Consider the following 57671-nt stretch of genomic DNA (forward strand, 5'->3'; position numbering starts at 1 on the left):
CGCGAACGAGGAGAACCTCGTGCAAGCGCTGATCCCGCGTGGCTACCGGGCGCTTGCGCGCGTGCCTCGCGTGCAGAAGTTCTTGATGGATCAGATCGTGGCCGTCTTCGGCACGCTGCCCGCCATTTTGGAGGCGCAGCCGGAAGACTTGAGCTCCGCAGACCACGTGACCAGCCTGTGGGCGCGCCACATCTACGAGGGGTTGCGCCGCCTCAGCTAAGTCAGGTTGAACGGGACCGCGTCAGAGGCGTTGTCGCCGATCACGGTGTGCAGGTAGTAGGACCCAGCTGGTACCGGCTGGCGGTCGGTGCACACGTTCGGCTGCGAGCTGGTACCCGACCAGCGGGCTTCAAAGCCACGCTTCGAGTCACGCGGGAACGTCTCCTGACCAGCAAAGACAGGGTCGAAGCAGTCGACGTCGGACCACACGCGGTTGTTCGTGGCCATGTCGTAGACCTCAAAACGCATGATGTTGGTGTCCAGGTCGATGACGCAGTCCACATCCGTTGGGTTCTGCACCTCCATGTAGAACACCGGTTGCTCCCCCACCGCGTACGACGGCTGGTTTGTCGACGCCACCACACGCAAATCCTTCAGCTCACAGGTGCCGGACGGGGCAGCCTGCGCGTGCTCTCCCGACGAGGTCGGCTCGGTCGGCTCACCGGATGCGCTTTCCTTTGCAGTTTCGGACTCACTCGGCGTCGCGGCACCCGGTTCCGGCACCGTCGGCTCCGTGACAGGCGTGGTGGTGGGCGAAGTGGACGTCGATACGTCGGCGTCGCCGCCGCCTGAGCGCGCCATAGCGCTCAACCCCCACACCAGGAACACCACGAGCACCAACAACGCAACGAGCGCCGCAACGCGGCGGCGCCGGTAGATCTCGGGAGGAAGCGGATGCTGGTTAGTCATGCCCCTTACTCTATACCGAAGTTTTCCATGGTCGGGTGAACCTGGCCATCGGCAAGTTGGTAGCGTGCCGCAACCACGCCGACAGTGCCGTTCGCCAAACGCTCCGCGAGCACGGGCACGCGCTCAATGAGGTGCTGCGCGCTCAAGTTCGCGTGGGTGACCTCAACATCCTTCGGGTCACGCGTGGGCGACTGAAGCACCGACGGCACGATCTTCTCCACGAACACGCGCACCAACCCGTCCGGGACTTCCTCCGTCTCCACCGCGTTGAGCGCCGTACCGACCGCGCCACAGGACTCATGCGACAGGAACATCACCAGCGGCACATTCAGCCCTTCCACCGCGTACTCGACGGAGGCGGACACCGCGGCGTCGACGCAACCGCCCGCTGTGCGGATGACGAAGATGTCACCGAAGCCGACGTCGAAAAGCAGCTCAACTGGGACACGCGAATCCGAGCAGGCGACGACGGCGGCGATGGGGTTCTGGCCGTCTCGGAGCTGTTCGCGCCACGTGGGGTCGCGGTGCGGGTGCGTCTCCTGGCTTGCAACGAATCGTTCATTTCCTGCCTTGAGGAGTTCCCACACCTCACGAGGCGTCTTTTCTGTACTCATAGGCTATATTTTGGCAGAGATGACTGAGGATGTGGCCAAAATTCGAACAAACCTCCAACCCGCCGAGATTAACCCGTGGTACCGCGCCAACGCGCGCGAGCTTCCGTGGCGCGCACCAGGCACAAGCGCGTGGGGCGTGCTGCTCAGCGAGGTGATGAGCCACCAGACGCAGGTGGCGCGCGTCGCCCCCATCTGGGAGGAGTGGATGCGCCGCTGGCCCACCCCGGAGGCCTTCGCGGCTGCTGGCGCCGACGAGGTGCTGCGCGCCTGGGGCAGCCTCGGCTACCCGCGCCGCGCGCTGCGTCTGCTGGAGTGCGCGCGAGCGATCACCGAGCTTCATGGAGGTATTGTTCCCCGCAGCGTCGAGGAGCTACTGGCGCTGCCCGGCATCGGCGATTACACGGCACGCGCAGTGGCCTGCTTTGCCTACGGGGAAAACGTGCCGGTGGTGGACACGAACGTGCGCCGCGTCGTCGCGCGTGCCGAGCGTGGTAGGCCCGTAGCGCACCCGCGCAAGGCGGAGCTTCAGGAGGTGGCGGCGCTGCTGCCCGACGACGGTTCGGAGTGGGACGGCCCGACCTTTTCGGTCGGCCTGATGGAGCTCGGCGCCCTCGTGTGCACCGCCACAAACCCGGACTGCGGGGCGTGCCCGGTCAACCGCTGCGCGTGGGTGGCAGCGGGCAAGCCAGAGCCGAACCCGGAGGAGCAGCGCAAGAAGAAGACGCAGCGCTTCGCCGGCACCGACCGGCAGGTGCGTGGCAAGATCATGCAGGTGTTGCGAGGGGCGTCGGCACCCGTGCCGCAACGCGACATCGACGTAGTGTGGCCCGATGCAGCGCAACGCTCCCGCGCCCTATTTTCACTGCTTGAGGACGGCCTCGCCGTCCAAGACGACGCCGGCTACTTCCACCTACCGCGGTAATTAAACCCACCGGGCAGCTTCACCCACACGCCGCCGCGCGAGTTGAACGTGACAGGGCCGACCTTCGTGGAAGCCGAAGCACCAGACTTGGAGAAGTTCAGCCACGAGTTCTTACTCACCTTGTGCTTCTTGCGATAATAAATTCCCATGCGCTCAGACTACACATAGACTGTCCGCATGACTTCGAGCGTTTTGATCGCATTCGCGATGACCCTGTTGGCCGGCATCTCCACCGGCATCGGCGGGGTGGTCGTGGCGCTCAAGTCCACCATTGGCGACAGGTTCCTCGCCGGCAGCCTCGGGTTCTCCGCTGGAGTGATGGTCTACATCTCACTCGCGGAGCTGCTCCCCGCGGGCATTGACGCCCTCGACCAGGGCCGCGCGATCCTCGGGTTCTTCGGCGGGGTGGCGCTGATCGCGGTGATCGACAAGCTGGTACCGCACGACATCAACCCGCACGAAAGCATCCAGGGCGACGAGGACAAACGCGCCCAAGCCATGCGGCGTGCAGGCGTCATCACCGGCGTGGCGATTGCGCTGCACAACTTCCCCGAAGGCTTCGCCACTTTCATGTCCGCGCTCGCCGACCCGTACCTGGCCATCCCCATCGCCGTCGCCATCGCGCTGCACAACATCCCAGAAGGCGTCGCCGTGGCAGTCCCGCTGCGCGAAGCCACCGGCCGACGCTGGTGGGCCGCCGGGTGGGCCACCCTCTCAGGGCTTGCGGAACCGCTCGGAGCGCTCGTCGGGTACCTCATCCTCGCGCCGTTTATGGGGCCGACCACGATGGGATACTCCTTCGCGGTGATCGCCGGAATCATGGTGTTCATCAGCTTCGACAAGTTGCTGCCGAATGCGATCGCCACCGGGCACCACCACTACAGCGTCTACGGCGTCATGAGCGGCATGGCGGTCATGGCCGTGAGCCTCATGCTGCTGCCCTAAGCGCTGTGTGCTGCGAAGTGGCGTCGATTAGTATCTTTCACCATGGTTCATCGTCCTGTGATCTCCGCCGCGTGCGCCCTCGCACTCGCCGCCCCACTTGCCCCCTCCGCCGCCGCTAGCTCGCTCGACCCGCTGAGCTCCGTGGCGGAGGTGGGCTCCTCCGCCATCAAATCCGCCTTCCGCCCCGCGCCGAAAGTCGTGCGCTACGAAACCACCACCGAGTTGGGCACGCGCGCGCCAGTCACCGCCACCCTCTACGACAGGGACAACGCGAAAGGGCTCGTCGTGATCGCGCCCGGCACCCGCGGTATGGCCGACCACTGCGCACCCAGCAAGAACACCTCGCTGATCTCCTCCGACTCAGGGACCTCCTTCAGCGTCGACTACGAGCGCCCCATGGCCCACATGCTTCTCGACGCCGGCTACCGCGTCATCGTCACCGACTACGTCGGCCTCGGCACCCCAGGTACGCACACGTATCTCAACCGCGTCGACCAGGGACACGCCGTCATCGACGCCGCCCGCTACGCCGCCCACAACGACGAAAAGGTCGCGTTCTGGGGCTACTCCCAAGGCGGCGGCGCCTCCGCCGCAGCAGCCGAACTCGTCGCCGACTACGCCCCCGAACTCAACGTGGTCGCCGCCTTCGTCGGCGCCCCACCCGCCGACCCACTGGCCGTGCTCGAACAGTCCCGCGGGACTCTGATCACCCCAGTCGCCGGTTTCGCCGCCGTCTCCTACTCCTCCACCTACCCAGACTTCCGCGAAGCCCTCTACGCCGAACTCAACGAGGAAGGCGTTCGCACCCTCGACGCCCTGTCCAAGGCGTGCATCCTCGACGCCGTCCGAATCGCGCCCAAGGAATTCAAGGCCTACACGAAACGTGACGTCAACCTGGCCGAACTCGCCCACGACAACCCCGTGCTGCGAGCCCGCCTCGACCAGAACAAGCTCGGCCGCGTCCCCACCAAGGTCCCGACCCTGGTACTCACCAACCCCGACGACGACATGGTCCCCGCCCCACAAGCCGTCCAACTCGCCCGCGACTACTGCGCGCTCGGCTCACCCGTGGAGTACCGCAGCGTCGCAATCCCCGGCACCCGATCCACGCCACTTGACTCAGGGTCCTCCACCACCCCATTCGCAAACTTCGCCGGTGCCAGCCACGCCCTGCCAATCGTCCTCGAGACCGCCCACGTGATCACCTGGCTCGACGAGCGCTTCGACCCAAACGCGCCAGCCTTCACCCCGCACTGCAACATCCCCGACGACACCTCCATCAACACCGCCTCGAACTACCATTACACCGGCCCAGTCGCCGACGCCATCCTCTTCGGCATCTTCGCTGTACTCAGCGCTGTCGGTTTAGGCACCTGGCTCGTTGGCTCCGGCCTGCCGAACCCGGCTTTGGTGTGGGCGCACCAAATTCGCTGATTTAGGAGCGCGTTTTTGCGTTTCCCCAGGTCGCTGCCGCCGCCGGCGCGCGAGGGAATTTGGTGCCTCTTTGGATACATAGAGTGCCAAAGGACGCAATCCTACAAACCACCCCCACCATTCCCGCAGGTCAGAAAAGCGCTAGACGTATAAGGTTGCGTCTATTGGCACTGGACCGGCTTCGATGGCACCAAATTCGCTGATTTAGGAGCGCGTTTTTGCGTTTCCCCAGTTCGCTGCCGCCGCGCGAGGGAATTTGGTGCCTCTTTGGATGCGCTGAGTGCCAAAGGACGCAATCCTAAAATCCACCCCCACCATGCCCGCAGGTCAGGAAAGCGCTAGACGTATAAGGTTGCGTCTATTGGCACCAACACCCATCCCACCACGACAAAAGAAAGCCGCACCACCAGGGTGCGGCTTTCCAACCTATTGATTAGACCGGTTCAGGTCCCCGACCGTCGGAATCGGAGTCGGAGTCAGGCTCAGGACCAGACTCCGGGCGCTCGTCCGGGAACTGGGAAGCTTCGGTCTCAGGGGTGCCCTCCGAAGGGGTGATGTCCCTGACTGCCTTCTCCTCTGGTTCCTCGGACGCGGCGTCTTCACCGAAGGTTTCGGCTGGCAGCGGGCGTGGGCGCGGGGTGAACGTAAAGGTCGCGTCCGGCGCTGCCTTGCCGCGGGTGTTGCGGGCGGCTTCGATGTCGCCGTCCCAGCCTTCGACGTCGACGGTAATGATCTCGCCGGCGCCGATCTCGCCGAACAGGATCTTCTCCGAAAGCAGGTCCTCGATCTCGCGCTGGATGGTGCGACGCAGCGGGCGCGCACCGAGCACTGGGTCGAAGCCGCGGATGGCCAGGAGGTTCTTGGCCTTCTCGGTGAGCTCGATGCCCATGTCCTGCGCGGCCAGGTTGGTGTCCACGCGGCTGATGAGCAGGTCCACCATCTGCACGATTTCTTCCTGGGTCAGCTGGCGGAAGACCACGATTTCGTCGATGCGGTTGAGGAACTCTGGACGGAAGTGCTTCTTCAGCTCGTCGTGGACCTTGTTCTTCATGCGCTCGTACTGGGCGTCAGCGTCGGTGGCGGTGTTGCCGGTGAAGCCGAGGCCGACTGGCTTGGAGATGTCGCCGGTACCCAGGTTGGACGTGAAGATGAGCACGGTGTTCTTGAAGTCCACCATGCGGCCCTGGCCGTCAGTGACGTGGCCTTCCTCGAGCACCTGGAGCAGCGTGTTGTAGATCTCCTTGTGCGCCTTCTCGATCTCGTCGAAGAGCACCACGGAGAACGGCTTGCGGCGGACCTTCTCGGTGAGCTGGCCGCCCTCCTCGTAGCCGACGTATCCCGGAGGGGCACCGAAGAGGCGGGAAGCGGTGAAGCGGTCGTGGAACTCGCCCATGTCGACCTGGATGAGGGAGTCCTCGTCGCCGAAGAGGAACTCGGCAAGTGCCTTGGACAGCTCCGTCTTACCAACGCCGGATGGGCCGGCGAAGATGAAGGAGCCGGATGGACGCTTCGGGTCCTTGAGGCCGGCGCGGGTGCGTCGGATGGAGCGCGACAGCGCGCGGACGGCTTCGTCCTGGCCGATGATGCGCTTGTGCAGCTCGGACTCCATGTTGAGCAGGCGCGAGGACTCGGACTCGGTGAGTTTGAAAACTGGGATGCCGGTCCAGTGCGCGAGCACGTCGGCGATCTGGTCTTCGCCGACCTCGGCGATTTCCTCGAGGTCGTCGGAGCGCCACTTCTTTTCCTTTTCCTTGCGCTCCTCGCCGAGCTTGCGTTCGGTGTCGCGCAGGCCCGCTGCTTTCTCGAAGTCCTGGGCGTCGATGGCGGCTTCCTTCTCGCGGCGGACGTCGGCGATGCGATCGTCGACTTCGCGCAGCTCGGAAGGGGCGGTCATGCGCTTGATGCGCATGCGGGCGCCGGCCTCGTCGAGGAGGTCGACGGCCTTGTCCGGCAGGAAGCGGTCGTTGATGTAGCGGTCCGCCAGGGTGGCGGCGGCCTTGAGGGCGTCGTCGGTGTAGGAGACGCGGTGGTGCGCCTCGTAGCGGTCGCGCAGGCCACGCAGGATGGTGACGGTGTCCTCGACGGAGGGCTCGTCGACCTGGACGGGCTGGAAGCGGCGCTCGAGGGCGGCGTCCTTCTCAATGTGCTTGCGGTACTCGTCGAGCGTCGTCGCGCCGATGGTCTGGAGTTCGCCGCGTGCCAGCTTCGGCTTGAGCAGCGAAGCAGCGTCGATGGCGCCTTCGGCAGCGCCGGCGCCGACGAGGGTGTGGATCTCGTCGATAAACAGGATGATGTCGCCGCGCTGGTTGATCTCCTTGAGCACCTTCTTCAGGCGCTCCTCGAAGTCACCGCGGTAGCGCGAGCCTGCAACCAGGGAGCCAAGGTCGAGGGAGTAGACCTGCTTGTCCTTGAGCGTTTCGGGGACGTTGCCGTTCGCGATGTCGAGCGCGAGGCCCTCCACGACGGCAGTCTTGCCGACGCCCGGCTCACCAATCAGCACCGGGTTGTTCTTGGTGCGGCGCGAGAGCACCTGCATGATGCGCTCGATTTCCTTGTCGCGTCCGACCACCGGGTCGAGCTTGCCCTCGCGGGCTGCTGCGGTGAGGTTGCGGCCGAACTGGTCGAGCACGAGCGAGTTGGAACGCTCGCCCTGCTGGCCCGGGCGCGGCCCACCCATGATGCCTGGGCCCTGGCCGGCGCCCGCGAAGCCGGGGCCGCCGCCCTGCGGGGTCTCCGGGTTCTGTGCTTCGCCGCCCTCGTAGCCGGAGAGCAGCTGGATCACCTGCTGGCGCACGCGTGGCAGGTCGGCGCCGAGCTTAATCAGCACCTGGGCTGCGACGCCATCACCCTCGCGGATGAGGCCGAGCAGCAGGAACTCGGTGCCGATGTACTTGTGCCCCATCTGCAGGCCTTCGCGCAGGGAGAGCTCCAGTACCTTCTTGGCGCGTGGGGTAAATGGGATCTGGTCAGTGACTGGCTGCGTGCCATGCCCGATGATCTCGATGACTTCGGAGCGGACGTCGTCAAGATTGATACCCATGGACTCCAGCGCCTTTGCTGCGACGCCTTCGCCTTCTTTAATAAGTCCGAGCAGGATGTGCTCGGTACCCATGAAGTTATGGTTCAGCTCGCGCGCCTCCTCCTGGGCTAAGACGATGACGCGGCGGGCCCTATCGGTAAACCTCTCAAACAACTGGCTGACCCCTTACTAATAACGGTTTTTAAAGAGTTGTCACCAACCATAACGCCCCCGGCGGACACATCGTCCCGCCGAGGGCGTCACTTCATGGATTCAGGGGCCATCGCACCAGCTCAGGTCGGGTGTTCGCTCGTAGCGAACAGAGGCTTTTCGACGCCTCCTCCGGCCCCAACCGGCCAGTTTAGAGCAGGTCGCGCAGCACCGGATCCGCGATCTTGAGCACGTTCTCGCGTGCTTCCTTCGCGGTCGGGGCGTCGACGGCAAAGTTTGCCATCTGGCGGCAGGTGTCGCGGTCGTGCAGGCGTAGCGCGGCGCGCACCGCGTTGACCTTGCCCGGCGCCATGGACAGGGAGCTCACGCCCAGGCCGACGAGGACGAGCGCCATGAGCGGGTCGCCGCCTGCCTCGCCGCACACGCCGATGGACTTGCCGGTGGCTTCGCCGCCGCGGCAGGTCTCGCGGATCATGGCCAGCGTTGCCGGCTGCCACGGGGTGAGCAGCTCTGCGAGCTCGCCCTGCATGCGGTCGGCGGCCATGGTGTACTGCGACAGGTCATTGGTGCCGATGGACGCGAAGTCCGCGATGTCCAGGATGTGGGAGGAGCGGATCGCGGCCGCGGGGGTCTCCACCATCACGCCGACCTTCGGCAGGCCGTGGGCGCGTGCGCGCTCGGTGAACCAGCGGGTCTCCTCCACCGTGGCCACCATTGGGGCCATGACCCACAGTTCAGCCTCCGGGACAGCCTTGCGTGCTGCGGCCAGCGCCTTGAGCTGGTCGTCGAGGAGGTCTTCGCGGGCCATGGACAGGCGCAGGCCGCGACGGCCCAGTGCCGGGTTCTCTTCCTCGCCGAGGTCGGCGAAGGACAGCGGCTTGTCGGCGCCTGCGTCCAGGGTGCGCACGACGACGCGGCGGTCACCGAATGCGCGCAGCACCTTGGTGTACGTCTCGGTCTGCTCCTCGACGCTCGGGGCGGAGTCGCGGTCCAGGAAGAGGAACTCGGTGCGGAACAGGCCGGAACCTTCCAGGTCGTAGCCGGAGGCCTTCGCGGCGTCGTCCGCGGTGCCGATGTTGGCCAGCAGCTTCACGCGGTAGCCGTCGCGGGTGGCACCTTCGCCGGAGGAACCAGCCAGGGCTGCGGCGCGGCGGCGGGAGCGCTCCTCGAGCTCGACGACGTCCGACTCATTCGGGGCGACGATCACCTCGCCGACGCCACCGTCGAGGGCGATCGCTGGGGCGTCGACAAGCGCTTCGCTAATGCCCTTGACCTGCACCGCTGCCGGGATGCCGAGCTGCGCGGCGAGGATCGCCGTATGCGATGTCGCGCCACCGGCCTCCGTCACGATGCCGACGACCAACGCTGGATCCAACGTCGCGGTCTCAGCCGGTGCAAGGTCGTTCGCGACGAGCACGGACGGCTCGGTCAGCGCTGGAACGCCCGGCTCCGGCAGCCCACGCAGGCGCGCGGTGGCGCGGTCGCGGATGTCGTAGAGGTCGGTGACGCGCTCAGCCATGTAGCCGCCGAGCTTGCGGAACTTCGCCGCGTAGGCCTCCACAGCGTCGTGGACCGCCTTGGTCACGCCGGTCCCCTTCTTCAGCTCCTTCTTAATGCCGCGCACCAGGCCACGGTCCTTCGCCAAGGTGGCGGTTGCCTCAAGGACAGCCTTGGACGTTTCGGAGTTTGCGTGCTCTGCACGCGCCGTCAAGGACGCGGAGACTTCTTCCAGGACCGCGACGACACGCTCGCCGTCAGCGTCTGGGTCGGTGCATGGTTGTTCGTGCTCGTCGATACCAACGGCGGGTGTAACAACTGCGACCGGGCCAGAGGCGGTACCTGAGGAAACCCCGATCCCATACAAGACGGTGCGGTCAGTCATGAGTGTGTCCTTTCAGCAATCAAGCTAATGGTATTACATTTGATGGTACGCGCTGAGGCGCGCAATGTGCAGAGCAAGGTACGCAATTTCATCTTCTGTCAACGCTGTATCGAAGCGAAGCTCCACTACAGCGGCCACTTTTCGGGCGCACTCAACTTCCCTCGGGTAACTGCGCGTCAACTCACGCGCCAGCGGAGAATTTCCGCGCTCGAGTTGTTTCCCCTGCTCAAGGCGAACAAACAAATAACGAATGTGTGTAATAAACCGGGCCACATTTATCGACGCCGCTTCGAACTCCACCCCAAACTCAGCCGCAATGATCTGCATCATCTGCTGAATCAACCCCGTCATCCGGTACGTATGCGCCAGGTCACCGGTGTTGAAACCGGCGTTGACCAGGTGCATCGCAAGCGCGGTGGCTTCGGTGGTGGGCAGGGTGGCGTCGAAAAGAATGTTGATGTGCTCCAGCAGGCGTTCGCCCTGTGCATACTCTGCTGGGTACAAGTGCTGGACCTCGGCGCGCAACGGGTAGGCGATCTCTTCGCCGCGGGAGGCCCGCTCAAGTGCATTAATAATGTGGTCCGTCACCGCGGTGACCAGCGTGATGCTGGGCTTTGCGCCCACGGCCTCCAACGCTGCGGTCACACGGTGTATATCTTCGGCGGGAAGCCCGGCAATCATTTGGCCGGAGTGGTCCGGGTCCCGACCATCCGCCGGAACAAATACTCGCTGCACCTTCGACTCGTCGAGGACGTCGCCTTTCTTTGCCCCAAAGGCGATGCCCCGACCGGTCACCACAACATCCTCCGACCCGCGGCGGGCCAGGACGACGTTGTTGTTAAAGATGCGCAGTATTTGCATGTGTTCGACCCTACTTGGTTACCCCCAACAGTGGCTGGCCGACCTCGGCCTCACCAGTGGCGATATCTTCCACAGCGGCCAGCGACTTGGAGTTGACCACGGTCATAATCACCGTGGTGTCCACGCCGTGACCTGCGATTGCGCCGAAGTCGACGTCCGCGAGGGCGTCGCCAATCTCGACGCGCTGCTTCTTCTCCACGAGCGGGGTGAAGCCTTCGCCCTTCAGCTTGACGGTGTCAATGCCGATGTGGACGAGGACCTCAACGCCGTCATCAGTCTTGATGCCGTAGGCGTGGCCCGTCTTCGCGACAGAGATCACCTTGCCAGCAACCGGCGCCACAACCTTCTCGACGCCGCCTTCCGGCAGCACACCAATCGCCTGGCCGAGCGCACCGGATGCGAACGCGGCGTCCTGGATCTGGTCCATCGGGACAACCTTGCCTGCGATCGGCGCGGTGACCTCGCGGGTGTCCGCTGCTGGGGTCGCCGCAGCTGCAGGCGCGTCGGCATCTGCTGCTGCAGCGGCTGGAGCGGCCGCCGCCGGAGCTGCTGCTGCGACTGCCGGAGCTTCCTCCTGCTCCTTTTCCTCCTGTGCCGCGCGTGCGCGAGCCAGGGCCTCTTCACGCTCCTCCGGCGTGCGGTAGTCGGTGAAGTAAATGACAAAGAAGGAAGTGAAGAACGCGACCGCGATCGCGATGACGTAGACCCACATCGGGCTGAAGACCACGGTGGTCAGCAGCGAGGTGAACACGAACGCGTTGGTCTGCACACCACCGAACGGGGTGCCCAGGATCGCGATGGTCAGGCCACCGGTGAAGCAGCCCACCAGCATGCGCGGGTAGATCCTCTTGTAGCGCAGGTGAATACCGTAGAGCGACGGCTCCGAAATACCACCGAACAGACCAGCTGCCAGCGCCGACCCGGAGGTCTGGCGCATGACTGGATCCTTATCGCGCAGCGAGAGCGCGAACACAGCCGCGGTTGCACCGAAGCAGGCGAAGTTCCAGGCACCCATTGGGCCCTGGATGAAGTCGTAGCCCAGGGTCTGGATGTTGACCAGCATGAGGGCGTTGAGCGGCCAGTGCAGGCCGAGCGGCACCAGGAACGGGTACAGCATCGGGATCAGGATGGCGAACACGAATGGCGCATTGCCATTGAGCCATGCGAGGCCAACACCAATCCATGCGCCGAGCGCGTAGCCGAGCGGGCCAATCACGATCGCGGTAACCGGGATCATCACCAAGAGGGTGAGGAACGGCACGAACACCATGTGGACCGCGGACGGGATGATCTTCTGGAAGCCCTTGTACACCAGGGCCGCCACGACCGCCATGATCAGCGGCACGAACACGTTGCCGCCGTAGTCAGGCAGCAGCATCGGCAGGCCCATCACCGTCACGCGGCTGACCTCGGTGCCGAGCAGGTTATTCGTCTCAACCACGGCATCCGGGTGGCTCGCCAGCCCCATGAACTCAGGGGTGAACAGCGCCAGGATGACAGCGGCAGGCACCCACGGCTCAATGTTGAGCTTCTTGCCCGCGTTGTACGCAACCATCACCGGCAGGAAGTAAAACACCGAGCGCCACATCGCGTCGACGAACTGCCAACCCGGCGTCTTGACCTCCGCACGGAAGTCAACAAATCCCAGCGCGTCCATCACTGCAGCAAACGCAATAATTAACGACGCCCCAAGCAACACACCCAGAATCGGCCTAAAGGAATCCGAGAGGTACTCGAAGAAGGCGTCCATCCACGGCACCTTGCCCTGCGCCTTCGCGCGCTGGGCCGCCTTCACGTCATCGTTGCTTTGGCTGCCACGCGACTGCATCTCCGGCAGGTTGTTCATCGCGTTGTACACCGTCGCGACGTCCCCGCCAACAATCACCTGGTAGTGCGACCCGCCCTGCGGCACCGCACCCATCACCTTCGGGTTCGCCTCGAGACGCTCCTTGTCAGCCAGGGAGGCGTCGTTGAGCTCAAAACGCAAACGGGTCGCGCAGTGCGTAAAGGACGCAATGTTGTCCGCACCGCCAATCCCCGCAAGGATATCCGCCGCCTGCTCCTGCAAGCCGGCCTGCTTGGTTGCCATGTTCACTCCTTTTCTACATAGAACCAGGGATGAAAAAAGACCCGGGACGCGAAAACGTCCCAGGTCTTGCCCCGCCGAACCCGGCAGGTAACAACCCTGTGGTTGGTATTACGTTCCACTATATGTCGGAACGTTTTGGTGTGCAATAAGCTTGCTCTCAGCTGGGAACCATCGCTCCAGAAGCAGTGCCACCCACATCGCCAGCGACGCCAACCCGATCAGGTTGCCCATGTACCAAAGGGGCGTCGAGAAGCTGTAGGCATCAACCTCCGGGTAGAGCTGATACGACGGCACGAACAGCACCGCGACGTAGAGCACGTGCGCAAGCTTCCACGCCGACGGCACCGCCGCGAAAATGAGCGGGACCGCCAACATCACGCAGGAGAAATGGTGCGACACCGCGTACGGCCCACCCACGCTAATGCCCAGCGCGACGAAGAACAGCGCATGCACGTCCAGCCCCCGGCGCAGCAGGTACCACGCACCCAAGCCCGTGAGCAGCGCGAAGACGAGGAAAATGACGCCAGTCGGGGCCTCGAGACCCGCGCGCGCAAACAGGCCGGACAGCGCCTGGTTCGGCGGGTACATCGCGTTGCCGCCGCGGTCGGTGTTGAAGAACTCGTCGGTGAAGTAGTACCAGGTCTCCGCCGGACGCATCAGCACACCAATCAGAATCGTGCCCACAAACGTCCCCGCCGCACGCGCCACCGACGCCCAATCCTTCTTCACCAAGAACAAAATCGCGAACGCCGCCGGCGTGATCTTAATCCCGGCCGCAATGCCCACGCCGACACCGCGCAGCTGCCGCGGCAACAGGCCCAGCACATCCACCACGACCAGCGCGAACAAGAACACGTTAATCTGGCCGAAGAAGAAATTCGCCTGCAGCGGATCAATCGCCAAGGACCACGCAATCACTCCCACCAGCACCAGCGGCGTGACCTTCACGTCTAGCCTGCGCAGCGCCAACCACGAAATGAGCGCCACGCACGCCATCGTCGCCAACGTCCACACCACGTCCATCACCGGCTCAGGCATCCACGTCAGCGGAACAAACAGCAAGGCCGCGAACGGCGGGTAGATGAAGCGGAATCCGCTACGAGTCGGGAAGTCGTCGTACAGGTCGGCGCCGCTGGTCAGGGCGTTGCCGGCGTCGCGAAACACGCCGACGTCCAGCAACTCGCCGCGCGCCGCACTGTCAAAAACCTCACTGAGCCCACTCGCGGCCGCGAGCACCCCAACGAGCACCCACACCCACAACGAAACCTGCTTCACCATCGAATCGCCTTACGCCCATCACTGTTGACTAACTCTGCTGCCTAACTCTGCGCATCATACCGATACAAAGGGACACGAATGAACTACACTACGGAATACACCTTTCCCGACTGCCTTGAATTGAGGAAAACACATGAACGAACAGCAGCCCATGTACGACAAAGACGGGCTCCCCATCTCGCAACCAACCGGGCAATTCCAAGGGTTCGGGCAATACGGGCAGGCTGGGCAGTTCGGGCAAGCTGGGCAGTTCGGGCAGGGTTCACCGTACGGACAACCGCAGATGCAGCAGTTCGCACCTGCACAAATGCCACAAATGCAGCAGATGCAGATGGCCTACGGGCGCGCCGTGCCCCAAAAGAACAAGTTCCTCGCAGCGGCGTTGTTCTTCTTCCTAGGCTCGTTTGGCATCGGCAACTTCTACCTTGGGCAGAACGTCCGTGGCGTCACCAAAGTGGGACTCTTCCTGACCGGCAGCCTCTTTAGCCTGATCCCGTTCGTCGGCTGGATTGTTTCCACGCCGATCTTCCTCGCACTATGGGTGTGGTGCATCATCGAGATGATCATGGTCCTCGTCGGCGGCGGAGGCTACGACACCGACGCCAACGGCATACCGCTGAAGTAAACCTTCAGGCGGTTGCCACTGGCTCCGTGGCTGAGGACCTGTGTTTGGGTCAACCCCATCAACACGGGTCGCACATTCTTATGGTCCTCTGTATTCAAGGCACGAGAAGAAGTTCCCACGCTCGGGAACTTCTTTGCGTTTGAGGCCGGTTCCGGTCGACCGGCACTCGCGTTTCTCCAGGTCGCGACGGCTGTCAACGAAGAACGTTCCCGCCATTCCTGAAATCGCGGGAACTTTTTCTGAGGGGAAGTGCGAGAGGGAGCCGAGGGCCCCGCCGGGCTCAACAAAAGCCCAACGAGAAAAGCCCTACGCCTCCGGCTTCACCAGCGGGAACAGTACGGTCTCGCGGATGCCGAGGCCGGTCAGGGCCATCAGCAGGCGGTCGATGCCCATGCCGCAACCGGCGGTTGGTGGCATGCCCTGTTCCATGGCGGCGAGGAAGTCCTCGTCGAGGACCATGGCTTCGTCGTCGCCGTGTGCGGCAAGGCGGGCTTGGTCTTCGAAGCGTTCGCGCTGGATGACGGGGTCGACAAGTTCGGAGTAGCCGGTGGCCAGCTCGAAGCCGCGGACGTAAAGGTCGAACTTCTCGGTGACGCCGGGCTGCTCGCGGTGGTCGCGGGTCAGTGGGGACGTCTCGACTGGGAAGTTGATCACGAAGGTCGGTTCGTAGAGCTGGTCGGAGCAGAGGTGCTCCCAGATCTCCTCGACGAGCTTGCCGTGCAGCCAGCCCTCATCCTTCGGCACCTTCAGGCCGATGACGTCGGCGATGCCTTTGAGTTCCTCTACGGAGGACTCGATGGTGACCTCAGGCTGGCCCGGGAACTTGCGCTGCAGCGCCTCGTTGAGGGAAGGGTACATCTCCATGACCTTCCACTCGCCGCCGAGGTCGTACTCGGTGCCGTCTGGAAGGGTGACGGTGGTGGAGCCGAAGACTTCCTTCGCACAGAACTGCACGAGTTCCTGCATGGTCTTCGCGCCGTCCTTGTAGGTGCCCCATGCTTGGTAGGTCTCGAGCATGGTGAACTCAGGCGAGTGGGAAGAGTCGACGCCCTCGTTGCGGAAGTTGCGGTTGAGCTCGAAGACGCGCTCAATGCCGCCAACGACACAACGCTTGAGGTAGAGCTCCGGCGCAATGCGCAGGTAGAGATCCATGTCGAGCGCGTTGGAGCGGGTAATGAACGGGCGGGCTGCGGCACCGCCGTGCAGGGTCTGCAGCATCGGCGTCTCGACCTCGACGAAGTCGTGGCCGGTGAGGAACTTACGCACAGCTGCGATGACCTTGATGCGGGTCATGGCATTCTTGCGGGCGTCCTCGCGCATAATGAGGTCGGTGTAGCGGTGGCGGACGCGCTGCTCCTCGTTCATATCAGCGAACGCGACAGGAAGCGGGCGTAGCGCCTTGGACGCCATGTGCCAGGACTGCGCCTGGACGGAGAGCTCGCCACGGCGGGAAGCGATGACGCGGCCACGCACGGAGACGATGTCGCCGAGGTCGGTGTCGGCCTTCCAGGACGCGAGCGCCTCCTCCCCTACCTCTGCGAGAGAAAGCATGACCTGCAGCTGGGTGCCGTCGCCCTCCTGGAGGGTGGCGAAGCAGAGCTTGCCGGTGTTGCGCTGGAACATAATGCGGCCCGCGACGGCGACGACGTCCTGTGTCTCTTCGCCCGGCGCGAGGTTGAACTGACCGTCGCCTTCGCCCTCGGGCACGGCACGGTACTTCTGGCGCAGCTCGCGCAAGGAGGTCGTGCGGTCGACGACGACTGGGTAGGCGTCGCGGCCTTCGCTCAGAAGCTTTTCGCGCTTCGCACGACGGAACTGTTGCTGTTCGGAGAGGTCCTGCGTTGTTTGATTCTTCACGCTGACCTAGCCTAGTCGGTCCGGGTCAGCCGTGGTCAATTAGTCGTGTATTCGGCTTGCCTCCCACAAAGCACACGGCTACAACGACGAGCAGCATGCCGACGCCTCCAACGATGAAGGCGCGCGCCGTCCCGTCGGAGGCGCTGCCGGTGGCCTGGGTGCCCATGGTCATCGTTGCGATGAACACCGCGGTGCCCGCCGCCCCGCCGAGCTGCTGCAGCGTGTTGAGCGCCGCGGAGCCGTGGGCGTAGAGCTGCGAGGGCAGCGAGGACAGTGACACGGTCATCAGTGGGGTCATGATCATGGACATCGCCACGTTGACCAGGATCAGTACGGCGACGAGCTGCCACTGTGGGGTGTTGTCGGCGAGAATCGCGACCAGGATCCATTGGGAGGCCAGCATCAGCACCGCACCAGGGATGGTCAAGGGCCGGGGCCCGTACGCGTCGTAGCAGCGCCCCGCGATTGGGGACGCGACGCCCTGTGCAATACCACCTGGCAGCAGGATCAGACCGGTGGCCACCGTGGAAATCCCCAGGCCGACCTGCATGTAGACAGGCAGAATGTTCACGGTGCCCAGCAGGATGCCGAAGGCGATGAACACGCCCACCACCGAGAACGCGAAGTTGCGGTGGGTAAAGACGCGGAGGTCGAGTAGCGCGCGCCCGGTTGGCGCGAGGCGCAGCTGCCTGCGCACGAACAGCACCAGGAAGACCGCGCCGATGACCAGGGCCACAAGAGGATTCCAGGATTCGCCGGTGAGGAGGGCGGTGATCGTCGATAAGCCATAGACAAGACCGCCGAATGCCACCGCTGAAAGAAGAACCGACAAGATGTCGAGTGGGGCGTCGTGACGCTCGCCGACGTTCGGGAGGGCGAACACCGCGAGCAGCACTGCCGCGGCTGGGATGGGCACCATCACCCAGAAGATGTGGTGCCAGGTAAACGCGCCGAGCACGAAGCCGGCGAGCGTGGGGCCAAGGGCGGGCGCCACCGACATCACCACCGCGTTGAGTCCCATCACCGTGCCGCGGCGCTGCGGGGCGACCACCGTCACGGTAACCGTCATGAGCAGCGGCAACATCGCCGCCGTGCCAAGTGCCTGCACCACGCGCGCGGCGAGCAACACCCCGAACGAGGGCGCGGTGGCCGCCATGACGCAGCCGACGATGAACAGCGCCATCGAGGCGAAGTAGACGGCGCGGGTGCTGAGGCGCTGGATGACGAAGCCGGAGGCCGGGATCGCCACGGACATGGTGAGCAGGAAGCCGGTCATCAGCCACTGGGCCGTATCGGCGGGTACGCCGAAGTCCGCCATGATTGCGGGCAGGGCAACAGCGACGGTGGTCTCGTTGAAGATCATCATCATCGCGGAGACCACCAGCACTCCAATAAGCAGTACCGGGTTCGTTGATTTCATAGCCCGCTAAGGCTACTCCTCGTCGGCCACTGGGGCACAGAGAGGCAGGTCGAGGCGCTGTGCCTCGGCATCATCGCCGTTGATGACCACCATGTACTCGCGCTCGGTGCGCGGGGTCAGCACGAAGGCTGGCGGCGTGGCGTCGGGAAGCTGGTAGTCGTAGATGAGGCACTCGCCGGAGCCAAGCACGACGGCTTCCTTCGGGTCCGGCAGGACGCGCTCGAGCGCATCAGAGGACACATACTTTGCGACGGAGACCCCCAACGTCTCGTTCGCGCAGCGGATCTTGCCCTCCTGGCCCTCGTCCGGCGTGGCGGAGTCACAGATCAGGCCGTGCCAGCCCTTCTGCCCGGCTTTGTCGGACACGATGCCAGGGTAGGTCTCGGCGATTTCGGCCTCGACGCCGACCCACTCCTCACCGCGGTGCTGCATCCAGTACCAGATGCCGCCTGCGGCGATGAGCAGCAGCGCCACGATGGCCGCGATCCACGGCCAGAGCTTGAACTTCTTCTCGTCTTCTGGGCGCACGTACTCGCCGGTCGGCCCATACGGGTAGGGCTGCGGTGGCTGGCGGTAACCGTCGGTGGCGCCCGGCGCGACCGGGGAGACCTCCGGCTCATCGAGAGGTTCACCGGCGACGGCGTTGAGGTAACCGACGCAGCCGGTGGCGGCGTTGGCGGCGTCCTCGTCGACGTCAAGGCCGGTCATGGAGTTAAAGAGGTCGATAAAGCTTGCGACGTTCGCCGCGTGCTGCTCCTCGGCATGCTCGGGCGCGGTGGCCGTCGGGCCAACCAGGGTGAGCTTGACGGGGACGCTGGACCAGGCTGGCTGCACCAGCATCCGGGAGGCGTCCACGGAGCGGGCCACGAACGCGCCGAGGCCCTGGGCGTCATAGTCGTCGATGGCTTCAGCCACGCCGATGAGCAGTTCGCGGGCCTCGGCGGGGGTGAATACGCCGCCGTCAGCGCGCTTGTCGGCGATCAGGCGGGCGAGCGAAGCGCCGGTCGGGGCCTCGCGCAGTACGTAGAGGTGGCCGTCGTCGGTGTAGCCGGCGCTGCGCGGCTGGAACGCGCCCGGGTGGTTCGAGGCGGCAAGCGCCCGGTTCAGCCCTGCGATGTCGCGGCGCTGGTTCTCGGGCTGGGCGGCGTCGAAAAGCTCGACTTCGACGGCCTGGCCTGCATCATTGCTGGCGACGAAGAGCTGTGAGTCTTCGGTGCGCCCTGTGGCTTGGACTTGCTCGGGGGTGAAGTCCATGCCGAAGCGCTCGTTCAGGATTCCAGCAATCAGGTCTATAGGCATGCCAAAGAGTGTAGCGAATAACTCGCCGTTTCTCGCTATGGCCCTCGTCTTTCCGCCCTAGTCCTCGATGTGTTTGAACCCGATGCCAAGCGGCAGACCCACGTTGTCGTGGAGGCGCACCGTGCCGCCGTCGGTGGCGGGCAGGTCGATCGCGGCGAGCAGGCGGGCGTCGCCCTGGGCGGGGGCCTCACGCATGGCCAGGTCACGCACGGCGAGGTACGCCGGTGCAACCCCGGCTGCCTCGAGCACACCACGCACGGTGTCCAGGACGGTCTCGGCGCCGTGCTCGGCGGCGTGGGCCCCGGCGGTCAGCGCGGCGGACAGCGCAAGCGCTCGGTCGTGGGCGTCTTCAGCGACGCGCTCGTTGCGTAGTGAAAGCGCCAGCCCGTTCGGCATGCGCACGGTGGGCACGCTGTGTAGCTTGACCTCCATGCGCAGCCCAGACACGGCCAGCTGCGTGGCCACGAGCAGCTCGAAGTCCTTCTCCCCCATCACCAGGTCGGTGGCGTGGGTGGCGTTGAGCACCGTCAGGATGCGGGCGACGTCGCGGGACACGGCGTCGGCGTCGTCGAGGTGCTCCATTCCGGTGCGCACGCTCACGGCGGTGCGCAGCTCGCCGTGGAAGACCACGTCGACGCCCTCATTGCGGAAGGTCTCGGGCACCTCCTCGCCTGAGTAGGTGACAAACACGTACGCGCCGAGCAGCGACTTCGCCGCCCGGATCAGCTCGATGTGCCCGGCGTGCACGTCGGCGCCCAGCGGCACGACCGCGATCGTCTTGCCAATCTTGCGGAATGCGCGCCCGTAGGTGGCCAGCAGCTGCTCATCACGCACGACAACCGCGTTGCCCGGTTCAAAAGTCACAGGTCTTCCTCTCGTTGCTGCGCCGCGCGGCGCTCCAATACTTCTACTAGTCGACGCACCCCTTCTCCCCCAACCGGCTCTCGGTCGAGCGGGCGCAGCGGCGGCAGCTCGGCGCCGTCGAAGGCGTCCGCGACCGCCTCGAAGTTGGGGTTGGCCTGCCGCAGCAGCGCAAGCGCGTCCTCCTGGACGACGCGCTGCAGGGCGCGCAGGTGTTGGGCGGTGGCCACCAGCGGGCGGTCCGCATCCGTGATCGGCATGGTGACCTGCCCGAGCTCCCCGAGCAGCAGCGCGATCACGGTCTCCCCCAGCTCGTCGGCTGCGGAGGTGACCCACACGTTGTCCACGATGTTGTGCGCGCACATGACGACGGCCCCTGCGACCTCAACCTCGTCGAGGAGCTGGGCGCCGTGGTCCAGGTTGGTGTGCCAGAACATCTGCTTCGGTCGCACGAACGGCGCGCACTCGGCGGCGGCGCGCTCAATAACGTCAGCGGAGCCCTCGAGGAGCACCAGGTCGGCGGCGGCGATGTCCGCGGCCACGCACGGGTACGTCACGCGGTGCCCGGCGCGCGCAAGCTGATCACTCAGCGCGCTGGGGCCGCGCCAGGCGGCGATGGTCAGCGTTGGGCTCATTTGTTGCGGCGCGCTAGCAGCTCGGCGACAGAGACAGCGTTGTCACCGGCCGCGTCGCGGCGGCGGCGTCCCCCAGCGCGCGGGGCTGGTTCCGGCACGGTCTCGATGACCTCAGTGACTGGCTGCTCGTGGCGGCCGTGCTCAGGCTCAGGCTCTGGTTCTGGTTCCGGTTCGGGCTCCGGCTCAGGCACTGGCTCGGGTACGGGCTCAGGCTCCGGGATTGGTGCCGGTTCAGGCGCCGGCTTCTGCGCTTCTTGTGCTTCTTGCGCTTCCTGCTTCGCCTGGTGCTCGCTAATCAGCGCCGTGAGCGGGTTCTGCGTCTCCCGGCTCGGCTGGCTGCCAATGCGCCCGGCGATCGCGTCGGAGGACGGCGCCCCGGCCGGGCGGTCGTCGGACGGTTCGTAGGTGGGCTGTGTGAAGGACTCAATCTCCTGGATGCGGCGCGCCGCGGCGTGCACGGCGGCGGGCTCGTACTCGAAGACGTGCCCGCTCATCTCCTCGATCGTGGAGCGCAGGGAGCGCAGCTCCTCCTGGATGTCGCGCAGCAATTCCTCGGAGGGGGCGTCGACACCCGAGGGAGCGCCAGCGCGCGCAGCCTCCAGCTCTGCGGCGAACGTCTTCTCCCGCTCCTCCTGCAGGCGCGCGGCCTCCTCGTTGTCGCGGCGCAGGCGGTAGATCACAATGAGGCCCGCGACGGCGGCCCACAGCGCCAGGATCAGCGAAAGCTTGAGTATGTTCGCGGAGTTGGTAAACAACATCACCACTGTGCCTGCAAGCGCAGCCACAAATGGAACAATCACCCAAGTATTTTTCATGCCCACTACCTTAGCTAACCTGTTCTCCACTTGAGGGCGGCGACACCTCACACACCCGTTCCAGCACTACACCGGCCACCGCCAGCGTGACGCCGCCCAACGCCCCGGAGACCAAGGGCGGCACGTCCTGCGCCGCGGCCATCAGCACGTGCATCCGGGGCAGCACGAAGAGCAGGCACCCCGCGTACAGCCCGCCGCTGACCGCGCCTGCCCAGGTGCAGGCCTTGCCAAACAGCATGAAGTTCGCCGCCATCATCGGGTTGAGCTGGCTGCGATCTAGGCCAACCTTGCCCTCATCACGGCGCTTGTGCACCATAAACGCAACGTAGAAACACACCGCGGCGACGATCCAGAGGCTCAGCGGCACCACCATGTTCAGCGACTCAAGCAGGCCGAACAGGCGGCGCACCACAATGAACGCCGCGGCGGTACAAAACCCGAACACGGCGATCACTCCGGACAGCGGCGTGCGTTTCACAGCTTGCGAACCCCCTGCGGCTCCAGCTCCGCGAGAATCTCGCTGACCGGGCGATCGAGCAGCTTGGCGTGCGGGTCAATCTCCAGCCAAGGAACCAGCACGAACTCGCGCAGGTGCGCGCGTGGGTGCGGCAGCGTCAGCTCAGGGTCGTCGCTGCGGTAGCCCTCGAAGTCGATGATGTCCACGTCCAGCGTGCGCGGGCCCCAGCGCACGTCGCGCACCCGGTTCGCCTGCTGCTCCAGGCGCTGGCAGCGGGCAAGGAGGCTGTAGGGGTCGTCGCTGTCGGTTTCGATAAGAAAGCTCTGGTTGAGAAAGTCTGGCTGCTCCACCCCGCCCCAGGGCGCGGTGGCGTAAATCGAGCTTGCGTCGAGGAGCTCGGCGGCGAACTCGTCGGCGACCGACTGCAGGTGGGCACGCGAGTCCTCCATGTTGGAGCCTGCCGAAATCACCGCGCGCATCAGCGGGCCCCCATCCGTTTACGGGAACGGCGTGCCACCACGGCGACGTCCTCGAAGGGAAGCGGGATCGGCGCGTGCGGCTTGTGCAGCGTGACCTCCACCGCGTGCAGGATGTCGAAGCGCTCCATGGCGGCCTCGGCGATCTCGGTCGCGACCGTCTCGATGAGTTGGCGCGGCGTGCCCGAGGCGATGTCGCTGGCCAACTGGGCTAGCTCCGCGTAGTTCATCGTCTGGGTCAGGTCGTCGGTGGCTGCGGCGCCTGCGAAGTCGAGCCAGCAGGTGATGTCCAGCAGGAAGCGCTGCCCGTGCTCGCGCTCGTGCGGCAGCACGCCGTGGTGCGCGTAGACGGACAGGCCCTTGAGTTCAATGCGGTCAGCCAAGGTTGCCCGCCTTCCACGCGGCGGCCACGTCCACGGCGTCGCGGGAGACGGCCACCTCGTGCACGCGCACGCACCAGGCGCCGACCTGCGCGCACAGGGCGGTGACGGCGGCGGTGGCTGGGTCCGCATCGACCGGGCCGTGCTCGAGCCCGCGGGCGGCGCGCACCCCGGTGAGGAAGCGCTTGCGGCTGGCCCCCACCAGCAGCGGGTAGCCGCAGTCCATCAGCGCGGGCAGGGCCTGCAGCAGCTGCCAGTTCTCCTGCGGGGTCTTGGCAAAGCCGAGGCCCGGGTCCAGCGTGATCTGCTCGGGGCGCACCCCAGCGACCGTGGCGTTGGCAACCAGCTCGTCGAAGAGGCCGAGCACGTCGGCCACCACGTCCCCGCCGTGGTCGGCGGCGCCGGAGGCGTTCACGAACTGCTGGGCGCGCCAGTGCATCAGGCACACCGGCAGGTCCGTGCGCGCCATCGTGGCGTACATGTCCGGGTCCGCGAGCCCGCCGGAGACGTCGTTGATAAGGTCCACGCCCGCCTCGGCTGCGGCATCGGCGGTGGCGGCGCGCATCGTGTCCACGGAGGTCCGGATGCCGTCCTCGTGAAGGGCCCGGATCACCGGGACAACGCGCGCCGCCTCGACCTCGGCGGGCACACGCGTCGCGCCCGGCCTGGTCGACTCCGCACCCACGTCGATGATGTCCGCGCCCAGGCGGACCAGCTCGTGGGCGTGCGAGAGGGCGTCGTCAACTGCGAGCCACTTCCCGCCGTCCGAAAACGAATCCTCCGTGACGTTGACGATGCCCATCACCGTCGTGCGCCCCGGCGCGGTGAGATCCTGCACACTGACCATTGTTAGCTCCTTATCAGGCTCAAGACCTCGGCCCGGGAGGCGGCGTTCTTCTGGAAGCCGCCGCGCACCGCGGAGGTCGTCGTCACGGCACCAGGCTTGCGGATGCCCCGCATCGCCATGCACAGGTGCTCACATTCCAGCACCACAATCACGGCGGAAGCCCCCAGCTTATCGACGATCGCGTCCGCAATCTGCGCCGTCAACCGCTCCTGCACCTGTGGCCGCTTCGCGTACATATCGGCCAGGCGGGCGAGCTTCGACAGGCCCGTGACCTTGCCTTCCTTGCCCGGGATGTAACCGACGTGCGCCTTGCCGAAAAACGGCACCAGGTGGTGCTCACACGTGGAGTACACCGGGATGTCGCGCACCAGCACGAGCTCCCGGTAGTCCTCCGCGAACGTCTTCTCCAGCACAGCGTTCGGGTCCTGGTGCAGCCCCGCGAACACTTCCTCGTACGCCTTCGCAACCCGCACCGGGGTTTCCTTCAACCCCTCACGGTCCGGGTCCTCGCCGACTGCGATGAGGAGTTCGCGCACCGCGGCTTCGGCGCGGGCGCGGTCGAACTTACTGGTCATCCTCGTTGCTCCTGTGTCGTGGCAGCTGTTTGGTTTCTTCCTCTGACGGTCGGTCGGGCCGGTCGGGCCGCTCGTGCTCCGGCAGGCGGAACCCGATTTCCTCGTCCGGGCGGTAGTTGTCCATGCCCGGGTGGGTCTCCGGCTCAGGCTTCGGCTCTGGCGCGGGCTCACGCTTCGGCGCGCCCGGGTACGTCCAGTCGCTCGGCGGCTTCGGCCCGCCGTAGGTCGGGGCGCCTCCCGCAGGCGGCGGTGGCAGCAGAGCGCCGTGCTCCTTCTCCCGTTCTTTTCGACGCCGCTCCCGCGTCTCACGCGACGCCTCAAGGATGGAGAAGCGCTTTGGTGGCTCCTCGCCACGCTCTTCGGCCAGTTCAACAGGGGTCTTGACGGGCTCGCGGCCGATCTGGCGGCCGAAGCGGATGTCGTAGGCAGGCAGCTCCGGCCGGTGGGGCTCCACGCCTTCGAGGAGCGCTTCGAGGTCTTGGCGGCGCAGCGTTTCCTTCTCCAGCAGCTTGGACACCATGGTGTCGAGCTGGTCGCGGTACTGCTCCAGGATGCCGTAGGCAGTGGCGTGGGCGGCGTCGATAAGCGTGTGTACCTCCTTATCGATCGTGGCCGCAACCTCCGGCGAGGACTCCATCTTGGCGCCAGCCCCCATGCCGGAGAAGGCGTCGCCCTGCGCCTGGCCGTACTTCACCGTGCCGAGCGCCGACGTCATGCCGTACTCGGTAACCATCGCGCGCGCGATCTTGGTGGCCTGCTCGATGTCGTTGGAGGCACCCGTGGTCGGCTCGCCGAAGACGAGCTCCTCCGCGGAGCGCCCACCCATGGCGAAGACGAGCTGGGCGAAGAGCTCGTCGCGGTTGTACATGCCCTTGTCGTCCTCGTCGGCTGTCATGGCGAACCCGCCGGTGCGGCCGCGGGCGAGGATGGTGACCTTGTAGACGCGCTCGATGTCTTTCAGCGCCCACGCCGAAAGCGTGTGCCCGCCCTCGTGGTAGGCGGTGACCTTCTTCTCCTTCTCCGAAATCACCTTCGAGGAGCGGCGCGGCCCGCCGATCACGCGGTCCGTGGCCTCCTCCAGCGCGTCCGGGGTGATCACGTTGCCGCCAATGCGGGCGGTGAGCAACGCGGCCTCGTTGAGCACGTTGGCCAGGTCAGCACCGCTCATGCCGGCGGTGCGCTTCGCCAGCGCATCCAGGTCCACGTCCTTGGACAACGGCTTGCCCTTCGCGTGCACCTTCAGAATCTGGGCGCGCCCCGCGATGTCCGGGTTGGTCACCGGGATCTGACGATCGAAGCGGCCCGGGCGCAGCAGCGCCGGGTCCAGGATGTCCGGGCGGTTCGTCGCCGCGATCAGGATCACGCCCTCGCGGTCGCCGAAGCCGTCCATCTCCACGAGCAGCTGGTTGAGGGTTTGCTCGCGTTCGTCGTGGCCGCCGCCCATGCCGGAGCCGCGCTGGCGGCCGACGGCGTCGATCTCGTCGATAAAGATGATGCAGGGCGAGTTCTCCCGTGCCTGCTTGAACAGGTCGCGCACGCGCGAGGCGCCCACACCGACGAACATCTCCACGAAGTCGGAGCCGGAAATGGTGTAGAACGGTACCCCGGCCTCACCCGCAACTGCGCGCGCGAGCAGCGTCTTACCCGTGCCCGGAGGTCCGTACAGCAGCACGCCGCGCGGAATCTTCGCGCCGAGCGACTCGTAAATCTTCGGGTCAATCAGGAAGTCCACGACCTCCTGCAGCTCATCGACAGCCTCATCAGCACCAGCGACGTCCGCGAACGTGTTCGTCGGATTGTCCTTCGACAGCTGCTTCGCCTTCGACGACCCAATCCCGAACATGCCGCCCCCGGCCTGCATGCGGTACATGAAGAAGAACAGCAGGCCGAAGATCAGCACCATCGGCAGCATGAAGCCGAGCATCGACATCAGGAAGGACTCCTGCGTCACGTTCGTCTTGTACTTGTCTGGCGCGGCTTCCTTCACCGCGCCGAAAATTTCCGGCGTGGTGCGCGCCGGGTACTGAGCGCTGATCTGCTCGACGCCCTCGCGCTCTTCGACCTTGATCGGCTCCCGCAGGTCAATGCGGACGCGCTGCTCGCGGTCGTCGATCTGGACTTCCTTGGCGTTCTTGTTCTGCAGCTGCTCCATCGCGATCGACGTGTCCACGCGCTGGTAGCCGCGGGTGTCATCCCCGATGAGGGTGAGCAGGTACAAAACAATAAGCACGGTGGCGCCGATCAGGCCCCACCGCAACACGTTTTTATTCTTGGTCATACAGCTCTTCTGTGTGTATTAGATGTCCTCAGGCGCGTCGGAGTAGACGCGAGGGTGCAACGTGCCCACGTACGGCAGGTCGCGGTAGCGCTCGGCGTAGTCCAGGCCGTAGCCGATAACGAACTCGTTGGGGATGTCGAAGCCGACGTCGAGAAGATCAATCTTGGCCTTCTGCACCTCAGGTTTACGCAGCAGCGTGATCACCTCGAGGCTCTTCGGGTTACGCCCCGACAGGTTCTTCAGCAGCCACGACAGGGTCAAACCGGAGTCGATGATGTCCTCGACCACGAGCACGTCGCGGCCTTCGATCTCCTTGTCCAGGTCCTTCAGAATGCGCACCACGCCCGAAGAGGTGGTGGAGCTGCCGTAGGAGGACACCGCCATGAACTCCATCTCACACGGGATGGAGAGCTTGCGGGCGAAGTCCGTCAAGAAGAACACAGCGCCCTTGAGCACGCACACGAGCACTAGGTCCTGCTCGGAGTCGCGGTACTTCTCGGAGACCATGTCAGCCAGCTCTTGGATGCGCCGCTGCAGGTCTTCCTCGGGGATCAACACCGCCTCTACGTCGTCTCCGTAGCGGTGTGGCGCAACGTTGAAATCCTTCTTGTCATACAGCTCGGTCATCGGGTGCCCTTTCTCAAGCCCTTCTCGGTTGGCATCAGTTCATCATCTTGCCACTTTCACGTCACCTTGGACAACCGTTTACGCGAACACGAGCGTTCCGTCGCGCCGCTCCACCCGCACTCCCCCGCCGAGCTGCACCGCACCTTGTCCCCGCCAGTTCGTCACCAGGGCCTCAATCGCCGCAAGGTGGGCACCTTTGACCTCCCCTCGCTTCTCGACGACCCACTCCGCCAGCACCGCCCTCCTCACCACAGACGGCAGTGTTGCGAGCTCCGCACAGTCCAGCGTGTCTTCGTTCGCGGCCGGGGTGATGTGCTGGAGCTGCGCCGCGGCTTGCGCGATCCGGTCCGCCGTGCCCGCCAACGCCGGGACGACTTCCCCGCCGACGATCTCCTCCAGCAGCGGAATCACCCGGGTGCGCAGCGCCACACGCCGGTACCGCTCGTCCTTGTTCATCGGGTCCTGCCAGGGTGCGACGCCCAGTTCGGCGCAGGCGCCCGCGGTGTCCGCGCGGCGGACATGCAGCAGCGGGCGCACCAGCCGACCCGCGCGCGACGCCATCCCTGCAGGGTTGCCGCGCAGCGCCCCGAGCAGCAGCGTTTCGGCCTGGTCGTCCGCGGTGTGGGCCGTCCACACATCCCGGTCGGGGCCGGCGTGCTCGAACAGGGCCGCGTAGCGGGCCTGGCGGGCGTCGGCCTCGGTGCCCTTACCCGTTGGTGCGATGCTGACTTTGGTGACCTCCGCGGGCACCCCAAACGCGCGCGCCTGCTCCGCGGCGCGCCGAGCCACCTCCGCCGAGCCCTCCTGCAGGCCGTGGTCCACCACCAGCGCCGTCACGTCCAAACGCTCCGCCGCGGCAGCCGCCACCAGCGCCAACGAATCCGCCCCACCCGACAGCCCAATCACCGCAGGCTCCGTCCACCCGCGCACCGCACGGCGGCACGCCAAAAAGTGGGGGCTGCGCCGGGGCCAGAACGGCTCCATCGCTAGAACTCCCGCAGCGCCGAGGCGAACGTGTCCATCGCCCGGCGCGCCTCCAGAATGTCCGAGTCATTCGAGAGCAACGCGAAGGTGTACACGTTGCCGCTTTCCGCGGTCACCGTGCCGGCCAGCCCGGACGTCTCGTCTAAGGTGCCCGTCTTCGCGCGGACCCAGCCGCGCCCGGCCAGGTCCCCGTAGCGGGTGGCCAGGGTGCCGTCGCCGGCCGCAATCGGCAGCGCGTCCAGCATCGGGCGCAGCTGCTCGTGCTGGGTGGCATCACTCAGGATGCTGTCCAACATGCGCGGGGTGATCCGGTTGTCCACCGACAGGCCAGAGCTGTCCACCAGCGTGATGCCGTCCGTGTCGAAGCCGTGCTCCGCCAGGACGTGCAGGGTGGCGGAGGGGGCGTCGATACCTACGTGGGCCGCCACCTCCCTGCCGATGGCCTCCGCGTAGACATTGTCGGACTCCTTCATCATCATGTGCAGGCGCTGCACCAGGTCCGGCGACTCCACGCTTGCCAGCGTGTCCGCCTCCGCGGGCGCCGGGCCGAGACCGACCGTCTGCGCACCCACGCGATCCGCCAACGCCTGCGCCACATCCAACGCCGGAGTATGCGAGCGAGGCACGTCCCCCTCCGTCTCCCCGTTCAGGCGACCACCCGAGAGCATCGCCGGTTCCAGCGGCGCGACGAAGCCGCCATCGATGTCCACGGGGTCCCAGCCAGGCATCATGGTCGGCTGGCCCTCCCACGCCTTCGTGTCGATGAAGACAGCAGTGACCTGCTGGTTTTTGAGTTGCTCGGCGAGCTGCTCGATGGCCTCCGCGTCCAACCACACGTCACCATTCGCCTTGATCACGACCGAGCCCGGCTGCTCCCCACTCACCACCTGCGTCTCGATCCTGTCATCCGCCCCCAACTCCAACACCGCCGCCGCAGCCGTCAAAATCTTCGTCGTCGACGCCGGGCGCAACGCCTCCCCCGCCAACCGATCAAACAACACCTCACCCGTCGAACCGTCCGACACGCGCGCGTGGAACGTGCCCAACGCAGGGTCCTCCGCAAGCTCCGCCAGACGCGCCTGCAGCGCCTGAATATCCACCGGGTGTGGCACCGCCGGCACCAACACCGGCTCCGCCTGCGGCAACTGATACGCCGGGGCGTGTTCAATGCGCGCCAACTCCTGCTGCGCCGCCACACCGAAGCCAGCCGCGCCACCCACCGCGACCAACGCAACCCCGCCAACAATCCAAGTCCAAAGCTTCACGGCGCATAAGCGTAGCCCAAACCCACTGGGCGACGCAGCCCCGTATGATAAGTACCGGTATTATCAACGCGACTACAAAAGGAGCGCACATGGCTGTCGAAGTCACCATCGAAATCCCCAAGGGTTCCCGCAACAAGTACGAACTCGACCACGAAACAGGCAAGGTCTACCTCGACCGCCACCTGTTCACCCCGATGGCCTACCCACTCGACTACGGCTTCATCGACGAAACCCTCGCCGACGACGGCGACCCAATGGACGCCCTCGTCATCCTCCCCGAGTCCGTCTTCCCAGGCGTCATCGTCAAGGCACGCCCAATCGGCGTCTTCAAGATGACCGACGAAGCCGGCGGCGACGACAAACTCCTCTGCGTCATCGACGACGTCCGCTACGACCACTACCAGGACATCGACGACGTCTCCCAGTTCCTCAAGGACGAAATCGAGCACTTCTTCGTCCACTACAAGGACCTCGAGCCGAACAAGGAAGTCTCCGGTTCCGGCTGGGGCAACAAGGCAGAGGCCGAGAAGATCCTGCAGGCCTCCATCGACAACTACAAGAAGTAGGTCGCTGCTTCTAAGTGTTTGCCGCCTGGGTTGTACCTGGGCGGCTTTTTGCTTGGCTGTGCACCAAATTCCCTCATTTCCACAGAGCCTCTCGACATTTCCCCAGGTCGCTGGGATTGAGTGCGGGATTTTGGTGCGTCCCCAGCCACCCTCAGTGCCAAAGGACGCAATTCCATCTCGCTGAGGCGGCGAAACCCCAGGTCACGAAAAAGCGGGTGCGTCCTTTGGCACTGGCTAGAACTTGAGGTGGTCCTTCGCCCAGAACGCCGCAGCGCCAAGCAGCGCCAGCAGTGGCACCACGATCGCCGCGATGATGCCGCCCTTCGAGCTGCCCTCGCAGTTCTCGGAGGATCCACTTGAGGAACCATCCTTCGCGCAGGTAGCAGGCGCCCCAACGGTTGGCTCCGGCGTGAGCTCACTTGTCGACGTCTCCACCTCCGGCTCCGAAGTCTGCTCAGTTGTCCGCACGGCGGACTCGGTCGTGGTGGCGGACTCGGTCGTGGACTGGGTGGTCGTAGTGGCCTCGGTGGTGGTTGCTTCGACGCTCACCGAGGTAGAAGGTTCCGTCGAGCTAGTCGTCGGAGCGACCGATGTCGTTTCGGTTGTCCGCGGCGCGGACGGCTCCGGCTCCGGTGCCTCCGAGGTCGAAGGCTCCGCGGACGGCTCCGACGTGGTCGACGTAGTCGTCGGCGTGGTTACTTCGACGCTAACCGAGGTAGAAGGCTCAACCGAAGTGGTCGACGGAGCAACCGAAGTCGTTTCGGTTGTCCGCGTGGTGGACTCCACCGAAGGCTCCACCGAAACTGAAGTAGAAGCCGAGGCCGAAGGCTCCTCCGAGGTGGAGGTTGGCGTCTCCGAGGTGGTTGGGGTGGTGGACGAAGGGGACGTCGTCAAGCTGGTTGAGGAGCTCGGCGTCGGCTCCTTCGCCAGCAGCTCGTCGAGGTTCTCCTGCGCCTCGTTGACACGGAAGAAGGTGCGGTCGAGGTCGGCTTGCGCGTCGTTGATGAGCGGCGGGTAGTTCGTGCGTCGCATGATGTTCATGCGGGTCTCGGCGACCTTGTGGTCGAGTTTCGCGGCGTCGAGCGCGAGGCGCGCGGCCTGAACGTTGCGCGGCTTCACGGCGGGCTCGTACAGCGGCGCGTCGCATTGCGGCGGGGTGGCTCCGCAGTTCGGGCAGCAGCGAGGCGACGACGTGGAGGTCTCCGCACTTGTCGACGTCGCCACCGTCGGCGTTGTCCGCGTCGCGGAAGTCGTCGACGTGGTTGGGGTGGCCGACACGCTCGGGGTTGCCGAAGTGGTTGTCCGCGGCGCGGACGTGGTAGAAACCGGCGTGGTCGACGTGGTGGTGGTTACCGGCGCGGTTGTACTCGTCGTGCTTGAAAACGGCGTGCTGGACGTGGTCGATGTCTGCGTAGTCGAAGCCGGCGTGGTTGGCGTGGCAGACGTGGTTGGCGTCGTCGTCGGAGTCTCTGGCTTCATCTGTTCGCGCAGATTATCGAGGTTGTCCTGCGCCTCCTTGAGTGCCCGCTCGGCGTTCTTGTAGCGGTTCTCCGCAAGGATCTTCGCCACCGTGTCGGAGGCGTTCTGCAGCTCGACACCCGCAGCGTTGAACTCGGCTGCGGCCTGGTCAACGATGTGCTGCCCTTCCGCCTCAGTGGAAGGCTTCGGCGGCGCAACGTATGACGGCAAGACGATACGGGTGGTAGTCGGAGCCTGGGATGACTTCGACGAAGGCTTCGGCGAAGGCTTTTCCGAGGAAGACGTGGCAGACGAGGAGGTCGACGAGGAAGTAGATGTCGTGGTCTCCGGCGTGATCGTCACCGTGATGGTGGGCGCCTCGGAGGTCGTCGGGGTCGGTACCGGCTGGGCGCTCGGGATGGTCGGCATGGGCAGTGGTGGCAGGTCCGGGAAGGATGGCTGGCTCGAAGACGAAGAAGACGAAGAAGACGAGGACGTAGTCGGCTTCGGACGCTCGGACGTCGTCGAAGTCGTCGTGGTCACCAGCGGGGGAACAGGCGACGGCGACGGGGTAGGCGTCGGCTTCTGGCGCAGGTTGTTGCGCAGGATGAGGATTTCGGCGTCGAGAGGCTGCGGGGTAAGTCCCGGCTTGCGCGAGTGGCCAGAGACCATGAGTAGGTCGTCGCAGCTGTGCGCGAGTGCCATCGCGTGGCCCATTTCGTGCGCGATGGTCATGATTCGGCTGGTCGCGCCAACCGTGGACGCGAACATTTGCGGGCTAATCCGCACGGTGAGCGACGGCCCACCACCGGTCACTCGGCCGAGCACCGGCAGGCTTGGATCAACGAGCACGCTGACGGCCTCGGGCGTCTTGTGGTCGATGAACTTGATATCCAGGTATCCACCTCGGTCGCGCACGGCCTTGACCCACAGGTCGGCGGCGCGCTGGATGTCGGCGCGGTGGCCGGTGGTGTCGTAAAGGTAGAGGGTGTTGTTGTGGATTCCTGTTTCGCCGGCGCCGGGGAACGTAAACCGCGAAATGTCCAGTTGCTGCCCCCGCTTGAACTGCGACTTCAACGCTTTGCATTCACTGCCATTCGGCTGAACATCAACGTGCGCGTACGCGGGCGCCGTACCCCCTAATACCAGGGAGAAAGTACAGACTGCAGCAAGGACATTTCGAGTTTTCACAAAGGTTTACTATATGAGGTATCGGCGCCCGTATGCAAAGACGGCTGCACCAATTATCGACGCCACCACCAACGCAAACAGCGCCCGCACCAGGGTGTTGGATCCGGTCTCAGCCGCGATACCGCGCTGCTCTGCCACCGGGGACTGTGCCGAGGCAGCCTGTGCCGGGGCAGCCTGCTGCTGCGCCTCAACCGGCGCCTGACCTGCAGCCTTGGAGGTTGCCAGGCCCTGACGCGCGACCTCAGAGGCGTTCTCCGCGAGCAGCGCGTTGGAGTCCTTCACCTCGGCGTCGGTTGGAGGCTCGTTGATGCGGGCCAGGTCGGTGACGTAGGTCTTGCCGTCAGCGTTGAGGTAGTACGTCAGACCACCAATCGCGAGCACTGCCGGAAGCGCGATCAGGCCAGCTGCAGCCGGTGCCGGGTTGTTCGGGTCAACATCTTCGGCGGTGAATGGGACGTCCTGGTGGTCGCCGGTCGGGTCTGGCTGCTCGACAGGGGTCGTTGCCTCGGCTGCGGGAGCTTGGGGCGCTGCGGTTTCGGCGGCGGGGGCGTCGATAAGCCCGGCGACAGCCGCCTTCGCCACGTCCACTGCGCGCTCGCGGTCAGCCGCCGAGAGCTGGTCAAACGCGATGTTGACCAGGTTGCGGTCCGGCACGTAGTGGGTGCCGTCCTGGGTGAGGAAGTACTCGGCACCGTTGATGTCGTGGGTCACGGCCGGCAGCGGAATGTCCTGCGCCTGGGCCATGGGGACGATGGCGGTTGCGAGCGCGCCGGTCATGACGGCGGCCAAAACGGTGTTGCGCTTCATTAGGGGCTCCTTTGCTCAACATGAAGTCTCAAGTCTTACTTCATGGTTTAGCCCCACTGTAGACGCACTTCACCCCAGTCACAAGTGTTTACACAAAAAACTTCAGTTACTTTGCGCCGGTATCGGTCGGTGGCGCATCCAGCACGGACGAAAATTGCCACCCAATGACCGCGTTGCGAACCGAGTCCGCCAAAATATTGCGCGGCTGAATACAGGAGATCGTCAGCAGCCGGCCCGGGCGTGGCCCATCACCCCAAATATCGGCATCACCCGCCATCACCTCTTTCACCGGGTCATGCAGGTCAGTCGCGCGGTAGGACAACCACTTCCCGCCGGCCGCCTCGGAGTCGGCGGTGCGCAGGTACAGCATGTCCCCAACGCGGATGGTGTGCTGGTCGGAGGAGCCGTCGAAAAGCCGGTCAAAGACCCCATGTACCCCAGCACCCGTGTGACCCGCGACGACCACCAGGTCCTCAGCACCCGGGCCCGGCAGCGAGTACGGCTTATCCGACGCCGTGTAAACACACGCCTTATCTAATGTGGCGGGGTCCAGCGCGTCGGCGCGCACGCGGCACGGACCGTCCTCGAACTGCGCGCGAAGCCCCACCGAGGGGATAAACATCTCGAGCGGCTGCGACTGACCAAGCGCTGCAGGATCCTCTGCTGGAGGCTCGGGCGCAGGCGCAGGCTCCTCCTTGCCACACCGTACCGGCAGCGACACGAGCACCATGAGCAGCACCAACGCCACTATTCGGCGCACCCAAAACACCCACTGCGGGGGGCGAGTTCGAGGAGGCGTGCGCATAGTGCAAATCGTAGCCGACACACCCGACACTTCCGCTACAATCGCGCACATGCAATCCATCAACGTCAACAAAGTCCCTGAAAACGCCCAGCTTATCGACGTCCGCGAGCCCGAAGAGTACGCCGAAGTCCACGCCGTAGGCGCCACCAACCTGCCACTGAGCGAACTGACCACCCTCACCGACCGGATCGACCCCGACCAGGACATCTACGTCATCTGCCGCTCCGGCGGGCGCTCCTCCCGCGCATGCGAATACCTCGAGCAGGTACACGGCTGGGAACCCATCAACGTCGAGGGCGGCACCATGGAATGGATCGCCAACGGGCTGCCCACCGAGTAGCACGGTTTCATTCCTGGCCAGCAGCCCGATACTCTGGGACTTATGGCCACGATTGAACTCCCAGAGGCGCTGACTACTTCGCCATCGTTCCAGATCGAACGCGTGCGCAGGCACACCAAAGACGAGGTGGAGCGCACCCTGGCGAAGCACGACTCCTCCATGCGAGAGTTCTGGGTGCTCAGCTGCGTCTCCGAGCAAGCACGCTCCCAATCGCAACTCTCCGAGCTGCTCGCGATCGACGCCTCCGACATGGTCCGCCTCATCGACTGCCTGGAGAAGCACGCGTGGGTCAAACGCGAACGCGACCCGAAGGACCGACGCCGCCAAATCGTGACCGCCACCAAGAAGGGCGGCAAGGCCCTGGCGAAACTCGCGGAGGATGTGGCCGCCGCCGAGGAACGCGCCCTTGACGCCGCCAACCACAAGCAACTCAAGAACCTGCGGAAGCTGTCGCAGGCGATTTTGTAGCTTTTGCTTGACTCACTTCGCGCGGCGCGCACCAAATTCCCGGGTTTCAGCAGACCCGCGCAGCGTTTCCCCAGTTCACCAGCCCGTCGCCGCGGATCGTGGTGCCCAGCAAACTCCCAGCTACTCCTCGACAGCGTCCCGCCGACGCTTCCACCGCCGGTACAGAATCAGCAGCAACACCACCAGCACGATCAGGGCCACGAGGATCATCCACCAGCTGATGCCCAGGCCGGTGACGCGCGGTTCGGGGGCGTCAGGGTCAAGAGGTACGCGAATGGCGTGGACGAGCAGCCTGTCAGTGTTGAGCCCGTAGGGGGTACACGTGATCAGGGTGAGGCGATCCTCCCCTGGTTGGTAGCCTACGGCCTGGTATTGGTCCGGTTTCACCACTTCGCGGCTGACCATCTGGTAGCGCAGTCGCTGCCCCATCACGTCTATGTAGATGTCTTGGCCTGCTTTGAGGGTGGGGAGGGCGTCGAACATGGCGGCGTTAACCATGCCGGTGTGGGCGGTGATGACGGCGTTGGTGCCGTCGCCGCCGACGGGGAGGGTGGAGCCGAACATGTGGCCTGCGCCGTCGTAGAGGACGTGGGGTGCGGTGGTGTGGTAGACGGGCAGGTCGACGCCGATGTCGGGGATGCGGATGCGCGCCATGATGCCCCCGGAGCCTGGCAGGTTGAGTTGTGCCATGTAGTCGGGCATGTCGGGGTCGTTTGTGGCGGGTGGGCGTGCGTGTGGACCGGTGGCCAGCAGGCGTTGGTTGTAGTCGCGGGCGCGCGCGAGTTGGGCGTCGCGTTCTTCGGCGCTGAGGCTGGTGGTGTGTTCGCTGTAGGCGTCGGCTTGGCGGCGGAGCTGCTCGTTGGTGGCGAGTGTGGCCACGATTGGGTACAGCAGCAGGAGCGCGCCGAGGATCAGCCCGATCAACGAGATGAGGTTCCCGGCGCGTTTGCGGTTGGGTTTGCTCACTGTTGTTGCTCGTCTTCTTTTCGACGCGCCAGCAACCATCCCAAAACGATCAAAGCGAGGGCGAGCAGCGCGAGCCAGATGACGTTAGCGCCTGTGTAGGCGAGGACTTGATCGACGCGGCCGCGCGGTCCGTCCTGCGAGGGCTGCGCTTCAGTTGTAGGTTTCGGTGTTTCCGGCGCGGTCCCCTGCGGGCCCGCAGGCCTCGGGCTCGTCGGCGCAGTGTCCGACGGAGCCGTGTCTGGCAGCCCTGGCAGCAGCGGTATCAGCGGCAGCAGGCCGAGCAGGCCCCACAGCCAGCGCCGATCCCCCCTGGAGGAGCCCTGCTGCGCAGGCGCCTCGATGAGTACGTCCGCGTGGGTGGCTCGCACGGTGACGTGGTTGCGTTCGGGGTCCATGCCGTCGGTGGTGAGGGTGGCGTCGGCACCTGCGGTGCCTTGCGCGGTGGCGCGGGCGCGCTGCTCGAGCGTGACGGTGGTGGTGGCGTCGGTTGCGCGGGCGCGCGCGAGTTTTTCCAGGCCGGACTTGGTCAAGGCTGCGCGCAGGCGGTTGCCTTCGCGGTGGAAGGTGACGTCACTCGGGCCGAGTGCCGCCCCGTTGATGCGCACGGTGGGTTCGCCGTCGAATTCCAGGTTTCCGGTGAGCGTGAGGGTGAGCTCGTAGTGGCCGATGGTGCCGTCGAGAGACGGGTTGGGCGCCACTCCGCGCACGGTGAGGGTGACGTCCTCGCCGGGGTGGACGCGCTTGCGGCTGGCCTCGAGCACGACGCTGAGTTGTTGGGCTTTCGGTTCCACGGTGCGCGCGGAGCCGCCCGTCACGGGCACGACGAAGGGTGCGAAGAAGACTTGCGACGCCGTCTTCGCCTCGGTGTCGCCAAGCGTGAAGAGGTACGCGCCGGGTTGCAGGCCGTCGAGGGTGACGCGTCCGCCGCTGGTGCGCGCGGTGGCGACTTCGACGATCGTGTCGGGCTGCGTACGTAGCAGTGCCGGGACGTCGAGGGTGGCCAGGGATTCGCGCCCGGCCTGGGTGCTCATGTCCACTGTGGTGATGCGGGAGGCGGTGACGGTGCGCTCCCCGATGGTGTCCAGGCCGTCGACACCTGCGGCGGCGCGCAGGTCCACCGTGACGCTGCTCGGTGCCGCAGCCACCGCGGCGGGTGGCCCGAACGCAGGCATGCCGACGCCGGCAACGCCGACCGTTACGGCCAGCGCCACCGCCATCGCAGTCCCCGGGTTTCTCACCGCTGTGTGCTCCCCTACTTAGGCCTTGCGGGAGCGCAGCTGGTAGGCAGCGCCGCCGCCGAAGAGGACCACGCCGAGCGCCAGGATGATGAGCATGGTGCGCTCACCGGTTGCTGGCAGGCGGCCGAACAGGTTGTCCTTGACGTTGTTCACGCTGCCGCTGAGCGTCTTGGTTTTTGCGTCGTAGTTCAACGGCTGTGGCTCCGGGTTGTTCAGGTAGCCGGACACGCCCTTGGTTTCTACGGCGCAGTAGTCGGCAAACTTGCTGTCCTTCTTGGTCAGGTTGAGACCTTCGGCCTTCGCCAGGGCTGCCCCGGCGTGGTCGCCTTTGGCGACGGTCTTGTCGGCGGTCAGGGTCGTTTTCACCTCGTCTCCGATGACCACGCGCTGGGCAGCGGTGCCTTTGTCGACCTTCCAGGAGCCGTCGCCCTGCTTGGTGCAGGTGAAGATCTGGAACTCGGCGCCGGCGCCGTTCTTTTCGCCGTCCTTGGCCTGCTTGTTCAGCAGCTTGGTCACCTCAACCTTGGCGAAGTTCAGCGTCGTGGCGCCGTCGTTCGGGTCGTCGGTTGGGGTGGTGTTGTGCGGCTTATCGTCGTTGGAATAGTACACCTGCGCGGTGTTGTCGATCGTGCCGTTCTCGGGCAGTTTGACCAACTTCGCATCGAACTCGGTGCGCACGATCAGGCCCGGATTGGCGGCGCGCAGCTCGCGTAGCTTCTTCAGGCCGGCCTCGGTGAACTCCACGGTGACGGTGTTGTCCCCTGCATCGGCCACGGTGTAGTGGTCGCCGGCGGTAAGCGTCTCAGGGGCGTCGTCGTCCGCGGACTTCAGCACCTGCACCTGCACGGGGTGCTCGGCCTGGCTCCACTTGAGGTTCGCTGACAGCGTATCGACGACTCTCAGCTGGTCACCTTCCGGGTTCGGGCCGAATGCTGGGATGGGAGCGTCGATACGGTAGCGCGCGTTGTCTCCCAGGGTGGTGTTTTCGCTGATGAGAGACTTCTTCGGCTCGAGGATCTGGTTCTTCGGGTTGATGGTGCGCTCGTACTGCGCCACGCCCTTTTCGAATGCCGGGAGGGTGAGCAGGAACGGAGTCGCCACGGAGTGCTTCGCGCCCTCGGCGCGCAGCTCGGTGACGCGGAAGAGACCCACGCCGAGGTCGGTGAACACGGCCTCGCCGTCAGCGTTCGTCGCCACTTCCTTCGCCTTAAAGCTCGGGTCCGCCTGCACATCGGAAACCTTCTTCTCGCCTTCTGCGGCGACGTCTTCCCAACCCTTCGCGGTGTTCAGCGGCGCGGTAGCGATGCGCTCGACCCTGAAGGTGACGTCCTTGATGGTCGTCATGCCATCGAGACTGCCGTTCTCACCGACCGGTTCGCCCTCGTACTTCTTGATCGTCAGCTTCGTGGCGCGGTTGACGTCGACCTGCGACTGGGCGACGGCGGCTGGCATCGTCGCAACGATGGAGGCGCCGACCGGTCCGACGAACGCGACGGCCGCCGCGGTGGAAATCGCGAGTGCGGAACGGGAAATGATGTGTTTCATGGTGTCTAACTTTCTGTTGTTGGAGTTGTTGAGGTTGAAGTCTGTGTGAGCAGGCGTCGGGCGCTGAAGCCGAAGATCAGCAGGCCGAGGAGCAGAATCCACACGAGTGTAGTGCTGCCGGTATCGGGCAACAACCAGCCAATGGTCGACGGCACCCGCAGCGCCCCGTACGTGGATTCGGCGCTGACCGCCCCGAGGGTGCCCGTGGCTGCCTGCAGCGTCGCGGTGCCGCGGTGGCGGAACGTTCCCTCCGCGGGGATGTCCACCGTGACGGTGCAGGTTGCGGACTGGCCCGGCGCCAGCGCCGCCCGCACCGCAGAACATGCGGCGGCGGGGATGGTGCCCTGCTCGCCGATGGTGTGCGGGCCGTCGGGCGTGCGCACGGTCATGCCTGCCAAGGCTGGGTCGCGCAGCACCATGTTGCTCAGGTCGAACTGGCCGGTGTTGGTCAGCTCGTAGGTGACGTCCATGGTGGTGGCGTGATCCGGCAACAGGGCGGTATCCACCACGTTGGTGACGCCAGACAGCGGGGTGCCTGCAATGCGCTTGTTCAGCGCCACGCTGGCGTACTTGTTCAGTGCGGTCGCCGTCCAGGCCTCGCCCGCGCGGGCGGTGTCGGTGGCCTCGGGGGCGAGCACCTTAAACGCCACGGTCGGTGTGCCGGTTTCAGGCTGGTAGCCCTCCCCCAGCTTGGCGCCCTGGGAGGTCAGCGCGAACGTGTACGTACCAGCCGTCTGCTCTTCCTCCACGGTGCAGTCGCTGCCCACGGGCACGTTCCGCAGCACGTGGGTCTGCCCGGCGCGCAGGGTAAACGGATCGCGGGTGCCGTCGCCGCAATTGGCACGGAAGGTGTAGGTGCCTTCTGCGTCGGGGGCGCCGGCAGCCTGCTTGGTGAATGCCACGTCCACGGTTGCCCGCGGGTGGTGCGCCTGCACACCGACGACCACCGCCGGGTCAGCCGCGGTGGTATCCGGAGCGTCGACGGGGACGTCCACTGCGTATTCGTACTGCTTGGCCCCCACGTCCTGCGGGGCGACGCCGTCCACGGTGGTATCCGGGCCGTCGTAGGTGCCGTTGTGCCAGGCGGCGAAGCCGAGGTACGGGCGGCGATCACCCGCGGACACTTCGAGCTCGCCACGCGCGCTGAGTGCCGCCGCGGCATCCATGGTCAGCGTGCACGAGGTCCCCGCCGGCACCTCCACGGTGCGCAGGCCGGTCACCGGCACGGCGTCCGCGCCGGGCAGCGGGCGCTCGGGAACTTCGGCCACGCTGAACTGGACTGGACGGATGGCCAGGGTGGCGTCGCCGTCTTTGCACACGAGCGTGCCCGTGTAGCCTGCGGGGTCCGCGCCGTGGAGGTACCCGGTTTGGCGCATCGCTACCTGCAGGTTGGTGGTGCGTCGGCTGATCTTGTTCACCAGGTGCAGCTCTGCGCCCTGGGTGGTGACGTCGGCCTCCACGCTGGGTTGGGCCGCGACCACGGTGAGCTGGGCGGGCACGTTGTCTACCGCGATTTCGCGCAGGCGACAGTGCGCACCGACCGGCACCGCGGACTCCGCGCCGCCTGTGGAGATGTAGCGCAGCCCGCCGTCGACCGCCGTGAAGTCACCGGGCTGCAGCTGGAGCGGCAGTCCTTCCACACTGGTCAACTCGGTGCCGAGCGCCCGGCACTGCAGCGCGAATCGCATCGTGTTCGCCTCGCCGAGCAGTCGCATGTCCGCGGAATTGCCTTCGATGTCTTTGCGCAGCTTCAGCGGCGCGGTCTGGTACACGTAGCGGCTCGTAGCACGCACCACGTTGGCCGCAGCGTCTTCTTCGACCACGAACGCAGGAGCAACCGCCGCCTCATTCCCCTGCTCGAGTGGCTTGCCCGTCGCCAGTGTCGAGTCCGGGCGGCTCACCGTCCAGTCCACCGCGTCCGGCAGCATTGTTGCCCGCAGCGAATCCTCCGGGGTGTCCGCCTGGAGGTCCAGCGGCGCATACCCGCCGAGCTCGACCGTGCAGGCCGCGCCAACCGGCACGCCTGCCACGCTGACGGCGCCTTCGCCGTCGACGATGGCGCTGCGGCGGAGCAATTCGGCGTCCCCGTCGCGGCACACCATCGTCACCGGGTGGGCGGGCAGCACCGCGCCGAGCGTCTTCCCCGTGGCCTCATAGTCCTGGCGCGCCGTCCCCGGCAGCACCACGCCGGTGCGCACGGTTGCGTCGGTGACCCGGCGGGAGAACGTGTTGATGAACTCCACCGAGTTACCAGCCCGCAAGACTGTAAACGTGTTGCCCGGTGTGCCGTCCACGGCGGTCGTGGCCGCCATGTGGATGCCCGGCTCCGGGGTCAGCGGGTTCTCCGCGACGGTGCAGCTACTGCCCACCACCAGGTCGCCCTGGGTTACGGCCACGCCATTGCGCACTGACGCCTGCAGCGACGCCCCCGGCGTCCCATCCGGCAGCACACAGCGCAGCGACGCCGGATACTCCCGACCAAGCCACGCCTCCTGCTTCGCAGGCGCGATCAGGCCCTTGGTCGCCGGGTCGAACCGCACGCGCTTGACCCCGGTGAGGGTGGCGCGCTGGTAGGCGAACTCGTCCTCCATGGCCAGCGTCGCGCGCTCCCCGACCGTAAAGGCAACTCCCGGCGCCAGCTCCGTGGACTGCTCGCCACCCGGCGCGTAATGGCCCACCGTAGTGTGAGTGATTGGGTAGTCCGCGCCCTTGCTGTTGGTACGCTGCGTGTCCACCGGGCTGCGCCGCGCAAGGGTGCACTGGGTACCTGCGGGGATTTCGGCGGCACTGAAGGTGCGCTGGGCGCCGTCGGCAAGCTGGAAGGTCTCTTGAAATGCACCGCAGCTCAACTGATAATCGACGCCCACCTTCGGGTACAGTGCCTGCTCCCCGGTGTAGCGCTGCGTGATGGTCAGCCCGTTGCCGGCAGGGGTAAACGTGTTGTTCACGGTGGCCGTATTGGTCTGGCCGGTGATGGTCAGCGCCACGTTATCCACGTCAGTGTCCCAGTTCACACCACCGGGCAGCTGAGGGCGATCCTCGGTGAAGGTACAGGTGTTGCCGTAGGGCACGCGCATGGTGGCGCCGGGGCCGTCGTCGACACGCGGATCCCCCACTTTCAGCGTGACGGGCGCACCCGGAGCGACCGTCGCGGTGCCCTCCAGCTTGATTGCCTCGACCGTGCCATTGCTCACGACGTTGCGGGAACCACACGCGAAGTTGAACGTGTAATTCGCGGGCAAGCTGCGCACCCCGTTGGCAGTCACGACCTTGGAAAGCTGTGCAGTGCCGTACTTGTAGTCGTAAGTACGGGTGATGGTGAATGCGTCCGCCTGCCCATCGCCGACCGTCAACGTCTGCGGCGCGACGGTCGTGCTCTGCAGCTCGAACGTGCGCACCGGGCCCTCGCCGGGAGCCGCGGTGGGCTCCTGCGAGCTCAACGTACACGTAGATCCGACCGGCATCTTCGGGATGACGGCGTGGCCATCAGTCAGCGTCACAGTGCCGGTGCGCTTCGTCGCGTCCGGGGCCGTGCACGCATAGTTCGCGCTGAAGCCCTGGCCCGTCACGGACGGCAACGCACCCGCCGGGCCCGCAAGCACCTGGTGCACCTGCACATCGGCGGTGCGGTAGTCGTAGGTGCTGCGGATTTCCACCGGCTCGGCGGCCGCAGGCCCGGTCGCAGGCAGGCGGAGCGCCAGCCCGTCCTGCTGCTGGGCGGCACCGGTGGCGTCCCTGCTGGTCAGGCTGATGTACTTCTGCTGCTCCGCTGTCAGCCCTTCGACGGGGCGCAACACGCAATCCTGCCCGCGTGGCACACCATCCACGGTCACCGGGGCGCCCCCGCGGACCGTGATCTGCCGCGCAGGCGCATTGGTGGCCGGGCAGCTGAGCTCAAACGTGAATTCCTGATTCTGCAGCACGGTCGTCGCCGACGGGCCCTGCACCACATGACGCAACTGCAGCGTCGCAGTCCGCGCCGAGTACTGGTTCTCCGCCTCAACAGCCGCAGGTGCGGTATTCGGCTGCAGCGTCAACGTATGCTGCGCGCTGCCCTGGTTCGGGGTGCCGTGGGTGGCGCCATTCCACCGCAGATCCAGGTCCGCGCCCGACACCGCCGCAGGCGCGGTTTCCTTGAGGGTGCACGTCGCGCCGGCTGGCAGGCCGTCGACAAGCTGGCGAGAACCCGGCTGCACCTCGCGGGACCCGCTGAGCTTCACATCCGGGTACGCGGCCTGGAACCCCTCCGGGGCCGTGCACGCGTAGTCGATGGTGAACTTCTTGCCGGCAAGCTCCGCGTAATTGCTCGCCGTGCCGGTGACCCGCTTGTTCAGCTCCAACGATGCCGGGGCGAAGCGAGACTTCCAGTGCACGTTACAGTTGATTTCCCGGTTTTCCTTGTTCGCGAATTGCACCTCGGAGACGCCCTCCGCGCGGTTTTCCCGGAACCAAATGCCACTGCGCTCCGCATCCGCGCGGCTCAGCGGCGCACCGTTGTGCGTCAAACGCACCGGGGCCTGGTCAGTGTTGGCTCCTGGCTCGTACACGAAGGTGTCCGTGGCGCCGTCAGCGGAAATCGCGCTACACGTCCACTCCGGGGAGTAACGACGAAAGGCCAGATCCTTCCCAGCCATCGTCGACTGCAGCCCGACAGTATCCTCCGGCACACCGTCCGCGTTCAGACGACGCAGCACCGGAGTAGTGCTCGACCCACCGACTGGCTCAATCCAGTTACGCTGTTGCCCATCCTGGGTGAAAATCCTCGTCACCGGCTGCTCCGCCTGGCCGGTGAACGCCTGCTGCGCCGCCGTGTCCGCCGTGCCCAGCTCCTTGCCTTCCTGAGTGGAGATGCGGTTAAGCGCGATCGCCATCGCGAACGCCTGGTTGCCGCGCGGGTCCGGGAAGCGTGCCGTACCGCCCGAGTTCGACGCGATGCCAATCTCAAACGCCGTCGGCGAATCCAACCCAACAAGGAACGTGCCGTAGGTACCGCCGGAGTCATTATCACAGATGAAGTCACGTTTCTTGCCGCCCATGTCGGCCCACTGCCACTGATTCCTCTCGACGCCCGCCCCGAACGTCTTCCGGCACGCCTCACGACTGCCGTTCGGCGTCAGCCTAATCGGCGGATTGACCGTGCCCGTGCCGCCCGAGTTGGAGACATCCACGCTGATCATTTCGCCGCCGAGCACACTGCCCGTCGACTCGGCATCCGCAACCATCATCCGAAACGACGGCAGCGGCTGCCCGCGGTACGTGAACTTCACGTTGCGGAACGAAAGGCGCACGAAGCGGTTCTTCTCCGTCTGGAAAATGTCATTCGCGGTAGCCCCCGTCTCCGCAACGAAGAACGATTGCCCCGCAATCTGGTTCCCGAACGCAGCCCGGCTCCACGGCGGCTGCTGCCCCGCCGACAAGCTGCCCTTATTCGACCCCGTCCCCGTATCCGAGGCCTCCACCGTCACCGTGTACGTCAGCGTGTAATCCCCGAAACGCTTCGTCACATTGTGCGTCCCCGGCTTCGCAATATCCGACGCATCAATCCAACACATCTGGTTCGCCCACTTCTTGGCGTCCCCGTCCGCCTTACGAAACGAGCAGTCCCCAATATTGACGCGGCCGTTAGCGTCGGCGGCGCTCGCTGAGCTTTGACCGCCGAGGCCTCCGAGCACGGCAACCAGCGCGAGCAGCATGGACACAACTACTGCCGCTGCGGCTCGTCGCAGCCGAGGCGGTTCGCCAAATGCTGGCCAACCCGCTGTTGTCATGAAACCGCCCTTTTTGCTGTGCTCCAGCTTCTATGGATGCTTCTATTGGTGTAAAACACCGCAATCGTACCGTGCTCGAGGAGAGAACAGCAATACTTACAGAGCCTTAAGAATCCCCAGGTAAATGGGGGTGGGGGTTTGCTTTTTGGGTGGGCGCACTGTGGGGCCCTCCGCATTACCTTGCTGAGCTTTCTTCCCCTTTTCCTGAAGGACCCCATTGGGGCTTCTTCTTGGGAATAAACATACTGCCCAACAGGCTTAAGAAACCGAGAATCCCCATACCCGTTGCAAATGGAGTTCGGTCAAGCAGCTCAAGAATTACCGCCACAGCCAAAAACAAAACCGCTAGGCAGACAAACATCCACTGTCCTCTTCTCACCGCTCTCCCCTCTTCACGGATTGATTCGGCTAGAGCGTAGTTGACTGCGGCGTTGGACCTTGTCGCTTCATTCGCCGCAATGGCAGAGTCCTCTGCCATTGCGACAATTCTGTTTGCTAAACCAGCTTCGACCTCTTCGTAAGCTTGAAGTTCACTAGGATGAGGCAAAGGAGCAACTCGCATCACGCTCATGAGATCGTGCGTGACCCTGTTACTAACCTGATCTAGCACCTCGGCTTCTAAAACATCATCTTGTTCTGAGAGTCGATCGCCTGCCGCAGTGCCTGCCCCGTTTGCTTCCACGCTTTCTCCAGGTTTTCCGCTGGATCGTGGATACGTGCTTCCCGAATTATCCGACCGTCGCTGGAGCGAGCTATCACCCTGCCACGGGTCATGTTGCGCATCGTTCGAGTGCTCATTCGCCATCCCACCTCCATCTCCTGGTAAAGAACGTTTATTGTCCCATAGCCATTACACTATGACAATTATGCCATCGACATCCCTTTCTGGCAGGTAAGTACAGGCGACATCAGACTCCAACGTCCACGCACCAAATTCCTCGATTTATCCCCATCAAACCCGACGTTTCACCAGCTCACAACACTCGAGGTCCATATGGAATGTGGTCTTAGACCGGCATCCTCCCGCAGGTTTGAGGCGCCTCAACGATTAACTCTCTAACCGCCTGTCCGTCCGTTTCAGCCATTAATCCCACAGTTTCTCCGCGTAGAAGCCGCCGTCTGCAGCACTTTGCTAGCAGCGTGGCTTTGCACGACAGACGGGCTACCCATGCTAGAGTGTCCGACTAGCGTTGCACCTTCATCGAAAGCCGAGTCTCAGGCTTAAGGGTCTAAAGGGGCATTACTCCCATCTGCAATTCTGTTCACAAAATCCCGACTCCGCTCGTGATGACTATCCCACCCCAAATACCTATCCCCAAGAAGTCGGCTCCGAGGACCTATCAGGGGCTGAAGAGACATCATGCGTGTAGCCCCCAGCAAAAGCAGCAACGGAAAAGCGGGAAAGTCCCAACCCTTCCGTTGCTGCCTCCCAGATAGGCCTACTCCCTAGTCCCCGATCTGATCACGCCCACGCTTCACGATCAACGGGTCCGGCGTCCCCACCACATCATGGTCCTTGTTGGTGTATTCGAACTTGCTCAGGATGTAGCGCATCGCGTTGAGGCGGGCGCGCTTCTTGTCGTTCGACTTGATGGTGATCCACGGCGATTCGTCAGTGTCCGTGTAGCGGAACTGCTCTTCCTTGGCGTTGGTGTAGTCGTCCCACTTGTCCAGGGATGCGAGGTCCATCGGCGACAGTTTCCATTGGCGCACCGGGTCTACTTGGCGGATGGCGAAGCGGGTGCGCTGCTCTTTCTGGGTGACGGAGAACCAGAACTTGGTCAGCGAGATGCCGGAGCCAAGGATCATGTTCTCAAGCATCGGCACTTCACGGAGGAATTCGGCGTGTTGGGATTCGGTGCAGAAGCCCATGACGCGTTCGACGCCGGAGCGGTTGTACCACGAGCGGTCGAAGAACACGATTTCGCCTGCTGCCGGGAAGTGTTGGATGTAGCGCTGGAAGTACCAGGAGGTGGATTCGCGCGGGCTCGGCTTTTCCAGGGCGACGGTGCGCGCACCACGCGGGTTGAGGTGCTCGTTGAAGCGTTTGATGGTGCCGCCTTTACCCGCTGCGTCACGACCCTCAAAAATAATGATGTGGCGCTGACCAGTGTCTTTAGTCCAGTTCTGCCACTTCAGCAGCTCAATCTGGAGGGCACGCTTTTGTTCTTCGTACTCGCTCCGGCTGAGGCGTTCTTCGTAGGGGTAGTTTTCGCGCCAGGTTTCGATTGGTGTCCCGTCCGGCATGAGCAGCGCCGGGTCGTCTTCATCGGTGTCGTCGACGATCCAGCCTTCTACGGCGGCGAGGTCGATCATTGGGAGTTCGTCATCCTTGTGGTCAGCCATGTATCAAGTTTAACCCCATTGCCCCCGGATCGGCGCTGATTGTTGGTTTTTATTTATCGACGCCACCCCCGTTTTCCCACGCATTCCCAAAAGGGAAAACCCCGCCACATTTTGTGGCGGGGTTTGTATCAGGGGGTCTTAGGAAACCAGACCGATCAGCTTCACGATGGCGTCTGCGCCTTCGCCGAGCTGCTTCAGAATGGTCAGAAGTGCGCCTGCTACGTGTGCGTCAGACGAGAGGAACGCCCAGTTCTCGAGTGCCTGCATGAGTTTACTCCTTTGAGTTTAAAATCAGTGGGATGTTGAGAGTTAAGCCGTGATTATTTCGGCAGGGCAGTTGCTTTGTCGCCCAGCTTGCCGAAGTTGATAAACAGGTCCGGAATGAGGCGGAACAACTTGACGATATTGCTGGAGAAGGTGCTGAAGTCCTTCAACGCGTCGGTGATGACTGCGAGATCCATACTTACCCCTTACAGGTCTTGACATTGTGGGCGGGTGCCCGTGTGTCTACATTTCTTAAGGTTGCACACCGTGATGGTGTGTCTTAGCCGTTAATTTTGCACGTATTTTTAACTCACGTCAAGGCTTCGTGAATGATTCACCTCACATTAGGGGCACCCGGCGCGTGTACCTTACATACATGACGTGACAGCAAACGTTCAGGCGAGTTTCCCCAGCGCATCACCACAAAATATAAAATACTACTTAAGCTGCTGAAATGCGTTCATACAGGTGACCGCAAACTATTCTTCCACCGTTTCTTTGAACTTCCTGTGTAAAAGCGACATTCGAACCATTGTTGCACGGCCCCCTATTTCTGATAGTTCGCTGAGCACGGATCGTTACGGCTTTCGCTTCCACCCCACCGCCACGACGATCTCTCACCCCAGCTAAAAAGCGTTCGGCATTAGCGAACGTTCGGCAATACCGAACACCCCAAGCCATGTTGACTGGCATGCACGCTTTAGCCCAGATTTTTCGCCCGGCCGCAGATGTTAATCACTGTCGTCGATACAACCGTTCCTCGTGTTGGTTCGGTCTCGACAAACCTTTTCAATCGTGTAAAATCCGATACATAGTTTCCCCGTTCTCCTCGGAGGCGGGTTTTCTTTTTGCCTAGTTTCGCATGTGGAACTCTATCACGCTGTTATTAGTGGGTCACGTCTATGGCTCATGGCGGCAAAAGAGGATATGTTGGAGTGACGACGGGCCGGTTACCGGAGCGTTGTCGCCTGGAGGCGCCTAGGCTCCAGAGCTTTTTAAGACCTCAGAGAATCCGTTTTTAGAGCTAATGCCTAAGGATGACGTCTTTTCGTGAGATTGATGTCTCCTCACGCCTCAGTCCGAAGGCCAGCCAAAGCCCTGTCACGCAAACGTACCCCCGTTGCAACTACATAGATTTCTAAATAGTTTTTTGGGCACGGTTACTGAAGCGTCGCAGCACGGCAACACTGGAACCGTTTCGCCTGCCGAGGAACACACGCAGGTTGCCTGGTCGTATCACGGAAAACTCGTCTCCGAAGTCGTTGACGCTTGCGAGGTAGAACGATTTTCCGCGACCGAGAAACGCTTCAGGACGCAACGCTGGCGCTGGTTCGCGTCGCCAGAGACAAGGCAACCGCACGGGCCTCGACGAAGTCATCGAGCATTTAGGGTTTTCCCGGTCCGAGCTAGAGGCCGAACTTCACAGCAACAAAGCATAGCTATACAGCGCAAGTCACCCCGCGCATAAGCCCGCCTCATTGACGACGCCATCTACGACCTAGAAACCTCCAGCGCGGAGATACACAAATTGGGGTCACCTGTTAAACAAAGTGGTTGAGATCCTAAGGCCTTCATCCGCGAGTCCGCGATCGACAAACACCGCGAAGAAATGACCACACCCGAAGTCTGCGACTGGGTAGCACACTTTACCGGCCGGCACCCAGCAGCAACATCGTTAAGGAACTGGATTACTGACAGACGCAACGGCTACATCCGAGCTGCCCGGAGGGTGTTATCGGCAAAAACAGCGCGACGTTTCGTGGGGTACCCGCCATCCCCGCGGTGGCTACTTCCTCACTACGTTGTTGTTCGAAAATGCTACGCGCGCTTCTTCAGAAAATACGATTTCCAAAACCTATTTTTCGAACGATCCTCAGGGTAGCGACGTGCCATGAATTCATCTGTGCGGTGACGTGAAGTTTCGGCAGCTTCCAAAAGGGCAGCAACAATTTCAGGGTCGACTGACGAAATGTGCGCTTTGTCTTTACGTCGCTGCGGATAGCGTGTCGTCATTTGAGTTTCTCCTTCCCCTCATCTTCGTCATCGTAGTGCAAAATGAGCACCGGCAGGAGCATCGCAAAAATACAAATGAATCCAACGGAATATGGGATTATCCCAAGTGAACGAAGAGTTGTGTTTGTTCCACTCCTATTTCGTTCCGGTTCGGCAAAAGCGAGACCCCCACCTGGCGTAAGGTTTCCTGGACTACTCGACTCCTTGCGCAGTTGAGCCTCAAGAGCATTGGCGTAATCTTCAGCTGCCTGTGCGATTTCCTTTTCTTCTTCGGCGATTTTGCGCGAAGTCAAAACGCTCCTAATGAGACTCGGTGACTGCAATCGCATGAGGGCGTTGTTGGTAAGAGAGTTGTCAATTGCCCATTGCAGCTGTTTGTAGTACTCGGTGCGATCATCTGACTCTTTTTTCTGCTCAATAGTCTTGAACCCAGATATCAACGCTATAGCTGCAACTATTGGGGTCAAGCTAGGAAAAACATATTTGCATACCCTTGACAAATAAAACGGCCATGATAGGTCTGAACACCAAATATAGTATCCAGCAATTACACCGATTAATAGGAGAAATCCACAAACTAGGAGCTTGACCTTAAGCCGCTGAGAAGGCAACCGCTCTTCAGTACTTTTGGACAAAAATTTCCTATGTTGATTGAGATCGCCCATGTGCCACCCCCAGTATTAGCACTAGCACTATTACTTATTACTCCAAATAAGCAACACGTCAGGCGTAGTCGACGTGTGTTCCCCTTTGTACATTTTCCGTTTTGCGAGCACCCAGACACCACTACTTGCAGCTGGCCGAGGCAAAGCATTCGGTTCGTCCAAGACGTGGGAGTCGGCTCCCAAAACAGCGTAGTTGGTATCTGCAGTTTTTGGCTCTAGTTGTGCACAACCCGCCCGAGTGAGGGGAACACCACGTTACTAAATGCGTAGTCCTAACAGCTGGTCGGCGAAAACCTGCCTCAGCCCCCATCACGCCATGTACCGCTCAATCCCCTTCACCGACAGCAGAAGATGCAGCGGCTGCCCCGGCATCTCCTGAAAACCAGCGTGCTGCATGTAGAACTGCTTCGCCCGCTCGTCCAGCGCGTGCACAACTACCGCCGCGGCACCGACTTCAACGGCAACGGTAAAACAGCGCTCCAGCGCATCGCGCAGCAGCGCCTTGCCAACGCCTTTCCCCTGAGCATTCTGGTCAACCGCAAGCCGTGCAAGGATGATCACCGGAATAGGATCCGGCCGCCCCTTCGCAAAACGCTCCGGCGCCACCTTAGCGACGATACCCCCGGTACACACCGCATAGTAGCCAACGACCCGCTCATTCCACGTTGATACATACACCGCACAGTTGTTGGCACGCTGGTTTTGCATCGCGTAGCGGTGAAACCACGTATCAAGCGACGCCTCCCCGCACCGAAACTCAGCCCGATTATCCGACTTCTCCAACCGACGTGGCGGGTGAAGAATCCCATCAGCTTCCAAAGCTGAACTCCTTGCCAAAAGGAGTTTCCTCCGCAAAAAGCGTACCTAGCCGTGAAAAGTCGGCAGGCTGAGCAAGCAACTCCTCCACACGAGAAAAATCGTCCATCCCCAACACGAAGAGCCGCTGATCAGCAAGCACTCTGGCAGCGCGCTCAACAGCGCTCTCAAGCACAAACTGCGATACCGAGGAATTCGTCACCTCAGCCGCACGCCGCAGGCACTCCTCCTGCACTGACGATGTACGCAGATTCAGCCGTCTATCTTTCACAGCCATTTCAACCTCCCAAAACCCTTGTACTCACAATGTACACACACAAGAGGTCGAGGGCAAGGCTCGTAATTTGAGAGTCACCATCGCCACGGGTGCAGGTCTTCCTTATCGACGACGGCCCCACCAACCCAAAGAACACAATCTCCTCTGAGCGCGGCCTCCCATAAGCCTCAAAAGGGGCATGTTCAATCTCCCCCGATGCCCCCCTAAAAACAAGCACCCCGAGAGACCTTGACGCAACTAAAAGCAATCCTTTTAGAGCCGGTAGCCTCGAGGCTAACGTTTTCTACGGTACCAGATAGAAGGCTTCGCCCGTCGCTTTGCCCTTGTCCGCTCACCGAGCTGCCACAAGCCCAAAGTCGAATCCGATTCACGCGTGACCAAATCTGCTTTCTAGTCAGACGGTTCACTTTCAAACCGGGAGCGAAGACATTACACCGTAGCGCCACTTGTCGGCAATTGGTCGATTGCACTCCAAAGTCCCGAAGGGGCTTGGCCCCGATCACTGTTGATCAGCGCCAAGCCCCGTCAGCTTGTTCGTAACGTCACGCGCTCAGGACGCACTCTCCACTAAGCGACGACCCGTCGTCGTCCCACCAACGCACCAGCGGCGATGAGCGCACCGCCGAGGAGGATCGGCAGTTGCAGGCCGTTTCCGCCAGTCTTGGGCAGGTTGCCCTGGCGGACGTTGGCAACGGTCAGTACCGCATCCTGGGAGGTAAGCTGCCAGGAGCTCGGTGCCACCGCCTTATCGACCTGCGTCGCGACAATTTTGGCATCTTCATCTAGCGCGATCGTCACATTCCCGTTGTCCACCGACAACGAAAACACAATCGGCTTCACAAGAAGATTGTAAACACCCAGACTGTCTTGAGGCGACCGAGTCTCTACGAGCTGATAGTGACCCGGCTCCAATTCTTCTGACTTGAAGATTCGATTCTCCTTATCGTAAATCATTGGGATTCCATTACCGATGACTTGGCCATTTTCGTCCAGTTTTTGAAGTATAAACTCAGCACCGTCTAGACGGTTTTCTGGCTTCAATAGCTCGTGCGAAACTGCATCGGAAGAAATCTTTGCAATCACAAGCCGAGCTTTTTTCTCTACTTCTGGCGGAGGCACACAGGCCTTCGCCTCCTTGGGCCCAACTTGTACAGAGTTGAAAAGCGATTTGCCGGGTGCACATTCATCTCCAGTCTCGTTTCCTGTATAGGCATCGAGAGAGATTGTCATTTCAACATTAAATTGATGGATGCCATTACTTGTAGCACCAAATCTATTGAGCCCCTTCGGCTGTATCGTTCCACCGCCAGATAGCACAAACGGACCTTGGCCAGTTTGAAATGTCGTGGCATACGATTTCCCGAATTCATCGACCAAGGACCAAGAAGTCTTTTTCACAACAATCCCCGTCGGCATCGTTGGAGTGTCGACTACCTTACTATAGGCAGCCTCGCGATTTCCTGGGTTTGTTACATTTACCTGGTATTTTACTATATAGGTCCCGTCTTCCTGCTTCTTCGCAGACTGTCCAATCGCTTCTTTGGTGACGTCTGGAACAATTGGTTCTGGTGTCGTCGTAGGAGCCTTTGCCGATGCACCGTCAGTATTGTATGAGGACGGTGCAGTTTGAGCGCCGACTACTTCGACTTTTAGGAGATTTGGAGCCTTCGCCGTCGGGTTCCCGACCTTAATTTTGATTACTTCCGTTGTGTTCGAGTCCACGGAAGACCGGCCACCCTTTCCGAAAGCAATCGATCCGTCTTCTTCAACCCATGCTTGTCCCCAAACAGGCGCTTGGTCTGTAATGTTAAGAAACTGACCGACGGTCTGCCCATCAGGCATCTTCATATCGGTAATATCCACGCGCAGGGGGGCACCACCGCTCGTGCTAATACGTTCCAAGAAAACGCGCTGTTTGTTCCTTCCATCGCTTTGCGCCCACCCACTTTGCAGGCCCCACAGATACCCTTTCGCACCTGGGATGGCAACAAAGTCCTCTGAAACCGTACGGAATGTTTGTCCCGGATTCCAGATTGTTTTGGCTTGCAGAGTCACGTTTTTTGCAGGCTTTAGCGTTGCAGTAATCGTGTCTAAATTCACGCTGTAAAGACGGCCACTACCCCATACAGACGCACCTGCGACCCAGTATGTGCCGTCATCATCGAAGGTACCTGCGTTGATGCCGCTACCGAGGTCGTTGGATGTTGTATTGTCCGGATGATTCTCGGGAAGAAATCCATCAAGTCCTTGAAGCTTGCCCAAATCAAAAACTTCACCCGTATAAGGATTTATCTGCAGTAAGTGGCCTGCGGGGAAACAAGGGTCATCCCTGTGGCCCGTCTTCACCGAAATCCTGGGCTGACTAACAGCATAGAGGTAGTTATCGTTCTCGTTGTAGGCAAGTGCGTTATATACCCACCCGCTGGCGGGTCCGATCTTTTCTGACTGCAATGCACCTTGTCCGTCTTCTACCTGAAGATACAGCTGCGAAGAAGTTCTATTGCTAGAGGCTTGTGGGCTCGCGACGATAAATCGTCGGAAGCCATATTTTTGCTCCGCAATGGAAAGTAAGCGAGGTGGCTGTCGATGAACAGATTTTACATCGCGAAGCTCACATTTATCGCCGTGCGTAAGTGGCAACACGTCAGCGTCGGCTGAAGGAAGAATCGGAAGATCTTTCTCTACCGGAGCCGCGAGGGAGCCTTGCAAAGTGATGTCCTCGGGTCTGGTTGGAGCCGATCTGTAGGAAGTCCGAAGCGTCACAGTCGAGTCTGCCGAAACCGGTACCGAGTCGATTCGGCGGCCGTCCTTCGTCGGGAACCATGTAATAACCACACGATCCGGGTAGGTCTCAACTTTATTTTCGAGCCTTACACCGTCCGTTTGCTCAATTGGAATAGAGAAAAACACATCTTCTAATCGGACTGAAGGGCTCAGAGTTACTGTTGCACTTGAGAAATTAGAACGCGCTTGAACATCGAATGTTGTCTCGTACGGATTGTCGCCAATAGTCGTGTGCGAGGATACTGGAATACCATCACCTGCGACATTCACCTTGTGGTCCTGAGGCTTATTGTCCATGTCCTGGCCCCACATCTGGACCCGGTAAATACCGTTTGGAGGTGCCACGGGATTCAGGATTACCGAGTCGCCACCCTTGATATAGAGGTCAGTAATACTCGGAATGAGCTGAAACTCCGTGTCATAAGACTTTCCCTTGGCGTTCTTATTCCAAAAAATCGCGTTAGCGAAATCAATGGTTCGGTCAACGACAATCGCCCCCTGACGAACGACGCGGATCCTAACTGGACCGGAGATATCCTTCGTATTGTTATCGTTTCGGTTTTTCTTGATGGCGAACCTGGTTACTCGCCAGTTACCAGTCTCGTTGATCTTAAATTCAATTTGGGGGTTGTCCCCCAAGAAATCTGGCTTAGCATCGGTAAGAGAAAACTCTTGATCCTGCTGCCCTGGGACACCCGGAATATCTCCCGGGGCAGCAGCGCGGTCTTGTGAATCCGCAACCTCCTCCGCGGGGCGCCCCTTGCCATAACCAGACTCGGCAAGCTGTGCCTCGGACGGCACTTCGGCGCTCTCGGCGATCGCGTACTCACCGGCGTCGGTCGTGCGGGCCTCAATCTCAACGACCTGCGGCGGAATCGTGTGCAGGGCGTTCAGGTTGAACGCCACAAAACCGCCATCCTTAGCGTTCACGTAGCCGTAGTCGTAAGGCTCGAGCTTGCGGCCATCAGCAGTGACGGACAGGACTTCCTTGATCTCGCCCTTGCCCTCACGCTTGAGCGCGAAGATGTTTTCCTTCGACGCCTTGCCGCCGAACTCCCATGCCTCGCCATCGGGGTCGTTGACCACGATGCGGTCAACGACGCCCTTGCGCTCGACGGTCACGGGGTTCGCGGTGGCCGGGGCCTCTGCTGGTTTCGAAGCAGATGCAGAGGCCGGATTAGAGGCCGACGCTGCGGCAGGCGCCGAAGGCGTGGCGGAGGAAGACGGTGTGTCGTCGTCCATCCACGAGTAGGTGGGCAGGCCGGCGTCGTCGGTAGTGATGTCGGAGACCGTCGTGGTCTCCTCCGCCTGAACGGCCGGGTACGCGCCCAGGCCGGCGGCCAACGCCACCGAGGCTACTACGGCTGCAAGTCCACGGGCACGGTGCCGAGCAGGAGATCCTGCAGGTTTGATAAAGTTTCGCATTTTTCTTTCCCTACTTCCGCTTTACCGTGTCTCGTTCTTGCTTCGCCGCGCCAGGAACAATCCCAGCACAATTAACAGTCCGCCAAGTCCCGCGGCCCACAGCACGTTCGCGCCGGTGGACGCCAGCGACCCGCGCTCTTTCTCGGGGACGGCGCGGGGGTGGGTCACCGTCGTGACCACCCCGTTCGGTTTCGTTGTCACGATTGTCGACGGCACCGTGGTCGTCACCGTTGTCGGTGTGCCATTCGGAGGGGTCGTGGTGTACGTCGTCCGGATGGTGGTGCTCACTCGAGGAGGTGTCGACGTCGTCGTCTTCGTCGTGGTCACCGTGTTACCGGGCTTTGTTGGCGTCGTTGATGGTGGCTCGGAAGGCTCCCACGGTGGTGGGGTGCCGTAGCTCTTGTCCCACTTCATCACCAGGACGTTTTCGTACTCGTAGCGGATGCCGCGTTCGTCAGGAAGTGGGAGGATGAGCAGCTTCGGGCTGCTCAGGTGGTACTCGTACTTCGTGTCCGGCGCGGACTCCTCCACCAGGTACAGGCCCGGGGTGAGGTTGTCGAACATGACCTCGCCGCGCTGGTTCGTCGCCTTCGTTTCGATGACGTCGAGGCCGCGCGAGCGGGCGTCGTCAAGCGTGGTTTTCTTTGCCACGTTGCGGCCTTGCTCCGAGGTGATGTCGATGCCCCGCACCTTCGACAAGGTGAACTTGGCGCCGGCGATGGCGGGAGGCTTCTGACCGGCCGGGACCTGGTCGTACGGGTTGGTGCCCTGCTTCTTCAGCAGCAACTGGATCGGCTTATTCTTGTCGATGCTCGCCGGATTCAGGTTGGCGTCATTACCGCTGATTGGGCGCACGTCAGCCACCGCGGGCGAAAACGCACCCGCGGCAAGCATCGTGGCTGCACCACACGCTGCCAATAGTTGGGACAAGCGCATTAGGACAGAACCTCCTCGTTCACAGCGCCGGAACGGTCGCTCTTCTTCTTTTCGCGGTACACCCACCAGATCAGCGCCAGCAGGATGAGCAGGGACACCCCACCGAGTGCCCACATCCACCACTGCAGGGTGGAGGTGGAGTCGTCGAGGACGCTGGCCTCATCTGGGTCCATGGGTACTCGCTCCGCGTGGACGAGCAACCGGTGCGTATTGATGCCGTACGGCGTACAGGTGATCAGCGTCAGCAGGTCGCGCTCGGGGTCGGCGCGCAGGCTGTCGGTCTCATCCGGCAGGACAACTTCGATGTCGTACACCTTGTACTTCATGCGCTCGCCAAACGTGGATACATAGATGGCGTCGCCGACTTTGATGTCGGAAAGGTTGTCGAACAGGGTGGCAGTAGGAATCCCAGTGTGTCCCGTAATCACGGAGTGCGTGCCCACACCACCGACCGGAAGTGCCGTGCCAAACATGTGGCCAAGACCCTTTTGCAGCGTATCCTCCGCAGTACCGTGGTAGACCGGCAAGCGGGTATTCGTACTTGGGATCACAATCTGGGACATCGCAGGAAACCCTGCGAGTTGCCGCAAGTACTCCTGATACGACGCATTATCTTTTGAAACTCGAGCCAACCATGGATCAAGGATTGGACCGTCTTTGTGGTCCTGGTTGTACGCTCTGGCGGCTTCAATCTCAGTATTCAATTGCGGCTCTGGCTGGTCATGCAGCAGAGCTTCGTAATCCTTTGCCACCTGTTCCTGCATTCGGTTGTTCCACTGCGTAGCAACTACCGGATACATCAAAACAGCCAGCCCAAGAAGGATGATGATAGCTGGAACACCGACGCGCTGAAACAGCGATTTCGCTCCAGGCTGCCGCCTGTGCTTCGCCTTCGTTGGTGCAGTCACAGAAATCAACGTCTTTCTTGTTGGGAAATATTTTGGAAAACTGGGCGGAGTTTTACGCCCTCCGCCGACGGCGTGATGTGGCGCTAAGAAAGCGCGACATCAGGGCCATGGAACCTAGGCGGCCTGGGAGTTACGGCGAGCGACGTATGCGCCGCCACCGATGATTCCAAGACCAGCCAGGATCAGGATGGCAATACCCATACCACCGGTGTTTGGCAGGAACGGCGTAGTGTCCTCCAAGTTGACGACCTCACCATCGTTGTCGCCCACCTTGATGTTCTGGAGGGTGCCAGCGTTCTTCCAAAGCAGGGTGAACTCGATTGGCTGGGACAAAAGCTCGAAGCCCTTCGGGGACTTCGTCTCAACGAGGCAGTACTTGGTCCACTGGTTCTTGGTGTTCGGATCGTTGTTTGCACCGTCGTTGACGTGCAGACCATCAATCTTCACCATGCCGTCCTGGCCAGAAACGAACGTGCTCTTACCTTCAGTGGTCTGAAGCGCCTTATCGTTAGTGACCGCTGCCTTGCAGTCCTGGCCATCCGTGGCACCGTAGACCTGGA

At 63.1% G+C, this 57671-nt stretch carries 50 protein-coding genes (2 of these 50 running past the window's edge); 8 read left to right on the forward strand and 42 right to left on the reverse strand.

Annotated features, from left to right (window positions below):
- Nucleotides 1–220 carry the final stretch of a DNA integrity scanning diadenylate cyclase DisA gene (disA, locus tag KBX13_RS07315; protein WP_070361915.1) on the forward strand. It extends 827 nt beyond the left edge of the window, so only the last 220 of its 1047 coding nucleotides appear in the window; its start codon lies beyond the left edge, outside the window; it ends in the stop codon at nucleotides 218–220.
- On the opposite strand, the gene KBX13_RS07320 is transcribed toward disA, so the two are convergent.
- Together KBX13_RS07320 and KBX13_RS07325 are read right to left on the reverse strand one after the other, a co-directional pair.
- The gene (locus KBX13_RS07320; RefSeq protein WP_256021456.1) at nucleotides 217–909 is read right to left on the reverse strand and encodes a hypothetical protein; all 693 of its coding nucleotides are present in this window, start codon (nucleotides 907–909) and stop codon (nucleotides 217–219) included. The genes disA and KBX13_RS07320 overlap by 4 nt on opposite strands.
- Before the next feature lie 5 nt (nucleotides 910–914).
- The gene (locus KBX13_RS07325) at nucleotides 915–1523 is read right to left on the reverse strand and encodes a carbonic anhydrase (protein WP_070361913.1); all 609 of its coding nucleotides are present in this window, start codon (nucleotides 1521–1523) and stop codon (nucleotides 915–917) included.
- A gap of 19 nt (nucleotides 1524–1542) precedes the next feature.
- On the opposite strand from KBX13_RS07325, the gene KBX13_RS07330 reads away from it, so the two are divergent.
- A complete protein-coding gene (locus tag KBX13_RS07330; protein ID WP_256021458.1) occupies nucleotides 1543–2445 on the forward strand; it encodes an A/G-specific adenine glycosylase in 903 nt (300 codons plus the stop codon).
- On the opposite strand, the gene KBX13_RS07335 is transcribed toward KBX13_RS07330, so the two are convergent.
- Complete coding sequence (locus KBX13_RS07335; RefSeq protein WP_071565885.1) at nucleotides 2424–2594, reverse strand: DUF4236 domain-containing protein; 171 nt, start codon at nucleotides 2592–2594, stop codon at nucleotides 2424–2426. The genes KBX13_RS07330 and KBX13_RS07335 overlap by 22 nt on opposite strands.
- Before the next feature lie 28 nt (nucleotides 2595–2622).
- On the opposite strand from KBX13_RS07335, the gene zupT reads away from it, so the two are divergent.
- Together zupT and KBX13_RS07345 are read left to right on the forward strand one after the other, a co-directional pair.
- Nucleotides 2623–3390: a zinc transporter ZupT gene (zupT, locus tag KBX13_RS07340; RefSeq protein ID WP_256008618.1), complete on the forward strand. Its 768-nt coding sequence runs from the start codon at nucleotides 2623–2625 to the stop codon at nucleotides 3388–3390.
- 42 nt (nucleotides 3391–3432) lie between these two features.
- Complete coding sequence (locus KBX13_RS07345) at nucleotides 3433–4824, forward strand: alpha/beta fold hydrolase (RefSeq protein WP_256021459.1); 1392 nt, start codon at nucleotides 3433–3435, stop codon at nucleotides 4822–4824.
- A 433-nt stretch (nucleotides 4825–5257) separates the two neighbouring features.
- On the opposite strand, the gene KBX13_RS07350 is transcribed toward KBX13_RS07345, so the two are convergent.
- The 5 genes from KBX13_RS07350 to KBX13_RS07370 all read right to left on the reverse strand — a co-directional run bounded on the left by KBX13_RS07350 (nucleotide 5258) and on the right by KBX13_RS07370 (nucleotide 14124).
- The gene (locus tag KBX13_RS07350; RefSeq protein WP_256021461.1) at nucleotides 5258–8017 is read right to left on the reverse strand and encodes an ATP-dependent Clp protease ATP-binding subunit; all 2760 of its coding nucleotides are present in this window, start codon (nucleotides 8015–8017) and stop codon (nucleotides 5258–5260) included.
- A gap of 187 nt (nucleotides 8018–8204) precedes the next feature.
- Nucleotides 8205–9896: a phosphoenolpyruvate--protein phosphotransferase gene (ptsP, locus tag KBX13_RS07355; RefSeq protein WP_256021462.1), complete on the reverse strand. Its 1692-nt coding sequence runs from the start codon at nucleotides 9894–9896 to the stop codon at nucleotides 8205–8207.
- 33 nt (nucleotides 9897–9929) lie between these two features.
- Nucleotides 9930–10757, reverse strand: coding sequence for a PRD domain-containing protein (locus tag KBX13_RS07360; RefSeq protein ID WP_070478127.1), 828 nt, complete (start codon nucleotides 10755–10757; stop codon nucleotides 9930–9932).
- 10 nt (nucleotides 10758–10767) lie between these two features.
- The gene (locus tag KBX13_RS07365; protein WP_256021465.1) at nucleotides 10768–12846 is read right to left on the reverse strand and encodes a glucose PTS transporter subunit IIA; all 2079 of its coding nucleotides are present in this window, start codon (nucleotides 12844–12846) and stop codon (nucleotides 10768–10770) included.
- Nucleotides 12847–12954: 108 nt separating this feature from the next.
- Nucleotides 12955–14124, reverse strand: a complete 1170-nt coding sequence (locus KBX13_RS07370) for a glycosyltransferase 87 family protein (protein WP_256021467.1) — start codon at nucleotides 14122–14124, stop codon at nucleotides 12955–12957.
- Between the two features lie 133 nt (nucleotides 14125–14257).
- Between KBX13_RS07370 and KBX13_RS07375 the strand changes: the two genes are divergently transcribed.
- Nucleotides 14258–14749 carry an NINE protein gene (locus KBX13_RS07375; RefSeq protein ID WP_256021469.1) on the forward strand — a complete coding sequence of 164 codons (492 nt, stop codon included), beginning with the start codon at nucleotides 14258–14260 and terminating at the stop codon, nucleotides 14747–14749.
- A gap of 306 nt (nucleotides 14750–15055) precedes the next feature.
- Here the strand turns inward: KBX13_RS07375 and lysS are convergent, their stop codons facing one another.
- The 15 genes from lysS to dacB all read right to left on the reverse strand — a co-directional run bounded on the left by lysS (nucleotide 15056) and on the right by dacB (nucleotide 29525).
- Nucleotides 15056–16606, reverse strand: coding sequence for a lysine--tRNA ligase (lysS, locus tag KBX13_RS07380; protein WP_256021470.1), 1551 nt, complete (start codon nucleotides 16604–16606; stop codon nucleotides 15056–15058).
- Nucleotides 16607–16631: 25 nt separating this feature from the next.
- The gene (locus KBX13_RS07385; RefSeq protein WP_256021471.1) at nucleotides 16632–18026 is read right to left on the reverse strand and encodes a DHA2 family efflux MFS transporter permease subunit; all 1395 of its coding nucleotides are present in this window, start codon (nucleotides 18024–18026) and stop codon (nucleotides 16632–16634) included.
- 12 nt (nucleotides 18027–18038) lie between these two features.
- Entirely contained in the window at nucleotides 18039–19325 is a 1287-nt protein-coding gene (locus KBX13_RS07390; protein ID WP_256021473.1) for a hypothetical protein, read from the reverse strand.
- Between the two features lie 57 nt (nucleotides 19326–19382).
- Entirely contained in the window at nucleotides 19383–20189 is an 807-nt protein-coding gene (locus KBX13_RS07395) for a pantoate--beta-alanine ligase (RefSeq protein WP_256021474.1), read from the reverse strand.
- Complete coding sequence (locus KBX13_RS07400; protein WP_256021476.1) at nucleotides 20186–20821, reverse strand: hypothetical protein; 636 nt, start codon at nucleotides 20819–20821, stop codon at nucleotides 20186–20188. The genes KBX13_RS07395 and KBX13_RS07400 overlap by 4 nt, the downstream gene beginning before the upstream one ends.
- Nucleotides 20818–21636: a DUF6779 domain-containing protein gene (locus KBX13_RS07405; protein WP_256021477.1), complete on the reverse strand. Its 819-nt coding sequence runs from the start codon at nucleotides 21634–21636 to the stop codon at nucleotides 20818–20820. The genes KBX13_RS07400 and KBX13_RS07405 overlap by 4 nt, the downstream gene beginning before the upstream one ends.
- Nucleotides 21637–21646: 10 nt before the next feature.
- A complete protein-coding gene (locus KBX13_RS07410) occupies nucleotides 21647–22114 on the reverse strand; it encodes a DUF3180 domain-containing protein (RefSeq protein WP_070361896.1) in 468 nt (155 codons plus the stop codon).
- A complete protein-coding gene (gene folK / locus KBX13_RS07415; protein ID WP_070361895.1) occupies nucleotides 22111–22572 on the reverse strand; it encodes a 2-amino-4-hydroxy-6-hydroxymethyldihydropteridine diphosphokinase in 462 nt (153 codons plus the stop codon). Before folK ends, KBX13_RS07410 begins: the two co-directional genes overlap by 4 nt.
- Complete coding sequence (folB, locus tag KBX13_RS07420) at nucleotides 22572–22952, reverse strand: dihydroneopterin aldolase (RefSeq protein ID WP_070361894.1); 381 nt, start codon at nucleotides 22950–22952, stop codon at nucleotides 22572–22574. The genes folK and folB overlap by 1 nt, the downstream gene beginning before the upstream one ends.
- Nucleotides 22945–23796 carry a dihydropteroate synthase gene (folP, locus tag KBX13_RS07425; protein ID WP_256021479.1) on the reverse strand — a complete coding sequence of 284 codons (852 nt, stop codon included), beginning with the start codon at nucleotides 23794–23796 and terminating at the stop codon, nucleotides 22945–22947. Before folP ends, folB begins: the two co-directional genes overlap by 8 nt.
- 2 nt (nucleotides 23797–23798) lie before the next feature.
- Nucleotides 23799–24371 (reverse strand): GTP cyclohydrolase I FolE, encoded by a 573-nt coding sequence (gene folE, locus KBX13_RS07430; RefSeq protein ID WP_256021480.1) that lies wholly within the window; start codon nucleotides 24369–24371, stop codon nucleotides 23799–23801.
- On the reverse strand, nucleotides 24361–26649 hold the full coding sequence (ftsH, locus tag KBX13_RS07435) for an ATP-dependent zinc metalloprotease FtsH (protein WP_256021482.1): 2289 nt from the start codon (nucleotides 26647–26649) through the stop codon (nucleotides 24361–24363). The genes folE and ftsH overlap by 11 nt, the downstream gene beginning before the upstream one ends.
- 18 nt (nucleotides 26650–26667) lie before the next feature.
- Nucleotides 26668–27276 carry a hypoxanthine phosphoribosyltransferase gene (gene hpt, locus KBX13_RS07440; protein ID WP_176754803.1) on the reverse strand — a complete coding sequence of 203 codons (609 nt, stop codon included), beginning with the start codon at nucleotides 27274–27276 and terminating at the stop codon, nucleotides 26668–26670.
- Between the two features lie 78 nt (nucleotides 27277–27354).
- The gene (tilS, locus tag KBX13_RS07445; RefSeq protein ID WP_256021483.1) at nucleotides 27355–28260 is read right to left on the reverse strand and encodes a tRNA lysidine(34) synthetase TilS; all 906 of its coding nucleotides are present in this window, start codon (nucleotides 28258–28260) and stop codon (nucleotides 27355–27357) included.
- Between the two features lie 2 nt (nucleotides 28261–28262).
- Complete coding sequence (gene dacB / locus KBX13_RS07450; RefSeq protein ID WP_256021485.1) at nucleotides 28263–29525, reverse strand: D-alanyl-D-alanine carboxypeptidase/D-alanyl-D-alanine-endopeptidase; 1263 nt, start codon at nucleotides 29523–29525, stop codon at nucleotides 28263–28265.
- 89 nt (nucleotides 29526–29614) lie between these two features.
- Between dacB and KBX13_RS07455 the strand changes: the two genes are divergently transcribed.
- On the forward strand, nucleotides 29615–30091 hold the full coding sequence (locus KBX13_RS07455) for an inorganic diphosphatase (protein ID WP_070361888.1): 477 nt from the start codon (nucleotides 29615–29617) through the stop codon (nucleotides 30089–30091).
- Nucleotides 30092–30325: 234 nt separating this feature from the next.
- Here the strand turns inward: KBX13_RS07455 and KBX13_RS07460 are convergent, their stop codons facing one another.
- The 3 genes from KBX13_RS07460 to KBX13_RS07470 form a co-directional block, all read right to left on the reverse strand.
- Entirely contained in the window at nucleotides 30326–32740 is a 2415-nt protein-coding gene (locus KBX13_RS07460; protein WP_256021486.1) for a hypothetical protein, read from the reverse strand.
- A gap of 9 nt (nucleotides 32741–32749) precedes the next feature.
- A complete protein-coding gene (locus KBX13_RS07465) occupies nucleotides 32750–33547 on the reverse strand; it encodes a hypothetical protein (protein WP_256021488.1) in 798 nt (265 codons plus the stop codon).
- 106 nt (nucleotides 33548–33653) lie between these two features.
- Nucleotides 33654–34352, reverse strand: coding sequence for a hypothetical protein (locus KBX13_RS07470; RefSeq protein ID WP_256021489.1), 699 nt, complete (start codon nucleotides 34350–34352; stop codon nucleotides 33654–33656).
- 49 nt (nucleotides 34353–34401) lie between these two features.
- Here KBX13_RS07470 and KBX13_RS07475 point away from each other — a divergent pair, with 49 nt between their 5' ends.
- The gene (locus tag KBX13_RS07475) at nucleotides 34402–34692 is read left to right on the forward strand and encodes a rhodanese-like domain-containing protein (RefSeq protein WP_070363433.1); all 291 of its coding nucleotides are present in this window, start codon (nucleotides 34402–34404) and stop codon (nucleotides 34690–34692) included.
- A 42-nt stretch (nucleotides 34693–34734) separates the two neighbouring features.
- The gene (locus KBX13_RS07480; protein ID WP_070361882.1) at nucleotides 34735–35160 is read left to right on the forward strand and encodes a MarR family winged helix-turn-helix transcriptional regulator; all 426 of its coding nucleotides are present in this window, start codon (nucleotides 34735–34737) and stop codon (nucleotides 35158–35160) included.
- Nucleotides 35161–35280: 120 nt separating this feature from the next.
- On the opposite strand, the gene KBX13_RS07485 is transcribed toward KBX13_RS07480, so the two are convergent.
- From KBX13_RS07485 to KBX13_RS07560, 16 genes are all read right to left on the reverse strand, one after another.
- On the reverse strand, nucleotides 35281–36126 hold the full coding sequence (locus KBX13_RS07485) for a class C sortase (protein WP_256005539.1): 846 nt from the start codon (nucleotides 36124–36126) through the stop codon (nucleotides 35281–35283).
- Complete coding sequence (locus tag KBX13_RS11540) at nucleotides 36123–37364, reverse strand: LPXTG cell wall anchor domain-containing protein (RefSeq protein ID WP_256021492.1); 1242 nt, start codon at nucleotides 37362–37364, stop codon at nucleotides 36123–36125. Before KBX13_RS11540 ends, KBX13_RS07485 begins: the two co-directional genes overlap by 4 nt.
- Nucleotides 37365–37382: 18 nt before the next feature.
- Complete coding sequence (locus KBX13_RS07495; RefSeq protein WP_256021494.1) at nucleotides 37383–38909, reverse strand: SpaH/EbpB family LPXTG-anchored major pilin; 1527 nt, start codon at nucleotides 38907–38909, stop codon at nucleotides 37383–37385.
- 5 nt (nucleotides 38910–38914) lie between these two features.
- Entirely contained in the window at nucleotides 38915–44677 is a 5763-nt protein-coding gene (locus KBX13_RS07500) for a CshA/CshB family fibrillar adhesin-related protein (protein WP_256021496.1), read from the reverse strand.
- A 175-nt stretch (nucleotides 44678–44852) separates the two neighbouring features.
- Nucleotides 44853–45359, reverse strand: a complete 507-nt coding sequence (locus KBX13_RS07505; protein WP_177224263.1) for a DUF2335 domain-containing protein — start codon at nucleotides 45357–45359, stop codon at nucleotides 44853–44855.
- A 764-nt stretch (nucleotides 45360–46123) separates the two neighbouring features.
- The gene (ppk2, locus tag KBX13_RS07510; protein ID WP_070361875.1) at nucleotides 46124–47023 is read right to left on the reverse strand and encodes a polyphosphate kinase 2; all 900 of its coding nucleotides are present in this window, start codon (nucleotides 47021–47023) and stop codon (nucleotides 46124–46126) included.
- Nucleotides 47024–47161: 138 nt separating this feature from the next.
- A complete protein-coding gene (locus KBX13_RS07515; protein ID WP_255366114.1) occupies nucleotides 47162–47290 on the reverse strand; it encodes a hypothetical protein in 129 nt (42 codons plus the stop codon).
- Nucleotides 47291–47343: 53 nt separating this feature from the next.
- The gene (locus KBX13_RS07520) at nucleotides 47344–47484 is read right to left on the reverse strand and encodes a hypothetical protein (RefSeq protein WP_168156160.1); all 141 of its coding nucleotides are present in this window, start codon (nucleotides 47482–47484) and stop codon (nucleotides 47344–47346) included.
- Between the two features lie 1621 nt (nucleotides 47485–49105).
- Nucleotides 49106–49300 carry a hypothetical protein gene (locus KBX13_RS07525; RefSeq protein ID WP_070361874.1) on the reverse strand — a complete coding sequence of 65 codons (195 nt, stop codon included), beginning with the start codon at nucleotides 49298–49300 and terminating at the stop codon, nucleotides 49106–49108.
- Complete coding sequence (locus KBX13_RS07530) at nucleotides 49297–49965, reverse strand: hypothetical protein (RefSeq protein ID WP_143000799.1); 669 nt, start codon at nucleotides 49963–49965, stop codon at nucleotides 49297–49299. The genes KBX13_RS07525 and KBX13_RS07530 overlap by 4 nt, the downstream gene beginning before the upstream one ends.
- Nucleotides 49966–50274: 309 nt before the next feature.
- Nucleotides 50275–50784, reverse strand: coding sequence for a GNAT family N-acetyltransferase (locus tag KBX13_RS07535; protein ID WP_070361872.1), 510 nt, complete (start codon nucleotides 50782–50784; stop codon nucleotides 50275–50277).
- The gene (locus KBX13_RS07540; RefSeq protein ID WP_070361871.1) at nucleotides 50774–51058 is read right to left on the reverse strand and encodes a DUF1778 domain-containing protein; all 285 of its coding nucleotides are present in this window, start codon (nucleotides 51056–51058) and stop codon (nucleotides 50774–50776) included. The genes KBX13_RS07535 and KBX13_RS07540 overlap by 11 nt, the downstream gene beginning before the upstream one ends.
- A gap of 567 nt (nucleotides 51059–51625) precedes the next feature.
- Nucleotides 51626–55267 carry an LPXTG cell wall anchor domain-containing protein gene (locus tag KBX13_RS07545; RefSeq protein ID WP_070361869.1) on the reverse strand — a complete coding sequence of 1214 codons (3642 nt, stop codon included), beginning with the start codon at nucleotides 55265–55267 and terminating at the stop codon, nucleotides 51626–51628.
- Nucleotides 55268–55288: 21 nt separating this feature from the next.
- Nucleotides 55289–56203 (reverse strand): SpaA isopeptide-forming pilin-related protein, encoded by a 915-nt coding sequence (locus KBX13_RS07550; protein WP_070361868.1) that lies wholly within the window; start codon nucleotides 56201–56203, stop codon nucleotides 55289–55291.
- Nucleotides 56203–57111 carry a class C sortase gene (locus KBX13_RS07555; protein ID WP_070361867.1) on the reverse strand — a complete coding sequence of 303 codons (909 nt, stop codon included), beginning with the start codon at nucleotides 57109–57111 and terminating at the stop codon, nucleotides 56203–56205. The genes KBX13_RS07550 and KBX13_RS07555 overlap by 1 nt, the downstream gene beginning before the upstream one ends.
- A gap of 114 nt (nucleotides 57112–57225) precedes the next feature.
- Nucleotides 57226–57671, reverse strand: the 3' portion of a protein-coding gene (locus KBX13_RS07560) for a SpaH/EbpB family LPXTG-anchored major pilin (RefSeq protein ID WP_070361866.1). It continues 1039 nt past the right edge of the window; only the last 446 of its 1485 coding nucleotides appear in the window; the start codon falls outside the window, past its right edge — the gene reads right to left on this strand; its stop codon occupies nucleotides 57226–57228.

Source organism: Corynebacterium sp. CCUG 51687 (genome assembly GCF_024453995.1).
Taxonomy (GTDB): Bacteria; Actinomycetota; Actinomycetes; order Mycobacteriales; family Mycobacteriaceae; genus Corynebacterium; species Corynebacterium pseudogenitalium.

What these genes read in the sequence shown, in the direction of transcription:
- ptsP (WP_256021462.1), bottom strand. Translation starts at nt 9,896, where the DNA reads ATGACTGACCGCACCGTCTTGTATGGGATCGGGGTTTCCTCAGGTACC.
- KBX13_RS07345 (WP_256021459.1), top strand. Translation starts at nt 3,433, where the DNA reads ATGGTTCATCGTCCTGTGATCTCCGCCGCGTGCGCCCTCGCACTCGCC.
- ftsH (WP_256021482.1), bottom strand. Translation starts at nt 26,649, where the DNA reads ATGACCAAGAATAAAAACGTGTTGCGGTGGGGCCTGATCGGCGCCACC.
- KBX13_RS07365 (WP_256021465.1), bottom strand. Translation starts at nt 12,846, where the DNA reads ATGGCAACCAAGCAGGCCGGCTTGCAGGAGCAGGCGGCGGATATCCTT.
- KBX13_RS07325 (WP_070361913.1), bottom strand. Translation starts at nt 1,523, where the DNA reads ATGAGTACAGAAAAGACGCCTCGTGAGGTGTGGGAACTCCTCAAGGCA.
- KBX13_RS07330 (WP_256021458.1), top strand. Translation starts at nt 1,543, where the DNA reads ATGACTGAGGATGTGGCCAAAATTCGAACAAACCTCCAACCCGCCGAG.
- KBX13_RS07385 (WP_256021471.1), bottom strand. Translation starts at nt 18,026, where the DNA reads ATGAAATCAACGAACCCGGTACTGCTTATTGGAGTGCTGGTGGTCTCC.
- zupT (WP_256008618.1), top strand. Translation starts at nt 2,623, where the DNA reads ATGACTTCGAGCGTTTTGATCGCATTCGCGATGACCCTGTTGGCCGGC.
- KBX13_RS07500 (WP_256021496.1), bottom strand. Translation starts at nt 44,677, where the DNA reads ATGACAACAGCGGGTTGGCCAGCATTTGGCGAACCGCCTCGGCTGCGA.
- KBX13_RS07530 (WP_143000799.1), bottom strand. Translation starts at nt 49,965, where the DNA reads ATGGGCGATCTCAATCAACATAGGAAATTTTTGTCCAAAAGTACTGAA.
- KBX13_RS07520 (WP_168156160.1), bottom strand. Translation starts at nt 47,484, where the DNA reads ATGGATCTCGCAGTCATCACCGACGCGTTGAAGGACTTCAGCACCTTC.
- KBX13_RS07335 (WP_071565885.1), bottom strand. Translation starts at nt 2,594, where the DNA reads ATGGGAATTTATTATCGCAAGAAGCACAAGGTGAGTAAGAACTCGTGG.
- KBX13_RS07540 (WP_070361871.1), bottom strand. Translation starts at nt 51,058, where the DNA reads ATGGCTGTGAAAGATAGACGGCTGAATCTGCGTACATCGTCAGTGCAG.
- ppk2 (WP_070361875.1), bottom strand. Translation starts at nt 47,023, where the DNA reads ATGGCTGACCACAAGGATGACGAACTCCCAATGATCGACCTCGCCGCC.
- KBX13_RS07360 (WP_070478127.1), bottom strand. Translation starts at nt 10,757, where the DNA reads ATGCAAATACTGCGCATCTTTAACAACAACGTCGTCCTGGCCCGCCGC.
- KBX13_RS07495 (WP_256021494.1), bottom strand. Translation starts at nt 38,909, where the DNA reads ATGAAACACATCATTTCCCGTTCCGCACTCGCGATTTCCACCGCGGCG.
- KBX13_RS07470 (WP_256021489.1), bottom strand. Translation starts at nt 34,352, where the DNA reads ATGCGCACGCCTCCTCGAACTCGCCCCCCGCAGTGGGTGTTTTGGGTG.
- KBX13_RS07375 (WP_256021469.1), top strand. Translation starts at nt 14,258, where the DNA reads ATGAACGAACAGCAGCCCATGTACGACAAAGACGGGCTCCCCATCTCG.
- KBX13_RS07515 (WP_255366114.1), bottom strand. Translation starts at nt 47,290, where the DNA reads ATGCAGGCACTCGAGAACTGGGCGTTCCTCTCGTCTGACGCACACGTA.
- KBX13_RS07320 (WP_256021456.1), bottom strand. Translation starts at nt 909, where the DNA reads ATGACTAACCAGCATCCGCTTCCTCCCGAGATCTACCGGCGCCGCCGC.
- KBX13_RS07465 (WP_256021488.1), bottom strand. Translation starts at nt 33,547, where the DNA reads ATGAAGCGCAACACCGTTTTGGCCGCCGTCATGACCGGCGCGCTCGCA.
- KBX13_RS07550 (WP_070361868.1), bottom strand. Translation starts at nt 56,203, where the DNA reads ATGCGCTTGTCCCAACTATTGGCAGCGTGTGGTGCAGCCACGATGCTT.
- KBX13_RS07405 (WP_256021477.1), bottom strand. Translation starts at nt 21,636, where the DNA reads ATGAAAAATACTTGGGTGATTGTTCCATTTGTGGCTGCGCTTGCAGGC.
- KBX13_RS07525 (WP_070361874.1), bottom strand. Translation starts at nt 49,300, where the DNA reads ATGACGACACGCTATCCGCAGCGACGTAAAGACAAAGCGCACATTTCG.
- hpt (WP_176754803.1), bottom strand. Translation starts at nt 27,276, where the DNA reads ATGACCGAGCTGTATGACAAGAAGGATTTCAACGTTGCGCCACACCGC.
- tilS (WP_256021483.1), bottom strand. Translation starts at nt 28,260, where the DNA reads ATGGAGCCGTTCTGGCCCCGGCGCAGCCCCCACTTTTTGGCGTGCCGC.
- KBX13_RS07370 (WP_256021467.1), bottom strand. Translation starts at nt 14,124, where the DNA reads ATGGTGAAGCAGGTTTCGTTGTGGGTGTGGGTGCTCGTTGGGGTGCTC.
- KBX13_RS07475 (WP_070363433.1), top strand. Translation starts at nt 34,402, where the DNA reads ATGCAATCCATCAACGTCAACAAAGTCCCTGAAAACGCCCAGCTTATC.
- KBX13_RS07455 (WP_070361888.1), top strand. Translation starts at nt 29,615, where the DNA reads ATGGCTGTCGAAGTCACCATCGAAATCCCCAAGGGTTCCCGCAACAAG.
- folP (WP_256021479.1), bottom strand. Translation starts at nt 23,796, where the DNA reads ATGGTCAGTGTGCAGGATCTCACCGCGCCGGGGCGCACGACGGTGATG.
- KBX13_RS07545 (WP_070361869.1), bottom strand. Translation starts at nt 55,267, where the DNA reads ATGCGAAACTTTATCAAACCTGCAGGATCTCCTGCTCGGCACCGTGCC.
- folE (WP_256021480.1), bottom strand. Translation starts at nt 24,371, where the DNA reads ATGACCAGTAAGTTCGACCGCGCCCGCGCCGAAGCCGCGGTGCGCGAA.
- folK (WP_070361895.1), bottom strand. Translation starts at nt 22,572, where the DNA reads ATGCGCGCGGTGATTTCGGCAGGCTCCAACATGGAGGACTCGCGTGCC.
- KBX13_RS07480 (WP_070361882.1), top strand. Translation starts at nt 34,735, where the DNA reads ATGGCCACGATTGAACTCCCAGAGGCGCTGACTACTTCGCCATCGTTC.
- KBX13_RS07400 (WP_256021476.1), bottom strand. Translation starts at nt 20,821, where the DNA reads ATGAGCCCAACGCTGACCATCGCCGCCTGGCGCGGCCCCAGCGCGCTG.
- KBX13_RS07390 (WP_256021473.1), bottom strand. Translation starts at nt 19,325, where the DNA reads ATGCCTATAGACCTGATTGCTGGAATCCTGAACGAGCGCTTCGGCATG.